The sequence below is a fragment of the Frateuria sp. sgz306004 genome (assembly GCF_057750885.1).
On sequence record NZ_JBYLFE010000003.1, the window covers coordinates 458,473 to 514,052 of the forward strand.

The 55,580-nt window shown below is 65.4% G+C and carries 53 protein-coding genes (2 of these 53 only partly in view); 23 read left to right on the forward strand and 30 right to left on the reverse strand.

Features of this window, described 5'->3' with window-relative positions; translation table 11 throughout:
- The 7 genes from AC3G2C_RS08275 to AC3G2C_RS08305 all read right to left on the reverse strand — a co-directional run.
- Window positions 1-251: the start of a valine--tRNA ligase gene (locus tag AC3G2C_RS08275; protein WP_488384148.1), read on the reverse strand. Its footprint begins 2,557 nt before the window's first position; 251 of the gene's 2,808 nt are visible here — the first part of the coding sequence; the start codon lies at window positions 249-251; its stop codon lies off the left edge, out of view.
- A 368-nt stretch (window positions 252-619) separates the two neighbouring features.
- Complete coding sequence (locus AC3G2C_RS08280) at window positions 620-973, reverse strand: DUF3147 family protein (RefSeq protein WP_488384149.1); 354 nt, start codon at window positions 971-973, stop codon at window positions 620-622.
- 11 nt (window positions 974-984) lie between these two features.
- Entirely contained in the window at window positions 985-2,055 is a 1,071-nt protein-coding gene (gene hemE / locus AC3G2C_RS08285) for a uroporphyrinogen decarboxylase (RefSeq protein WP_488384150.1), read from the reverse strand.
- 1 nt (window position 2,056) lies between these two features.
- Entirely contained in the window at window positions 2,057-2,317 is a 261-nt protein-coding gene (locus AC3G2C_RS08290; RefSeq protein ID WP_488384151.1) for a WGR domain-containing protein, read from the reverse strand.
- Window positions 2,318-2,415: 98 nt separating this feature from the next.
- On the reverse strand, window positions 2,416-2,625 hold the full coding sequence (locus tag AC3G2C_RS08295; RefSeq protein WP_488384152.1) for a hypothetical protein: 210 nt from the start codon (window positions 2,623-2,625) through the stop codon (window positions 2,416-2,418).
- 33 nt (window positions 2,626-2,658) lie between these two features.
- A complete protein-coding gene (gene aroB, locus AC3G2C_RS08300; RefSeq protein WP_488384153.1) occupies window positions 2,659-3,762 on the reverse strand; it encodes a 3-dehydroquinate synthase in 1,104 nt (367 codons plus the stop codon).
- Window positions 3,759-4,298 (reverse strand): shikimate kinase, encoded by a 540-nt coding sequence (locus tag AC3G2C_RS08305; RefSeq protein ID WP_488384154.1) that lies wholly within the window; start codon window positions 4,296-4,298, stop codon window positions 3,759-3,761. The genes aroB and AC3G2C_RS08305 overlap by 4 nt, the downstream gene beginning before the upstream one ends.
- Before the next feature lie 55 nt (window positions 4,299-4,353).
- On the opposite strand from AC3G2C_RS08305, the gene AC3G2C_RS08310 reads away from it, so the two are divergent.
- A complete protein-coding gene (locus AC3G2C_RS08310; protein ID WP_488384155.1) occupies window positions 4,354-5,193 on the forward strand; it encodes an SDR family oxidoreductase in 840 nt (279 codons plus the stop codon).
- A 42-nt stretch (window positions 5,194-5,235) separates the two neighbouring features.
- A complete protein-coding gene (locus tag AC3G2C_RS08315; protein WP_488384156.1) occupies window positions 5,236-5,580 on the forward strand; it encodes a YbjQ family protein in 345 nt (114 codons plus the stop codon).
- 172 nt (window positions 5,581-5,752) lie between these two features.
- Here the strand turns inward: AC3G2C_RS08315 and AC3G2C_RS08320 are convergent, their stop codons facing one another.
- Window positions 5,753-6,583 carry a kinase gene (locus tag AC3G2C_RS08320; RefSeq protein WP_488384157.1) on the reverse strand — a complete coding sequence of 277 codons (831 nt, stop codon included), beginning with the start codon at window positions 6,581-6,583 and terminating at the stop codon, window positions 5,753-5,755.
- Between the two features lie 42 nt (window positions 6,584-6,625).
- Here AC3G2C_RS08320 and pdxH point away from each other — a divergent pair, with 42 nt between their 5' ends.
- A complete protein-coding gene (pdxH, locus tag AC3G2C_RS08325; protein WP_488384158.1) occupies window positions 6,626-7,213 on the forward strand; it encodes a pyridoxamine 5'-phosphate oxidase in 588 nt (195 codons plus the stop codon).
- Window positions 7,214-7,245: 32 nt separating this feature from the next.
- Window positions 7,246-7,683: a secondary thiamine-phosphate synthase enzyme YjbQ gene (locus tag AC3G2C_RS08330; RefSeq protein ID WP_488384159.1), complete on the forward strand. Its 438-nt coding sequence runs from the start codon at window positions 7,246-7,248 to the stop codon at window positions 7,681-7,683.
- Between the two features lie 31 nt (window positions 7,684-7,714).
- Here the strand turns inward: AC3G2C_RS08330 and AC3G2C_RS08335 are convergent, their stop codons facing one another.
- The 8 genes from AC3G2C_RS08335 to proC all read right to left on the reverse strand — a co-directional run bounded on the left by AC3G2C_RS08335 (window position 7,715) and on the right by proC (window position 15,686).
- A complete protein-coding gene (locus AC3G2C_RS08335) occupies window positions 7,715-8,941 on the reverse strand; it encodes a sensor histidine kinase (RefSeq protein ID WP_488384160.1) in 1,227 nt (408 codons plus the stop codon).
- A gap of 6 nt (window positions 8,942-8,947) precedes the next feature.
- Complete coding sequence (locus AC3G2C_RS08340) at window positions 8,948-9,637, reverse strand: response regulator (RefSeq protein ID WP_488384161.1); 690 nt, start codon at window positions 9,635-9,637, stop codon at window positions 8,948-8,950.
- A gap of 49 nt (window positions 9,638-9,686) precedes the next feature.
- Window positions 9,687-10,193: a Spy/CpxP family protein refolding chaperone gene (locus tag AC3G2C_RS08345; protein WP_488384162.1), complete on the reverse strand. Its 507-nt coding sequence runs from the start codon at window positions 10,191-10,193 to the stop codon at window positions 9,687-9,689.
- Window positions 10,194-10,301: 108 nt separating this feature from the next.
- The gene (locus AC3G2C_RS08350; RefSeq protein WP_488384163.1) at window positions 10,302-11,021 is read right to left on the reverse strand and encodes a hypothetical protein; all 720 of its coding nucleotides are present in this window, start codon (window positions 11,019-11,021) and stop codon (window positions 10,302-10,304) included.
- A 126-nt stretch (window positions 11,022-11,147) separates the two neighbouring features.
- On the reverse strand, window positions 11,148-11,942 hold the full coding sequence (locus AC3G2C_RS08355) for an ABC transporter substrate-binding protein (RefSeq protein WP_488384164.1): 795 nt from the start codon (window positions 11,940-11,942) through the stop codon (window positions 11,148-11,150).
- A gap of 249 nt (window positions 11,943-12,191) precedes the next feature.
- On the reverse strand, window positions 12,192-14,243 hold the full coding sequence (locus AC3G2C_RS08360) for a M13 family metallopeptidase (protein ID WP_488384165.1): 2,052 nt from the start codon (window positions 14,241-14,243) through the stop codon (window positions 12,192-12,194).
- 46 nt (window positions 14,244-14,289) lie between these two features.
- On the reverse strand, window positions 14,290-14,865 hold the full coding sequence (locus AC3G2C_RS08365; protein ID WP_488384166.1) for a YggT family protein: 576 nt from the start codon (window positions 14,863-14,865) through the stop codon (window positions 14,290-14,292).
- On the reverse strand, window positions 14,862-15,686 hold the full coding sequence (proC, locus tag AC3G2C_RS08370) for a pyrroline-5-carboxylate reductase (protein WP_488384167.1): 825 nt from the start codon (window positions 15,684-15,686) through the stop codon (window positions 14,862-14,864). The genes AC3G2C_RS08365 and proC overlap by 4 nt, the downstream gene beginning before the upstream one ends.
- A gap of 313 nt (window positions 15,687-15,999) precedes the next feature.
- On the opposite strand from proC, the gene AC3G2C_RS08375 reads away from it, so the two are divergent.
- Both AC3G2C_RS08375 and AC3G2C_RS08380 read left to right on the forward strand, forming a co-directional pair.
- On the forward strand, window positions 16,000-17,037 hold the full coding sequence (locus AC3G2C_RS08375; protein ID WP_488384168.1) for a type IV pilus twitching motility protein PilT: 1,038 nt from the start codon (window positions 16,000-16,002) through the stop codon (window positions 17,035-17,037).
- A 39-nt stretch (window positions 17,038-17,076) separates the two neighbouring features.
- Window positions 17,077-18,246, forward strand: coding sequence for a PilT/PilU family type 4a pilus ATPase (locus tag AC3G2C_RS08380; RefSeq protein WP_488384169.1), 1,170 nt, complete (start codon window positions 17,077-17,079; stop codon window positions 18,244-18,246).
- 218 nt (window positions 18,247-18,464) lie between these two features.
- Here AC3G2C_RS08380 and AC3G2C_RS08385 read toward each other — a convergent pair whose 3' ends face one another.
- Together AC3G2C_RS08385 and AC3G2C_RS08390 are read right to left on the reverse strand one after the other, a co-directional pair.
- On the reverse strand, window positions 18,465-18,752 hold the full coding sequence (locus AC3G2C_RS08385) for a helix-turn-helix transcriptional regulator (RefSeq protein WP_488383407.1): 288 nt from the start codon (window positions 18,750-18,752) through the stop codon (window positions 18,465-18,467).
- Between the two features lie 153 nt (window positions 18,753-18,905).
- The gene (locus AC3G2C_RS08390; protein WP_488384170.1) at window positions 18,906-19,238 is read right to left on the reverse strand and encodes a hypothetical protein; all 333 of its coding nucleotides are present in this window, start codon (window positions 19,236-19,238) and stop codon (window positions 18,906-18,908) included.
- 745 nt (window positions 19,239-19,983) lie between these two features.
- On the opposite strand from AC3G2C_RS08390, the gene AC3G2C_RS08395 reads away from it, so the two are divergent.
- Window positions 19,984-22,986, forward strand: coding sequence for a TonB-dependent receptor (locus AC3G2C_RS08395; protein WP_488384171.1), 3,003 nt, complete (start codon window positions 19,984-19,986; stop codon window positions 22,984-22,986).
- Window positions 22,987-23,110: 124 nt separating this feature from the next.
- Here AC3G2C_RS08395 and AC3G2C_RS08400 read toward each other — a convergent pair whose 3' ends face one another.
- On the reverse strand, window positions 23,111-23,473 hold the full coding sequence (locus AC3G2C_RS08400) for a BON domain-containing protein (protein ID WP_488384172.1): 363 nt from the start codon (window positions 23,471-23,473) through the stop codon (window positions 23,111-23,113).
- 368 nt (window positions 23,474-23,841) lie between these two features.
- Between AC3G2C_RS08400 and AC3G2C_RS08405 the strand changes: the two genes are divergently transcribed.
- Window positions 23,842-24,582 carry a hypothetical protein gene (locus AC3G2C_RS08405; RefSeq protein WP_488384173.1) on the forward strand — a complete coding sequence of 247 codons (741 nt, stop codon included), beginning with the start codon at window positions 23,842-23,844 and terminating at the stop codon, window positions 24,580-24,582.
- A 53-nt stretch (window positions 24,583-24,635) separates the two neighbouring features.
- Window positions 24,636-25,370, forward strand: coding sequence for an MHYT domain-containing protein (locus AC3G2C_RS08410; protein ID WP_488384174.1), 735 nt, complete (start codon window positions 24,636-24,638; stop codon window positions 25,368-25,370).
- Window positions 25,371-25,615: 245 nt separating this feature from the next.
- Here the strand turns inward: AC3G2C_RS08410 and AC3G2C_RS08415 are convergent, their stop codons facing one another.
- The 6 genes from AC3G2C_RS08415 to gshB form a co-directional block, all read right to left on the reverse strand.
- Window positions 25,616-27,379, reverse strand: coding sequence for a hypothetical protein (locus AC3G2C_RS08415; RefSeq protein ID WP_488384175.1), 1,764 nt, complete (start codon window positions 27,377-27,379; stop codon window positions 25,616-25,618).
- A 93-nt stretch (window positions 27,380-27,472) separates the two neighbouring features.
- On the reverse strand, window positions 27,473-28,399 hold the full coding sequence (locus tag AC3G2C_RS08420) for an aspartate carbamoyltransferase catalytic subunit (RefSeq protein ID WP_488384176.1): 927 nt from the start codon (window positions 28,397-28,399) through the stop codon (window positions 27,473-27,475).
- 22 nt (window positions 28,400-28,421) lie between these two features.
- Window positions 28,422-28,850 (reverse strand): Holliday junction resolvase RuvX, encoded by a 429-nt coding sequence (ruvX, locus tag AC3G2C_RS08425; RefSeq protein WP_488384177.1) that lies wholly within the window; start codon window positions 28,848-28,850, stop codon window positions 28,422-28,424.
- A complete protein-coding gene (locus AC3G2C_RS08430; RefSeq protein ID WP_488384178.1) occupies window positions 28,847-29,422 on the reverse strand; it encodes a YqgE/AlgH family protein in 576 nt (191 codons plus the stop codon). Before AC3G2C_RS08430 ends, ruvX begins: the two co-directional genes overlap by 4 nt.
- 85 nt (window positions 29,423-29,507) lie before the next feature.
- Entirely contained in the window at window positions 29,508-30,374 is an 867-nt protein-coding gene (locus AC3G2C_RS08435) for a TonB family protein (protein ID WP_488384179.1), read from the reverse strand.
- Complete coding sequence (gshB, locus tag AC3G2C_RS08440; RefSeq protein WP_488384180.1) at window positions 30,371-31,348, reverse strand: glutathione synthase; 978 nt, start codon at window positions 31,346-31,348, stop codon at window positions 30,371-30,373. The genes AC3G2C_RS08435 and gshB overlap by 4 nt, the downstream gene beginning before the upstream one ends.
- Before the next feature lie 443 nt (window positions 31,349-31,791).
- On the opposite strand from gshB, the gene AC3G2C_RS08445 reads away from it, so the two are divergent.
- From AC3G2C_RS08445 to AC3G2C_RS08475, 7 genes are all read left to right on the forward strand, one after another.
- Entirely contained in the window at window positions 31,792-32,148 is a 357-nt protein-coding gene (locus AC3G2C_RS08445) for a response regulator (protein ID WP_199096830.1), read from the forward strand.
- 31 nt (window positions 32,149-32,179) lie between these two features.
- A complete protein-coding gene (locus AC3G2C_RS08450) occupies window positions 32,180-32,551 on the forward strand; it encodes a response regulator (protein ID WP_488384181.1) in 372 nt (123 codons plus the stop codon).
- A 7-nt stretch (window positions 32,552-32,558) separates the two neighbouring features.
- A complete protein-coding gene (locus tag AC3G2C_RS08455) occupies window positions 32,559-33,098 on the forward strand; it encodes a chemotaxis protein CheW (RefSeq protein WP_488384182.1) in 540 nt (179 codons plus the stop codon).
- 116 nt (window positions 33,099-33,214) lie between these two features.
- Window positions 33,215-35,245 carry a methyl-accepting chemotaxis protein gene (locus AC3G2C_RS08460; RefSeq protein WP_488384183.1) on the forward strand — a complete coding sequence of 677 codons (2,031 nt, stop codon included), beginning with the start codon at window positions 33,215-33,217 and terminating at the stop codon, window positions 35,243-35,245.
- 74 nt (window positions 35,246-35,319) lie between these two features.
- Window positions 35,320-41,589, forward strand: coding sequence for an Hpt domain-containing protein (locus tag AC3G2C_RS08465; protein WP_488384184.1), 6,270 nt, complete (start codon window positions 35,320-35,322; stop codon window positions 41,587-41,589).
- Entirely contained in the window at window positions 41,582-43,333 is a 1,752-nt protein-coding gene (locus AC3G2C_RS08470) for a chemotaxis protein CheB (RefSeq protein WP_488384185.1), read from the forward strand. The genes AC3G2C_RS08465 and AC3G2C_RS08470 overlap by 8 nt, the downstream gene beginning before the upstream one ends.
- Window positions 43,330-43,806 (forward strand): chemotaxis protein CheW, encoded by a 477-nt coding sequence (locus AC3G2C_RS08475; protein WP_488384186.1) that lies wholly within the window; start codon window positions 43,330-43,332, stop codon window positions 43,804-43,806. Before AC3G2C_RS08470 ends, AC3G2C_RS08475 begins: the two co-directional genes overlap by 4 nt.
- Before the next feature lie 16 nt (window positions 43,807-43,822).
- On the opposite strand, the gene AC3G2C_RS08480 is transcribed toward AC3G2C_RS08475, so the two are convergent.
- Window positions 43,823-44,557, reverse strand: coding sequence for a 16S rRNA (uracil(1498)-N(3))-methyltransferase (locus AC3G2C_RS08480; protein WP_488384187.1), 735 nt, complete (start codon window positions 44,555-44,557; stop codon window positions 43,823-43,825).
- Window positions 44,558-44,727: 170 nt separating this feature from the next.
- Between AC3G2C_RS08480 and AC3G2C_RS08485 the strand changes: the two genes are divergently transcribed.
- Window positions 44,728-45,090, forward strand: a complete 363-nt coding sequence (locus AC3G2C_RS08485) for a hypothetical protein (protein ID WP_488384188.1) — start codon at window positions 44,728-44,730, stop codon at window positions 45,088-45,090.
- 9 nt (window positions 45,091-45,099) lie between these two features.
- On the opposite strand, the gene AC3G2C_RS08490 is transcribed toward AC3G2C_RS08485, so the two are convergent.
- Window positions 45,100-46,461 (reverse strand): adenosylmethionine--8-amino-7-oxononanoate transaminase, encoded by a 1,362-nt coding sequence (locus tag AC3G2C_RS08490; protein ID WP_488384189.1) that lies wholly within the window; start codon window positions 46,459-46,461, stop codon window positions 45,100-45,102.
- Window positions 46,462-46,523: 62 nt separating this feature from the next.
- On the opposite strand from AC3G2C_RS08490, the gene gspN reads away from it, so the two are divergent.
- The 5 genes from gspN to mazG are packed head-to-tail and all read left to right on the forward strand — an operon-like array spanning window position 46,524 to window position 50,297.
- On the forward strand, window positions 46,524-47,309 hold the full coding sequence (gspN, locus tag AC3G2C_RS08495) for a type II secretion system protein N (RefSeq protein WP_488384190.1): 786 nt from the start codon (window positions 46,524-46,526) through the stop codon (window positions 47,307-47,309).
- Entirely contained in the window at window positions 47,306-48,094 is a 789-nt protein-coding gene (locus AC3G2C_RS08500; RefSeq protein ID WP_488384191.1) for an inositol monophosphatase family protein, read from the forward strand. The genes gspN and AC3G2C_RS08500 overlap by 4 nt, the downstream gene beginning before the upstream one ends.
- A gap of 9 nt (window positions 48,095-48,103) precedes the next feature.
- Window positions 48,104-48,661: an ADP compounds hydrolase NudE gene (gene nudE / locus AC3G2C_RS08505; protein WP_488384192.1), complete on the forward strand. Its 558-nt coding sequence runs from the start codon at window positions 48,104-48,106 to the stop codon at window positions 48,659-48,661.
- Window positions 48,658-49,485 carry a 3'(2'),5'-bisphosphate nucleotidase CysQ gene (gene cysQ, locus AC3G2C_RS08510; protein ID WP_488384193.1) on the forward strand — a complete coding sequence of 276 codons (828 nt, stop codon included), beginning with the start codon at window positions 48,658-48,660 and terminating at the stop codon, window positions 49,483-49,485. Before nudE ends, cysQ begins: the two co-directional genes overlap by 4 nt.
- The gene (gene mazG / locus AC3G2C_RS08515; RefSeq protein WP_488384194.1) at window positions 49,482-50,297 is read left to right on the forward strand and encodes a nucleoside triphosphate pyrophosphohydrolase; all 816 of its coding nucleotides are present in this window, start codon (window positions 49,482-49,484) and stop codon (window positions 50,295-50,297) included. Before cysQ ends, mazG begins: the two co-directional genes overlap by 4 nt.
- Before the next feature lie 302 nt (window positions 50,298-50,599).
- Here the strand turns inward: mazG and AC3G2C_RS08520 are convergent, their stop codons facing one another.
- The gene (locus AC3G2C_RS08520; RefSeq protein WP_488384195.1) at window positions 50,600-51,145 is read right to left on the reverse strand and encodes a hypothetical protein; all 546 of its coding nucleotides are present in this window, start codon (window positions 51,143-51,145) and stop codon (window positions 50,600-50,602) included.
- Between the two features lie 146 nt (window positions 51,146-51,291).
- On the opposite strand from AC3G2C_RS08520, the gene AC3G2C_RS08525 reads away from it, so the two are divergent.
- Window positions 51,292-52,068 carry a DUF4097 family beta strand repeat-containing protein gene (locus AC3G2C_RS08525; protein ID WP_488384196.1) on the forward strand — a complete coding sequence of 259 codons (777 nt, stop codon included), beginning with the start codon at window positions 51,292-51,294 and terminating at the stop codon, window positions 52,066-52,068.
- Between the two features lie 9 nt (window positions 52,069-52,077).
- On the opposite strand, the gene AC3G2C_RS08530 is transcribed toward AC3G2C_RS08525, so the two are convergent.
- Both AC3G2C_RS08530 and AC3G2C_RS08535 read right to left on the reverse strand, forming a co-directional pair.
- Window positions 52,078-53,190 (reverse strand): SLC13 family permease, encoded by a 1,113-nt coding sequence (locus AC3G2C_RS08530; RefSeq protein ID WP_488384283.1) that lies wholly within the window; start codon window positions 53,188-53,190, stop codon window positions 52,078-52,080.
- 9 nt (window positions 53,191-53,199) lie between these two features.
- Window positions 53,200-55,580, reverse strand: the 3' portion of a protein-coding gene (locus AC3G2C_RS08535) for an ABC transporter permease (protein ID WP_488384197.1). The gene runs 103 nt beyond the window's last position; only the last 2,381 of its 2,484 coding nucleotides appear in the window; its start codon lies off the right edge, out of view; it ends in the stop codon at window positions 53,200-53,202.

The window sequence follows — 55,580 nt, forward strand, 5'->3', positions numbered from 1 at the left end:
GTGGCGATGCCGGCGTGGTCGGTGCCTACCTGCCACAGCGTGTTCATGCCGCGCATGCGCTGGTAGCGGATCAGCATGTCCATCACGGTCTGCTGGAACGCATGACCCATGTGCAGGGTGCCGGTGACGTTCGGCGGGGGCAGCAGGATGCAGTAGGGCTCGCCCTGGCCGGAGGGCTTGAAGTCGCCGCTGGCATCCCAGGCGGCATACCACTTCGATTCGATCTGGCCGGGTTCGAAACTCTTTTCCATCGGGGGCTCGCGTGTGCGCGCCGGCGCCGGCGCGTGGGGATTTGACGTTAAAGAGTCGATTGTACGGGCGAGGGGCGCGGGGTGCCATTTTTGGCCCGCTGGGCGCCTCTCTCAGCCGCACCACTCCCGCTTTCGCGGGCATGACGAGCTGGGGTAGCCGACAGCGCGTGGCGGCAAATGTCGGAAAACAACGGCCAGCGCGCCCTTAGGGGAGGTCTGATTAATCGACTTTTTGTTCGTCATTCCTGCGGAAGCAGGAATCCAGCGCCTTTACGTTCAATGATTTACAGGCACTGGATGACCAGCCCTTCGGCTGTTGAAAGGCGCTTCCAGCATTCGCTGGGATGACGATCAAAATCAGAGCATCCTCAGGGCAGCAATTGGATGCCGAAACGCCGCACCAGCAGGGCAAACAGGCCAAAGCAGACCACGGTGATCACCACGCAGGCCAGCAAGGTGGGCCAAAAGCCCAGGCGGGGCAGCAATACCGGAAAGGCCAGGAACATCGGCAGCGTGGGCACCACGTACCAGAAGGTGTACCAGGCATGGTTGGCGATCTTGGCCTGCGGCTGGTGCTCCACCTGCAGCCAGATCAGCACCAGCACGGTGACCAGGGGCAGGGCGGCGACGAAGCCGCCCAGGCGGTCGCTGCGCTTGGCGAACTCCGACACCGCCACCACCACGGCGGCCGTGATCAGGTACTTGGTGACCAGCCAGGCCATGGGCGCTTTGCTCAGCCGCCGCGCAATTGGCGGCCGTAGGCGTGGACTTCGTCCACCAGCACCTTCACATGCTCGGGGTCCACCTCGGGCGTAATGCCGTGGCCGAGGTTGAACACGTGGCCGGGGTGGTTGCCGTAGCTGTCCAGCACGCGGCGTACCTCGCGGCGGATCACTTCCGGGCTGGCGAGTAGTACGGACGGGTCCAGGTTGCCTTGCAGGGCGACGCGGCCATCCACGGCTTGGCGTGCATCGGCCAGGTCGAGGGTCCAGTCGACGCCCAGGCCGGCGCAGCCGGTGTCGGCCAGCGCGGAAAGGTGTTGGCCCGCACCCTTGGAGAACAGGATCACCGGCAGCTCGCGGCTGGCCGGGTCGGCCTTCAGCGCATCCACCACCTGCGCCATGTAGCGCAGCGAGAACTCGCGGAAGGCGACGGGGCCGAGCAGGCCGCCCCAGGTGTCGAACACCATCAGTGCCTGGGCGCCGGCGGCCGCCTGGGCGATGAGGTAGGCGGCCACGGCGCGCGCCAGCGTGTCGAGCAGTTGGTGGGCGAGCGCGGGCTCGCTCCAGCACATGGCCTTGAGGCGGGCGAAATCGCGCGAGCCCTGGCCTTCCACCATGTAGCAGGCAAGCGTCCACGGGCTGCCGGAGAAGCCGATCAGCGGCACGCGGCCATGCAACTCGTGGCGGATCAGGCGCACGGCGTCCATCACGTAGCGCAGTTCGCCTTCCATGTCGGGCACGGCGAGGCGTTCGATATCGGCCTTGCTGCGCACCGGGTGGGCGAACTGCGGGCCCTCGCCCTGCGCAAAGCTCAAGCCCAGGCCCATGGCGTCGGGAATGGTGAGGATGTCGGAGAACAGGATCGCCGCGTCCAGCTCAAAGCGCTCCAGCGGCTGCAGGGTGACCTCGCAGGCCAGCTCCGGGTTCTGCGCCAACGCCATGAAGCTGCCGGCGCGCGCGCGGGTGGCGCGGTATTCGGGCAGGTAGCGGCCGGCCTGGCGCATGACCCACAAGGGCGTGGTGTCGGTCGCCTCGCGGCGCAGTGCGCGCAGGAAGCGGTCGTTCTTCAGTGCATCGGTCATCTCAGGATCCGTAGGGGCCGTCCAGGCCTTGGCTGAACATCAGGCGGTAACCGCGCTTGATTTGCGCGTCGCGCGCTTTTTCGAAGGCGACGATGGCGTCTTCGCGTTCCAGGAACTGCTCGCGCTTCAACGTGGCCTTGCCGCCTTGCACGCCCGATTCGCGATACAGCGTCCAGCCGCCGAGCAAGTCCTGCTCCAGCACAATCTGGACATAGCGCGGCGCTTCGGCGCCGGCGGGCATGGCTTGCAGGTAAAGGCGCATGGAATCCGATGTCGAAGGACGCGAGTGGCCGCAGACATCACATTCTAGAAGGCCGCGCGCCCGGTAGCGAGCGCCTGGTCGTCGCAGCGCAGCGCGCGCTAGCGAAACCAGAGGATGAAGGTGGTCGCTAAAGCAGAGATCATTGCAAGCCCCAGCAGCGTGATGCGGCCTTCGTGGCGGTTTGCCGTCGACCCTCGGGGATAGCGCCCTCCGGTCAGGGCCAGCTGCGTGGCGCGTCCAATGATGTAGGGAACATCGACAAAGAGCTGCTCCGCGATCACGCGAGCAAGCCATGCCAGCCGTTCCATCCGTATGCCCCTTCCTTGGCGGAGTCGGCGCCCTTACGCGCCAGTGTTGGACCTGAGCACGGCGAGCACCTGCGCTTCGTCCACCCCACCCACGATTTCCGCACGCCCCACGCCGCGCCACAGAATCAGCCGCAACGTGCCGGCAAGATTCTTCTTGTCCAGCCGCATCAGGGCGAGCAGGGCGTCGGCCTGCATGCCGGCCGGGATGGTCGTGGGCAGGCCGAGTGTTTCGAGCAGGCGCCGCAGTCGAGCGGTGTCTGCCGCCTCGCTCATGCCAAGCCGTTCCGATAGCTGGGCGGCCAGCAGCATGCCGATGGCGACGCCTTCGCCATGCAGCAATACCTGGTATTTGCCGGCGGTTTCCAGCGCGTGGCCAAACGTGTGGCCCAGGTTGAGCAGCGCGCGTTCGCCCTGTTCGGTTTCATCGCGCGCCACCACGCCGGCCTTGTATTGCACCTTGCGCGCGATGGCCTCGATCAACGGGCCGCTCTCGCGCGCATTCAGCGCGGCGGCGTGCTGCTCTAGCCAGGTGAAGAACGCGACGTCGCCGATGGCGGCGCCCTTGACCACTTCGGCCAGGCCCGCGCGGTATTCGCGGTCGGGCAGGGTGGTGAGCGTGTCGATGTCGGCCACCACCGCGCGCGGCTGATGGAAAGCGCCAACCAGGTTCTTGCCGGCGGGCAGGTTCACGCCGGTCTTGCCGCCCACCGAGGAGTCGACCATCGACAGCAACGTGGTGGGCATCTGGATGAAGTCGATGCCGCGCATCCAGCAGGCGGCACTGAAGCCGGCCAGGTCGCCGACCACGCCGCCACCCAGTGCCACCACGCAGGCATCGCGCGTGGCGCCCAATTGCGCGAGTGCTTCAAGCGCGCGGCCGACGTTGGCGAAGGTCTTGTGCGCCTCGCCGTCATCGAGCAGGAACGAGGACCAATGCAGGCCTTCCAGACCCCGCGCCACGCGCTCCAGGTACAGCGGCGCCACCGTGGTGTTGCTGATCACCAGCGCGTGGCGGCCCTTGAGCGCGGCGCGCCAGCGGGCGTGATCGGCCAGCAGGCCGGGGCCGATCCACACGGGGTAGCTGCGCTGGCCGAGGGCGACGTCGATGGTGCGGGGGGCGGATGCGAGAGTAGTCATGCGGCGTGCTGGCGGTGCCAATGTTGATCGATCAGGAGGATGCTGCGCGCGCTGGCCGCTTGGACGGTTTCGTGCGCGCCGGGGATGGGCAGGTCAGCGACCTCTTGGTACAGCGGCGTACGCGAGCTGGCCATGGTGCTCAGGCGCTCGGCGCGGTCGACGCCGGCCAGCAGCGGGCGTTGCTTGTCCTGCGCCAGCCGTTCTAGTTGCTGTTCCAACGTGGCCTGCAGCCACAGCACAAAGCCGCGTTCGCCGAGCAGGCGGCGATTGGCGGGGTCGAGCACGGCGCCGGCGCCGGTGGCGAGCAGCACGCCGTGGCGGCGGCTGCATTCGTCCAGCAACTGGCTTTCGCGCTGGCGAAAGCCCGCTTCGCCCTCGATTTCGAACACGGTGCTCACCGGCACGCCGCACACCCGCTCGATCTCGTGGTCGAGATCGAGGAAGCTCAGCCCATAATGCTCAGCCAGCCGGCGCCCGATAGTGGTTTTGCCGGCACCGGTCGGGCCAACGATGAACAGGTTGCACGATGGATTCATGGGTAAATGCTAACAGGCGCGCCTGCGCATGGCCGCTCCGGGCCGAGGTGGGCGCATGAGCAGGCAAGTGCTGATCGCCGGCTGCGGTGACGTGGGGCTGCGCGTTGCGCAGCGTCTGGCTGCACGCGGCGATGCGGTTTGGGCCCTGCGCCGCAGCGCCGTGGCCGCACCGATGGAGGGTGTTCATTGGCTACAGGGCGACCTGACGCAGCCCGATACCTTGCGCGGGCTGCCGGCGGGTTGCACCGAGCTGGTGTACCTGCCCACGCCGGGCAGCCGAGAGGAAGCGCGCTATCGTGCGGTGTTCCTCGATGGTTTACAGCACCTTTTGGGTGCCCTCGATACGCAGGCGCTGCGACGCGTGGTGTTCGTGTCCTCCTCGGCGGTGTATGGCGAACACGGCGACGGCTGGGTGGACGAAACCACGCCGCCTGCGCCGCCCGGTTTCAATGGCCGCGTGCTGCTGGAGGCCGAGCGCTGGCTGGCGGCGCAACCGTGGTCGAGTACGGCGTTGCGCCTGGCGGGGCTGTACGGACCGGGGCGCATGCAGCTCATCGAACGCCTGCGCGAAGGCACTGTGCGCGTGCCGCGTCATGCCACACACTGGGCCAATCGCATGCATGTGGATGACGCAGCTGCCGCCATCGTGCACCTGCTGGATCTGCCTGCCGTGCAAGCCACTTATGTCGGCGTGGACGACACGCCTTTGCCGCTGCATGTGTTGTACGACTACCTGGCCAACCTGGTGGGGGCGCCGCATCCCGGCGAGGGGCCTGCTCCCGCTGGCGTGGGCAGCAAGCGGCTCAGCAATGCACGACTGCGCGCAAGCGGCTTCGCGCCGCAATGGCCCGATGCGCGGGCCGGCTACGCGGCGTTGCTCGCCGGCTCGGGGTGAGTCACGCTGGGCGCATTTCTTGACCCCAATGGAGATGCGCGCATGGCAAACCAGCTACCCCTTCACATGGTGAGCACCAGCAACGAACTGCCGGGTTACCGCGTTGTGCGGCCCATGGGCATCGTGCGCGGCATCACCGTTCGTTCGCGCAGCGTCATCGGCAGCCTGGGTGCCGCGCTGCAGACCTTGGTGGGCGGCAATATCTCGATCTACACCGAGCTGTGCGAAAAGGCGCGCGAGGAAGCCTTCGAGCTGATGCTGCGCCATGCGGCGGAGCACGGCGCCAATGCCGTGATCGCCATGCGCTACGACGCCAACGACGTAGCCGAAGGCGTGACCGAGGTGCTGGCGTACGGCACGGCCGTGCAGGTGGAGCCGCTCGCCTGAGCGGGCTCTTGGGGACGCTCGATTTTGATCGTCATCCCAGCGGACGCTGGGATCCAGCGCCTGAAAACACTTGAACGTAAGGGCGCCGGATGACCAGCCCTTCGGCTGTCAAAAATGCGCCTGCTGCTTTCACAGGAACGACGAGCGAAAATGCCGCTTCGCCAGACCCTGCTTAGCCGTGGTTGAGTGCGATGACGTGACGGTTGTCGTCGTACTCGACCGTGGTGTCCGCCAGCTCGGGCAGGGTGGCCAGGGCGTGGCGACTCAGGCGCTCGAAATGCGCCAGGAAACGCACCATGGTGGCGGCATCCATCGCGAGCGGCGCGTGGCGGGCCAGCAGTTCTTCCTCCTGCTCGCTGCGCCACTTGCGCACCACTTCCCAGTTGGGCGCCTGCAGCACGATCAGCGCATCGAGCTTGCGCCATAGCGGTTGGTAGCCGCGCAGTTGCTTGTTGACCCAGTGACGCCAGGTGCCTTCCGGGTCTTCCTCGCGCTCCAGGCTGTTGACCGGCGCTTCCAGGGCAGCCTGGGTCTGGGGGCGGATGCCCATGGCCCAGCCTTCCAGGATCACCAGCTTGGGCGGCCGGGTAACCCTTGGCCACTTGGACGGCGGCACGCGGGTGTCGCGGCCTTTGTCGAATCGCGGGTAGTCCACCGGCAGCTTGTCAGAGGCCTGCGGCAACGCGGCCAGCACCGACATGAGCAGCTCGATTTCGTGGGTGCCTGGCACGCCACGGGTGCGCAGCAGCGGATGAATCTGGTGGGCCAGCACCTCGCGCTCGCTGCGCGAGTAGTAAAAATCGTCCAGCGACAACACCTCGGTGGGCCAGCCCCGGGCCTCGGCCTGGGCCTTCATTTCCCGGGCAAGCGTGCTCTTGCCGCTGCCCTGCAGCCCGGACAAGCCCAGCAGGTAGGGGCGTCGGGCGCGGGCGATGCGACCGGCGTACTGGTCGAGCAGGTGGCCGGCCAGGGTCGAATTCTGCGTGCTAGCATCTGGTGACATGCCGGCCATCATGGCGCGCGGCGGCCACGATTCAAGACCCCCATGTTGAAACGAGAGATCCTGGACACCTTTCTGCAGCTGTTGGACGAGGCGACCCATAGCGGCGAACCCGAACCCACAGCCATGAACCTTGCCACCGTCGATGCGAGTGGCCGCGTGAGTTCGCGTATTGTGCTGCTCAAAGGGGCGGACGAGCGCGGCTTCCGCTTCTACACCAACTACGACAGCGACAAGGGCGGCCAGTTGGAGGCCCACCCGCAAGTGGCGCTGTGCTTCCACTGGAAGCAATTGCGCAACGCCGTGCAGGTGCGCGTGGAAGGCGTGGCCCGCAAGCTACTGGCCGAAGAATCCGACGTGTACTTCGCCACCCGGCCGCGCGCCAGCCAGATCGGCGCCTGGGCCTCGTTGCAGTCGCAGACCTTGCCCGACCGCGATACCTTCGAACAGCGCTTTGCTCGTTACGAGCACGAGTTCGAGGACAAGGACGTGCCGCGTCCCCCGCACTGGGGCGGTTTCGTGGTCGAGCCGGATCTGATCGAGTTCTGGTACGGCGCGGACTACCGCCTGCACGAGCGCGTGCGCTGGAGCCGTCACGGACAAACCTGGACCCATCGCCTGCTTTACCCTTGAGGGCATCGCCCCGCCACTGGGAGACCTGACGCATGCGTGCCACGCCCGCCGAACATGTCGCCCAGCATGGCTTTGTCGTGCATACGCGCGGCCGCGGTTTCACCGAGATCACCGACAAGGTGGGCGAGGTGATCGCGGCCAGCGGCGTGCAGACAGGCATCGCCCACGTCTTTTGCCTGCACACCAGTTGCTCGCTGCTCTTGAGCGAGAACGCCGACCCCACCGTGCGTGACGACCTGGAGCGTTGGCTGGCCCGGGCCGTGCCCGATGGCGATGCCATCTTCCGGCATGACGAAGAGGGCCCCGACGATATGCCCGCGCACGTGCGCGCCATCCTCACCGGCGTAAGCCTGGTGGTGCCGGTGCATGCCGGGCGTGCTCACCTGGGCACGTGGCAGGGGTTGTATCTGTGGGAGCACCGGCTGGACCCGCATCAGCGTCGTATCGCGGTGACCGTATTGGGCCATTGATTGGGCGACGGCACTGCAGCCTGGCGCTGCGTCATGCCATCACCGGTATCGTCCATACGAAAGCGAAAGCACCGTCCGGCTCGTAACGGCAACCAAGCTCACCGCCGTGCCGACGCGCGATTTGCCGCGCCAGCGCGAGACCCAGCCCGGTGCCCACACGGTCGTGGGCGGCGCGGCCTCGGTGGAACGGCTCGAACACTCGCTCGCATTCGTCCTTCGGCAAGCCGGGCCCGTGATCGCGTACCACCAATTCGGCTTGCCCATCGCTCACCCGCAGCCGCACCTGTACCGGCGGCAGACCATGGCGGTTGGCGTTGTCCAGCAGGTTGCGCAGGAGCCTGAGCAACAGTCGCGGGTCACCCTTCACGGTGGCGGGTACGCCGTCCAGCTCGACGCCATCGTGGCGTGCGCACTCTTCGGCAGCCAGCGCGAGCAGGTCGACCGGCTCCGTCACCTCCAGGTGCGGCAACGCTTCGAGTCGGCTGGCCAGCAGGATCTCGTCGATCAACGTATCCAGCTCGCCAATATCCTGTTGCAGGCCATCGCGGCGTGCTTGATCGATATTCGGTCCCAGCAGCTCCAGCGCCAGTCGGATGCGCGTGAGCGGCGTGCGCAACTCGTGCGAGGCATGTGCCAGCAGAGCCTTCTGATGGCCCACCAGCGTTTCGATGCGATCGGCCGCCTGGTTGAAGCTGCGCGCCAGCCGCGCCACCTCATCGCGGCCTTCCACCGCCACGCGGGTGTGCAGGTCGCCTGCGCCCAATGACTCCACGCCTCGCTGCAATCGCTCAAGGCGCGCGGTGATTCGTCGCACCACGGGCAACACAAGCACACCGATGATGGCGGCGAGCGTCAACAGGATCAGTAACAGTACGTACAGTGGCGGATGCACACCGCGCGGCAGGCTCGCCTGTAGCCAGCGACCATCGGGCAAGCGCAGCGTCCAGAGTGCATGGCCCGGGTTGGTCGACGCGGGCGCTGCGTGGGGTGCCGTGCCGGACTCCGCGATCAGTCGCCGCGAATCATCCAGCAACATCAGGCGTGCGGGCAGGCCACGCGCCAACGTATCCAGCGCATGCTGCTGCTCCGCTACGGGCGCGCTGGCGGGCGGCAACGCATTGGCGACAACCTGCACCTGTGAACGCATCATGGTGTCGTATGGCCCACCCTTGCTGTGCCACACCCAGGCGAAAGCGGCCGCGAAAACCAGTAGGCTGGCGACCACCGTGAGATAGATGCGCAGGTAGAGACGCGTCATGGTGGATCAATCCTGTTTGCGCGCGAACAGGTAGCCGGCACCGCGCACCGTGATGATGCGCCTGGGCGACTTGGGGTCGTCCTCGATCGCTGCGCGGATACGGGAAATATGCACATCGATTGAGCGATCGAACGTGTCCAGTTGGTCGCCACGAACTAGATCCATCAACACCTCGCGCGAAAGCACGCGCCCGGCACGCTGCGCCAGGGCGAGCAAAAGCTCGAACTGATAAGAGGTCAGCTCCACCACTTTCCCCGCGACCTTGACGGTGCGTGCGTCGGTATCGATCTCCAGTTGCCCGAACACCAACGCCTTCGCCGCCGTGGTTGGCGCCGTGCGCCGCCGCAGGATGGCGCGCAATCGCGCGAGCAATTCGCGCGGCTCGAACGGCTTGGGCAGGTAGTCGTCGGCGCCGAGCTCCAGGCCAATGATGCGGTCAATCGCATCGCCTCGTGCGGTGAGCATCAGCACCGGTACGTCGGAACGTTCGCGCAGCTTGCGGCAAACGTCGAGGCCGTCCATGTCCGGCAGCATCAAGTCGAGAATGACGGCATCCGGGGTTTCGGCGCCGAGTTGTTCCAGCGCGTGTGCCCCGGAGGCCGCCTGCGACACCGCATAGCCATGGTGGCGCAGGTACTCGTCCAGCATGCCGGCCAGGCGCGGATCGTCCTCTACGACCAGGATGCGTTCGCTCATCGTTCCCGCTCTAGCCCGAAAGCCGCATCATAGCCGCCGCCTCGCGCCTTCAACCATGCATCGCCGACATGTGGTCGGCCAAATGCGCGACGAGCTTCTGTCGCTGGTCCGGCGTCAGTACGGTGCTGCTATCTACCATCAGCTGGGTCATGCGCTGCGCGATCTGGTCGTGTATCGCTATCTGTGCCGCACTTGCCTGTTCCAATGCCGCGCGATCGATCGTCGGGGCGGTCAGCAGGCTCACCACGCGCGCATGGCCCGCGTGCAGCTGCTGGAACTTGGGCAGCAAGTCGGCCGCCGCTTGCTTGAAGATCGGGTCCAGTGCAGCCTTTTGGGCATCCGTCGCGTCGACTTCGATGTACAGGTGCTTGCATACCTTATCGACATGCGCCGCCATGTCGGCCTCGGTCATCGGCACCGCCATGTGGTGCATGGTCGGCAGGCCGCCATCGTTCGCCAGCACGGCGACGCCGGCCGCCAGCGCGGCGCCACCGACAAAGCCCAGTAGTGCGGCGCGCAGGGTGCGGTTCTTTCGGGTGGTTGAATCGTTTGCCATGAGTACTCTCCTGTTCGTGGTGAGTGGGTTTGTTCTGGGGAAGTGTGCGCTCGGTGTGTGAGCGCTTTGCGTCGCCGAGTTAAAGAAAGATGAAGCGAGTCGGGCAGTTCAGGCTGCGACGCGTTCGCGCAGCATCAACACGCCGGCAGCGATGTTCCACATTGCTTGCAGCAACAAGGTGCTGATCACCACGCTCAAGTCCATCTGCGCACCGGCGATGATCACCATGGCGGCCGGCAGCCCGCCCGAGACCAAGCCGATGTAGCCGACCACGCGGCGAGCGCCAGCGTCGCGCAGCAACGCCACGGACCACGCCAAGGCGGCCACCGATTGCAGTACCCATGCCACACGCGCGGTATCGGTAAGGGCGATGGACTCGACCACATGGATCATCCAGCGCGCGGCTTGCGCGGCCTCCGGCGTGCCGTCGACGAAGTCCGCGGCGATGCCGGTGCTGATGAAGCCATCGAGAAGGGTGGCGCCCAGCATCAACACGGTGCCCAGCGCATAAGTGATCAGGCCGAACAGCACCGGAGCGCGCCGCAAGTCGAGGCGCTGGGATAGCACCGTGAAGCCGTACATGAGGCCGCACAGGCAGCCCATCGCCACCACGTGAACGTTCTGGTGCCACGCCTGGATCTGCACCAGGCTTTGCAGGATCTCCTGCGTGGTCTTGCCGCTCGCTCCCCGATCCAGGGCGACCGTGGCGGTGGAAACGATGGCGCTTGCCAGAATGACGAGGCCGGCGAGGCGGGCATCATCGCGGGCCGGCGTAGCGGCCTCGCGCTGCCGGGTGGGGTACTGCAACGACTCGACGCGAGTGGTCATGGCGATCCTTTCACGATGTCCAGGCGCACGGGATGTGCGGGACACCAAGCTAGGTCGCCCGTTTGGCTAGGGTATGTACCGTTTGTAAAGAATCATGAAGGCGGTGGCGAGTCGCCAGTAGCGCCATCAGGCGTGCTTGTCCGCCCAGCGCAGAATGTGTTTCTGCAGCTCGTTCAGGCCATCGGTCAACGCCGCCGGGCCCGGCTGCAGGATGATCGGTGACTTCACTTCAAAAAGGTCGCCATGGTGCACGGCGGGTATGGCATCCCAGCCGGGCCTTTCTGCGACGGAGGCAGGTTGAAAGCGCTTTCCGCACCAGGAGCCGAAGATGATGTCGGGCGCGCGCCGAATCACTTCGTTCGGGTCGGCGATGATCCGGTTTTTCCCCATGGGCTCCCTCGCCAACTCCGGGAAAACATCGTCACCGCCGGCGATGGAAATCAATTCCGAAATCCATTGGATGCCGGAGATTTGCGGCGTATCCCATTCCTCGAAATAGACCTTGGGTCGCCGGCTCAGGTGCGCAACCCGCTGCTTGGCAAGGGCGATACCTTCGGCCAAGGTGCCCGCCAGGTCGCTTGCGCGGCCTGATTCGCCGATCAACGCGCCCAGGCGACGGATGTAATCGAGGATGCCATCCACGCTGCGGTGGTTGGCAATCCATACCTCGACGCCGGCCTTGATCAGCGCCTGCGCAATATCGGCCTGCATATCCGAAAAGCCAATGGCGAGATCGGGCTTCAATGCCAGGATCTTGTCGACCTTGGCGCTGATAAAGGCGCTGACTTTTGGTTTGTCCTTGCGTGCCTCAGGCGGGCGAACGGTAAAGCCGCTGATACCGACGATGCGATGTTGCTGGCCAAGCAGGTACAGCGTTTCGGTCGGTTCTTCGGTGAGGCAGACAATGCGTTGGGGAGACATGGCGCTAAAACCGGTATGCAAGGGTTCCATCATGCCAAAGCTCGACGGGTCGAAGCCTCATGCATGTGGCTGATCGAGTGTAACTTCAGGGCCCCTGGGCGGATCTGGCATCGATCAGGAGCCTCCACTGTTTTGCTCGTCATTCCTGCGAACCCCCAAAAGGGGGGCGAGTGCAGGAAACCAGTGCCTTTGTGTTCAAGTAACTACAGGCGCTGGACCCCAGCTTTCGCTGGGATGACGAGCAAAACGTCACCAGATCTTCACGCGCTGGTTTTCCGGTCGCCACATGGGCTGGCCGGGCTTCACGTCAAATGCTTCGTAGAAATCCGGAATGTTGGAGAGCGGGCCGTTCACGCGCCACTTGGCCGGTGCGTGCACGTCGCTGAGCAAGGCGTTGCGCAGGCGCTGTTCGCGTTGCTGCGAGAGCCAGCCCAGGGCGTAGCCGAAGAAGAAACGTTGCAGCGGCGTGTAACCGGCGATCTTCTCGCCCTTGCGATACTGCTCAGTCTTTTTGAACGCATCCAGGCCGATCATCAGGCCACCAAAGTCGGCGATGTTTTCGCCCAGGCTAGCCTGGCCGTTGATGTGCAGGCCGGGCAGCGGCTCGTAGCCGTTGAACTGCTTGACCATCACGTCCGCACGCTGCTGGAAGCGCTTGGCGTCTTCCGGCGTCCACCAGTCGGACAGGTTGCCCTTGGCGTCGAACTGGCGGCCTTCGTCGTCGAAGCCGTGGGTGATTTCATGGCCGATGGTGGAAGCGGCCACGTAGCCGTACACCACCGCGTCGTCCACCTGGTCGTCAGCAAAACCCGGGATGAGGAACTGCGCCGCCGGCAGCACAATCTCGTTGTTGGACGGGTTGTAGTAGGCGTTGTAGGTCTGCGGCGTCATGTCCCACTCATCGCGGTCCACGGGCTTGCCAAACTTACCGACCATGTCGTCGAACGCCCAGCGGTTGGCGTTCATCATGTTTTGCGCGTACGAGCTGCGTCCCACTTGCAGCGCGGAGTAGTCCTTCCACTTATCGGGATAGCCCACCTTGCGAGTGACCGCCGCGAGCTTGGCCTGCGCTTTGGCCTTGGTGGCATCGCTCATCCAGTCGAGGTGGGTAATGCGCTCGCTATACGCGTTGCGCACAGCCTCCACCATGTTGTTGTAGCGCTGCTTGCTCTGTTCGGAGAAGTAATCCTTGACGTAGACACGCCCCAGGATCATGCCCAATGCGTGGTTTTCGGCGTTGAGTACACGCTTCCAGCGCGGCTTCTGCTGCGCCTGGCCGGACAGCACGCGACCGTAGAAGTCGAAGTGCTCGTTGTCGAAGTTCTCGCTGAGATAGCTGGCGTACGTATCGGCAAGATGCACGCGCAGATAATCGCGCAGCACCGGCACCGGGGTCTTGGCGAGCAGGGATTGCAGGCCGGCGAAGAACTCCGGCTGGCCCACGATCACCGTGCCGGCGGGCAGCTTCCACGCATCCAGGCGCGTGTTCCACGCAATGGCCGGCGTGTACTTGGTGCTCAGCTCGGCGGGCGCCATCTTGTTGTAGTTCTTCAACGGGTCGCGCAGGTCGGCCAGCGGACGCGACACCTTGGCGAGCGCGGTTTCAAAGGCCATGACCTGGGTGGCGCTGCGCTTGGCATCCGCCTCGTTGCTGCCCAGCAACTGGAACATGCGGCCAAGATGGGCCACATAGGCCACGCGGGCCTTGGCCACGCCCTTTTCGTTGTTGAAGTAGTAGTCGCGCTCAGGCAAGCCCAGGCCACCCTGCACCAGGTGCACGGCCATCACGTCGCTCTGCTTTTCGTCTTGCAGCACGCCCATCTCGAAGAACGCGCCGACGCCGAGCGGCTGAAGTGCAAACGCTTCGTCGAGGATGGCGTTGAGGTTCTTGGCGGCATCGATACGCGCCAGCTCCGCCTGCAGCGGCGATGCGCCGAGGCGATCGGCCAGCGCCTGGTCCATGCCGGTGGACCAGAAATCACCCACCTTCTGCTCGTCGCTGCCGGCCGGGGCGGACTTCTGTGCGGCCGCCTCGCTGATTTGCCGCAACTTGGCGTACAGCTCGTCCTGCACTACCTGGCCGATGCCCCACTGCGATTCCTCAGCCGGAATAGGGTGGCTCTTCAGCCAGCCGCCATTGGCGTAAGCGAAGAAATCATCGCCAGGCTTCACCGAGGTATCGACGTTCGCAGCCACCACGTCGGGCTTGGCGATGGGCGTATCGGCCCAGGCCGTGCCCATACCGGCAAGGGCCAGGCCAAGGGCGAGTGCGCGCAGGCGCAGGAGAGGCGTCGCTTTCATGCGTTGGAGATTCCTGGGATGGATAAGGGAGATCGTGAACAGGCTCTTAGGCGCCCATGGCGAGGCGGGCGCCCAGATCGGCGAGCGGAGACACCAGCAGCAGGCGAACCAGAATCAGGCCGATCATCACCGCCCACGGGGCGAAATCCAGGCCGCCGGCCACCAGCTTGCCGCGCAGCGGGCGCAGCAGCGGGTCGACCAGGGTGCCGGCAAGGCGATACACCGGGTGATAGCGCTCCACCTGGAACAGGCTCATCAGCGACCACACGAAGATCAGCACCACATAGAACATAAGGATGAAGTCCAGCGTGTCGGCCAGCGAAAGCAGCAGCAGGCCGGCCACGTGCGGGAACAACCCCAGCAACGCAAACAGCACCACGCGCTTGAGCAGCATCAACAGCCACACCAGCAGCAGGGCGGCCAGGTTGATCCGCCGCCAGTTGGGTAGCACGCGGCGAATGGGGGCGAGCACCGGGTTGGTGGTGCGATAGACGAACTGGCTCAGCGGGTTGTGGAAATCCGCGCGGCTGGCCTCCGCCAGCAGGCGTAGTACGAACAGCGCGGCAGCCGCGCCAAAAGCCAGTTCAAGGAGAAACGACAGGGCGTTGATCAGGTAACTCACGGTTGGTCATCCAGTGCAGCGGCCAGTTCGGCGCCACGGCGCGTGGCGGCTGCCACGGCGCGGGCGACCACCTGGTGAAAATGGTCGGCGGCCAGGCTTTCCAGCGCGGCCTGGGTGGTGCCGTTGGGGGAAGTGACGCGCTGGCGCAGCACGCCTGGGTCTTCACCGCTTTCGGTGAGCATGCGGCCGGCGCCAAGGCAGGCCTGGGCGGCCAGGGCGCGGGCGGCCTCGCGCGGCATGCCCTGGGCAAAGGCGGCGTCTTCCAGCGCCTCCACCATGGCAAAGAAATAGGCCGGGCTGGACCCGGAGATGGCGGTGACGGTATCCATCAGCGACTCGTCGTCCAGCCAGCGGGTCAGGCCTACGGCGGCCATGATGTGCTGCGCCTGGGCCCGCTGCTCGGGGCTCACGCGGCGGTTGGCGCACAGGCCGGTGGCGCCCGCGCCGATCAGGGCCGGGGTGTTAGGCATGCAGCGCACGATGGGCAGGGTGTGGCCGAACCAGCGCTCCAACTGGTCCAGGCGCACGCCGGCCGCAATGGAAATGACCAGCGGGCGGCGACGGGCCAGGGTGTCCTGCAGCTCGGCATGGATGGCGGGCATGATCTGCGGCTTCACCGCCAGCACCAGCACATCGGCCTCGGCCGCCGCCAGGCGGTTCTCGGCGTAGCAGGCCACGCCGAACTCGCGGCCCAAGTCTTGGCGGGCGTCCGCGCGGGGCTCGGCCACGCTCAGGTTGGAGGCGGCCATGCCGGTCTTGAGCAGGCCGCCGATCAGGCTGCGCGCCATGTTGCCGCCGCCGATAAATGCGATACGTGTCATGCAGAATCCTCGCCAATGCGGTGGCTACCTTACCGGACCGGGCGCCGCCCGTCCTGTGGCACAAGCGCGGGCACAGGGCGCCCCGCCGCGCGGGCTTGCGAACGTGGTCCGCAGTTTGAAGGGCTAGGGCTTTGGAAAGACTGGTGGCCTAGGCCTACCGGCGAGTAGTATCGGCCCGCTGCATGGGGGAACCGGTTTCTGGCCGTTTGGCACGACGTCCGCGCGCGGGCGCCGGGGCGTCACGCCCGAGCTACACCTCCCTCGTGCAGAGCCGCTGCATGACATCCAGTTGATCGGGTTGAGGGGAACGCCAATGGATATCGCCGAACTGCTTGCCTTCTCGGTGAAGAACAAGGCCTCGGACTTGCACTTGTCCGCCGGCCTGCCGCCGATGATTCGCGTGGACGGCGACGTGCGCCGCATCAACATCCCGGCGCTGGAGCACAAGCAGGTGCACTCGCTGATCTACGACATCATGTCGGACAAGCAGCGGCGCGACTTCGAAGAATTCCTGGAAACCGACTTTTCGTTCGAGATCCCCGGCCTGGCGCGCTTCCGCGTCAACGCGTTCAACCAGAACCGTGGCGCCGGCGCGGTGTTCCGTACCATTCCCTCCGAGGTGCTCACCCTGGAGGACCTCGGCGCCCCGGCGGTGTTCCGCGAGCTGATCGAACAGCCGCAAGGCCTGATCCTCGTGACCGGCCCGACCGGCTCGGGCAAGTCCACCACGCTGGCGGCGATGGTGGACCACATCAATAAGAACGAATACGGCCACATCCTCACCATCGAGGACCCGATCGAATTCGTGCACACCTCGCAAAAGTGCCTGGTGAACCAGCGCGAAGTGCATCGCGACACGCACGGCTTCAACGAATCGCTGCGCTCGGCGCTGCGCGAAGACCCGGACTACATCCTGGTGGGCGAGTTGCGCGACCTGGAAACCATCCGCCTGGCGCTTACCGCCGCGGAAACCGGCCACTTGGTGTTCGGCACCCTGCACACCAGCTCGGCGGCCAAAACCATCGACCGCATCATCGACGTGTTCCCCGCCGGCGAAAAGCCGATGGTGCGCTCGATGCTTTCCGAATCGCTGCGCGCGGTGATCTCGCAGTCGCTGTTGAAGAAAGTGGGCGGCGGGCGTATTGCCGCGCACGAGATCATGGTGGGCATCCCGGCCATTCGTAACCTTATCCGCGAGGACAAGGTGGCGCAGATGTACTCCTCCATCCAGACCGGTCAGCAGTACGGTATGCAAACGCTCGACCAGAACCTGCAAGACCTGGTCAAGCGTGGCTTGGTGACGCGCCAGCAGGCGTTTAGCTATGCCCGCAACAAGGACATCTTCAAGTAAGCGCTTTGCGCTTGCCGTCGCACACAAGAGGGTAGTGCCATGGGTGACTTCGATTTCACCTCGTTCCTCAAGCTGATGGTGCACAAAAAGGCGTCCGACCTTTTCATCACGGCCGGCGTACCGCCGTCGATGAAAGTGCAGGGCCGCATCGTGCCGATCACGCAGAGCCCACTGTCGCCGCAGCAAGCGCGCGACATGGTGCTCAACGTCATGACGCCCTCGCAGCGCGAGGAGTTCGAAAAGACCCACGAATGCCAGTTCGCCATCTCGGCGCAGGGCGTGGGCCGCTTCCGTGTGTCGTGCTTCTACCAGCGCAACTGCGTAGGCATGGTGCTTCGCCGCATCGAGTCGAAGATCCCGACCATCGAAGAGCTCAGCCTGCCGCCGGTGATCAAGCAGCTGGCCATGACCAAGCGCGGCATCATCATCTTCGTGGGCGGCACCGGCACCGGTAAATCGACCTCGTTGGCATCGATGATCGGCTACCGCAACGCCAACTCCACCGGCCACATCATCACCATCGAAGACCCGATCGAATACGTGCACAAGCACGAGGGCTGCATCATCACGCAGCGCGAGCTGGGCATCGACACCGACAGCTGGGACAACGCGCTGAAAAACACCCTGCGCCAAGCACCCGACGTGATCATGATCGGCGAAGTGCGTACGCGCGAAACGATGGAACACGCCATCAACTTCTCCGAAACCGGCCACTTGTGCCTGTGCACGCTGCACGCGAACAACGCCAACCAGGCGATGGACCGCATCCTGCACTTCTTCCCGGAAGATCGCCGCTCGCAGTTGTTCATGGACCTGTCGCTGAACCTCAAGGGCATCGTGGCGCAGCAGCTCATCCCCACACCCGATGGCAAAGCCCGTCGTGTGGCCGTGGAAGTGCTGCTGGGTACGCCCCTGGTGCAGGACTACATCCGCCAGGGCGAGATCCACAAGCTCAAGGAAGTGATGAAGGAGTCCACCAACCTCGGCATGAAAACCTTCGATCAAAGCCTGGTCGAGCTTTATCACGCCGGCGAGATCTCCTACGAAGACGCACTGCGTCACGCGGACAGCTCCAACGAAGTGCGTTTGCGCATCAAGCTGGCCCAAGGTGGCGACGCGCATACCTTGTCGCAAGGCTTGGATGGCGTGGAGCTGGAAGAAACGCGCGACTCGCAAAGTTTCAGCGGTGGGCATTTGCTCAAGCGCTGAGCGGAGCGTGACGATTTGAGAAAAAGGAGCCCATGCGGCTCCTTTTTTTGCTCAGGCAACGTGCCCGCCATTCGGCTGGTCATCCAGCGCCTGTAAGCGCCTGAGCGTAAAAGCACTGGATGACCAGCCCTTCGGCTGTTGAAAAGCCCCTCCTGCTCTTGCCCCCTTCTTGGTGTTCGCAGGAATGACGAGCTGCATGTCGTTCCATCAGACCCTCCCTAAGGCCTCATATCCCCCTCCAACAGCCAACGCGCCTCCAGCACCATCCAATAGAACGCCGTGGTGCCAAACCCTCGCGCCAAGGCGCGCGCAAACTCCGGTGTGGTCCGCTCGCCCTCCGTCATCCAACGCTGCAGCGCCAAGCTGGTGACGCCCATGCGCCGGGCCGCCTGCCCCCACGGCAACCGCTGTGGCAGCAAAAAATCATGCAGCAGTACCTGCGCTGGCGAGCGCAGCGGCACCCGGTGGCCAACGTGCATGCGCGGGGTGAGAGAAATCCGACTCATCACTATCCTTCGTTGATGTGCGCGCACGCTTAAACACGCCGGCGCGAGCGCAGCGAAATATGTAGGCAAAATGCCAATTCAGGCGTACGTCATCGCCAAGGTGCGGCACACCGGCAACACGCCCGGTGCGCCGCCGGGCGATCAACGGACGGGTCAGGTGCTGGCGGCGGTTTTTTGGCCCAACAAGCGCGCATAGGAGTGCAGGTAATGCACAGCCAACGATAACCCCGTGGATTCCAACGGGGTTAGGGCAAGCTGGCGTACCGGCAGGGAACCTCGGCGCGACGGGGCGAGGAGAGCCTCCTCGCTATCCATCAGCAGACCCAGCAAGGCGTCTGCGGAGCGGGCAATGCCGATCAGCGTTAACAACCGCTGCTCTGCGTCCTGCGCCTCGGCTGGGGGAGCCAGCGTGTCGGCGGAGGTCGCGTGCGTAGCCTCTGGCGGGAAAGACGGGCGTGCGCGTGCCGTATGATCGTGGACAGCCATGATCAACTTCCTAAGAGTTGTTGATGGTCAGCGGGTCGTGTGAGGTCCTAACTCCCACGGCCCGCGCTTCATGACCCGAAGGTCACGGTTGCGCGCCAAGCGGATTCAGACACTCCACGCGCAACGAGACGAAAAGTAACAGAGGCGCGCCGAACGCCTTGTCAGGCGAACACCCGTCGCACCATGCGGCCCCGGCGCGCCTCTGCGGCGGCATACGCTGTCAGCGCGTTACACGGGAATGTGCGCGAGTGCGTTTCCATCCGGCCCGGCCACTCCCGCTTTCTCTGGAATGCCGATCAGGATCAGCGCACGCCTCGTGCAATCGAGTAACGGCGGGGCCGTGGCTGACGCATGTGTTGCCGCCTGTTTTTTGGAATGTGCGAACGCAAGGTGAAGGATTGGGGCATGAAGCTCGCTATCGCGTCGGGATTTCCCTTCAATAGTTGAGGGCACTTGCGTCTTGTTGTGCGTAAGTTATCGCGGCTAAATCCCAGTTCGTCGGTTGAATGTGAAGGGCGCGTGTCGCCATTGCCATTCGCGGCGCTCATGCGCCCATCTGCGCAGCTTCTTTGTCGTGCATGCGCGGCGTTGTGAGTCCATCCGTCGATGGACGCAACGGAGGCTCGCCAAAAGGGATGGCGCGTTCGCATATACGTTGAAGGGATTACAACTAGTGAATCGTTTTGCTGCTCTTGTTAAGCGGCCGGCTAAGCGCTTGCCTTTGTTCGTGGCGGTTACTCTGGCAATGGCGGGCGTCGATGCCCATGCCCAGTCCAACATCACCGGCTCCATCTTTGGTCAGGTGTCTACCGACGCCGGCAACAGCGTGGAGATCCGTAATGTCGATACGGGTTTTACGCGTAACACGGCGGTCGATAAGGAGGGGCGTTATCGCTTCAGCTCGCTGCCTACGGGGCGCTATAGCGTTACGCTGAAGAAGGATAGCGTGAGCGTGAGCACGCGCGATAACGTGGAGCTGAGCATCGCCGGTGGCACGGAGGTTTCCTTCGGTGCAGCCGCGCAGGGTGCGCAGGGCGCGAAGAACCTTGAGGGCGTGTCGGTGGTGGCATCGGCCCTTCCGCCCATCGACGTGTCGTCGGTGGACACCCGCACGGTGCTCACCGCTGAGCAGTTGAACAAGCTGCCGATCGCTCGCGATATTTCCGCAGCGGCGCTGCTGGCGCCGAGCGTGGTGGCCAACTCCAGCTATGGCGTGCCCAGTTTCGGCGGCGCGGCTTCTTCGGAGAATGCCTATTTCATTAACGGCTATGCGGTGACGAACCCGCTCACCTCGATCGGCTTCACGCAGTTGCCGTTCGACGCCATCGATCAGCAGCAGGTGCTGACAGGCGGTTACGGTGCGGAGTTCGGTCGCTCCACCGGTGGCGTGATCAATATTGTCACCAAGCGCGGCAGCAACCAGACCAAGGGTGGCTTGTACACCATTTGGGAGCCGCAGGCGCTGCGCGCCAGCCCGCGCAACAACTATTTCCCGGACACTGGCGCGGCCAGCAATGCAGCGACCGATGGCACGCTGTACCACTACCGCAACAAGAACCAGTATTGGAAGTCGACCGTTGGCGCGTACCTGAGCGGCGCGCTGGTGAAGGATCGCCTGTTCTATTACCTGGACGCCGAAGTGAACCGACAGGAGGGCGCCAGCGTGCTCTCCTATACCAATTCGTCGGCGGCGGCCTCGAAGATCGGTTACAGCAGCTACAGCTACAAGATGCCGCGCTGGACGGGAAAGATCGACTGGAACATTACCGACAGCCACATTCTTGAGCTTACGGGCGTTTCGGATAAGACGCAGTACCAGTCCGATCGTTATGCCTATAGCTACAAGACGCTGAGCCACGGCGAGCAGCAAACCGGCGGCATCTACACCAAGGATGGCGGCGACCTGTACATCGGCAAGTACACGGGCTATCTCACCGACAACCTGACGGTGTCGGCTCTGTACGGTACGCAGAAGGTCAACCACGTTTATTCGACCGATGGCTACGACCCGAGCTGCCCGTATATCTCGGTGAACAGTGGCGCCGCGGTGCCGGGCATGGTGTACAACACCTGCCAGACCGCCGTGAGCCCGCCGGGTACGACGACCATCCCGCTGCCCGGTGCAAACGACAAGACCGAAGGCTGGCGACTGGATATCGAGTACCGCATCGGCGATCACGACCTGCGTGTGGGTTACGACGCGCAGAACGCCAAGTCGTTCACGGGTAAGCAGTACGCCGGTGACTACGCGTGGGTGTATGGCAAGCAGACCAACCCGAACGCCCCGGTGGATGCGAGCCTTGGCGTGATTGGCTCGCCGGCGCAGGCGGGTGGCCTGGGTACGCAGGGTTACTACGTCTATAAGCTGTACAACACACAGCGTGCGGGCGTGGAGACGGATCAGGCCGCGCAGTTCATCGAGGATCGCTGGCAGGTCACCGAGCGCTGGCTGTTGTCGCTGGGTCTGCGCAATGAGCAGTTCACCAACTACAACAAGAATGGCGATGCGTATATTCGCCAGCGCCACCAGTTGGCGCCGCGTTTGGGCGCGTCGTGGGATGTGTTTGGCGACTCCAGCTTGAAGGTGTTCGCCAATGCTGGCCGCTATCACCTGGCGGTGCCGAACAACGCGGCGGTGCGTGGCGTGTCCGGCTCGTTGATCACGAGCCAGTACTTTACCTATACCGGCGTGGACCCGGTCAGCGGTGTGCCGCTGGGGCTGAATCCGGTCGCGGTCGATCCGGCCAGCCCGTATATCTGCCCGAACACCGGCGGCGTGTCCTCCAACATGGAGTGCGGCGATGCGCCCGACCCGCGCACGGTGGCCGCCAAGGGCCTGCGTTCGCATTTCCAGGACGAGTACATCCTCGGCATGGAGCAGCAGATCAATGCGTCTTACAGCTATGGCATCAAGCTGACCCATCGCAAGCTGATGAGCGCCATCGACGACACGTGTGTCAGCGCACTGGGTGGCAAGTGCCTGACCTTCAACCCGGGCCGCGGCAACACGTTCGACATGTTGCAGCCCGATGGCACCATCAAGTCGGTGTACCTGACTAAGCAGGAGCTGGGGCTGCCCGACCTCAAGCGTAAGTACTACGCCGTGGATCTGTTCATCGAGCATCCGTTTGCGGATAAGTGGTACGGCAAGGCCGAGTACACGTTCTCGCGCAACTACGGCAACACGGAAGGCCAGCTCGCCTCCGATCTGGACACCGGCGCGGGCGGTCAGACCGACGTGTCGCGTACCCAGGATTGGGATCTGCCCCAGCTCATGGTGGGCGCCAATGGCCTGCTGCCCAACCATCGCGCGCATCAGTTCAAGGCCTTCGGCTATTACCAGCTGAATCCGGAATGGCGTTTTGGCGCAACGCTGATTGCAGCGTCGGGCCGCCCGAAGAACTGCACGAGCTATTACCCCACCGCCGACAAGGGTCTCTACAACAGCTCGACGTACTGGTACTGCGGTTTGCCGGGTCAGCCGGGCTACGAGTTCTCGCCGCGCGGTTCGCACGGCACCACGCCGTGGACGTATCAGGTCAACCTCAATGTGGCCTATACGCCGGGCTGGATGGAGAACAAGCTGACGTTGCAGTTGGATGGCATCAACGTGCTCAACAAGCAGACGCCGACGATGTACAACTATCGATACGCGTCCAACCGTACAACGGTCAATCCGCTGTACGGGCGTGAGTTGAACTACACGGACCCGCGTTATTTCCGCTTTACGGTTCGCTACGACCTGTAACGCGTTGCATCGCCCCAAGCGCGGAGACCTTCGTAGGTCGATGCGCTTGGGGCTGTGGAAAAAGAAGGAGCCCCTTGGGGCTCCTTCTTCGTTTCAACGGCTGCCGTGTTCGGCAGGCGGGCGTTTACTTGGCGGTGTCGCTGACGGTCAGGCCGCTGCCATCGACGCTCTTCACGCCCTTCACTTTCTTGGCGACTTGTTCGGCCTTGGCCTTTTCTGCCGCGCTGGTGGCGGTGCCGGTAAGGGTGACCACGCCATCGGCGGTCGTTACGGAAATGTCGGTGCTCTTGATGCCCTTGGTCGTCGCCAGCTCCGATTTCACCTTGGTGGTAATCCAGGCGTCGGCGGTCTTGTCGGGTACGGTCTGGTTGTCCGACTGCTTCTGCATGGCGTCCTGGGCGGCAACCTGCGCGAACGGCACGGCCGAGAAGGCGGCCACGAGGCCGGCGGCGATCAGCGTCTTGCGGAACAGGTTGGGGGTACGCATGGGAAATCTCCTGTAGTGGGGGAGCACTGTCCTTGAGACAGACGGGGCAGATAAGACCGCCTCGTGCCATCCATCCCAACAGACCCAGGGTGAATCGCGGATGGCCGGTAGGCGAGCGCGTTCAGCGCGTTCTTAGGCATGCGAAGAAGGCGTCATGACGATGTGGCCAAAGTGTTCGTCGCGCCGGGTGCGTGACAAGTGTGATGAGCATCACATTTTGCGGAGATTTTCAGTGGGCTGGCTCGCTACGCGTACGGCGGTGCGTCTGGGCGCTCCACTAAAGAGACAGCTTGTGAAATGCGTGGGCGTACGGCACATTCTGCGCACCCGAGCACACTGCATGTGCGGGCTTGATTTCGGGGGGAATCATGGCCGAGTTGGAAGTGCGTGTCGTTTCCGAGCGCCGAGAGCGGTTGCTCGTGGAACTGGGACGCGTCATCAGCGAGCACGACTATGTGCTTTTGCGCCAACGGCTGGGCAGCGATGCGCAGGGTTCGTGCCTGACTATGCTGTTGCGTGGTCCGGACGAGCGACAGTTTGCGTTGGAGGATGCCCTCGAGGCGCACCCGCGCGTGCTGAGCTTTGCTTCCAGTCGCGATACGACACTGGAGCCGCCCACCGATACGCAGGCAACGCGGGCGAAGTACCCGCAGGCTCGCCTTGGGCGCGCCGACGTGGCGACGATCGAACGCATCCTGCCCAATCTCGCCAAGGACTATCCGCGCATTTTTCCCTGGCTGATCCATCTGGAATACGAGGTAGCCGTGGAAGCACGCGATGCATCGTTGCATCTGGCTGGCCGACGCACGGGCAGTTGGGTCTACAAGCGCGACTATGCCTTGGGCGCCAAGCTTGCACTGGCAGAGGCGCTGCGGCGCATTGCGTTGCCGGCCATGCGCGAGTTCGTGCCGGTGGATCAGCACGGCTCCGAGCTGCACGTGCGCGATTGCCCCTTGTGCCAGCCAGGGGGTGCGTCTGGCGGGCACTTTTTCTCTGGCTTTATTGAAGGCTTGCTGCTGGAAGCGGTGGACGTGCCCGCACTGCGGGTGCATGAAACTCAGTGCCACAGCCATGGTGCTGCCACCTGCGTGTTCGACGTCGCCCGCTGATACGCGAGGGCCGCGTCGCGGCTATACATGTGATTCGTTCTGGGGATGGCTTGATGCATATGCACTACAACGCCCTGCTGGTGTGTCTGTCCTATGCGGTGTCGGTACTCGGCTCGTTCACTGCGTTGCAATTGGCGCTGGGCATTCCGTTGGCCCGCAATCCGCGGCAGCGCGCCGCTGCGGTGCTGGCGGCGGGTACGGCGATGGGCGGAGGCGCCATCTGGACCATGCATTTCATTGCCATGCTGGCCTGCCATATGGGCGTGCAGGTGAGTTACGACGCATGGCTTACGGCGATATCGGCTTTGCTGGCGATCGTGGCCTGCTCGTTGGGGCTCGCGACGGTGAGCATGCCGCACATGCGCTTTGCGCACTTGATGGGCGCGAGCGTGTTGATGGGCGCCGGTGTGGCCGGCATGCACTACCTGGGCATGATGGCCATGCTCACTTCGGCGCGCGTAACGTACGACCTGGGCATGGTTGCATGGTCAGTGGCCATCGCGGTGTTCGCATCGATGGCGGCGCTGTGGCTGGCTTTCAATCTGCGCGGTTGGCTACAGATGCTCGGCAGCGCGCTGGTGATGGGCGTGGCGGTGTGCGGCATGCATTTCGTTGGCATGAGCGCGCTGATACTGACGCCAAGCGATAGCCTGCCGGTAGGTTTCGAACAGGGCTTGCGTGGCGACCGTCTGGGGCTGATGACCTTCGTGGCTGCCGTGCTGATGCTGGCGCTCGCTTTGGCGGTGAGCATCCTGCATCAGCAGCGCCGTGCCGCCGTGACGATTTAAGGAAACGCTGATTTTGATCGTCATCCCAGCGAATGCTGGGATCCAGTGCCTGTCATTCTCTGAATCTAAAGGCGCTGGATGACCAGCCCTTCGGCGGTCGAAAGGCGCCTCCAGCTCATGCGCCCTTTTGGGGTTTCGCTGGGATGCGATCGAAATCAGAGCAGCCTAAGGCTTGACGGTTATTGGCGATGAATCAAAAAAAGGGGCGCCAAGGCGCCCCTTTTTTCGCTGCGGTTACATACCGCTTACTTCAATTCGGTTTCGCTGGTGATCACCAGGCCCGTGTTGTCGATGCGCGCAGCGCCGTTGAGCGACTTGATGCGGTCGGCCTGGGCCTGCATGGTTTGGAACTGCGCCTTGGTGCGCTCGGCGGTGGCCTTGGCGGCCGCGGCAGCCTCCGGGTCGTCCGACTGAGCCGAGGCGGTGAGTTCGGCAATGTGATCTGCCTTGCTGGCCATCGCCTTGACCCATGCCTGGTACATGTCGCCATTGAGGTGCACGTGGCCCAGATCGCCGGCAGCGCCAGCCGGAGCGGAGAGCAGCTCACCGAGCTTGGTTTCTTCGCCGTCGCCCACGGCAATGGCGAGCGCCTTTGCATTCATGGCGGCCCATACCGGCGTGCCCAGCGGGGCGGTGAGTTCCGGCGGCAGCGCTACCGGCTTGCCGTCAGCGGTGAGCTTGACCTGCTGCAGCGAGGACACCGCCATTTGGGCCATGGCGAGCAGGCCGGCGGGGTTGGTGGTGCCGATCAGCACGCGGCCGCTGAACTTGGGCAGGCCATTGCTGCCGCCGGCGTCGAAGCTGTCCAGCGCCACGCGCAGGCCGAGCAGGTCGCCCACGGGCGGCACCGCGGCCTGCTGCGAGAGCATGCCGATCTTGGCGAAGCTTTCGTTGAGGTCGGTGAGGGCCGGGCAAGTGAATGGCTTGGCTGCCACGGCATCGGCCTGCGCGCTCCAGAAGCTGCGCAACTGGGCGATCGGCACGGCAAGGCTGAGGTCGAACGGGGCGTAGGTGTTCACGCCCAGGCCCGGCAGCTCCACCTTGAGGCCGGAGAAGGCCTTGGTGATGTCATCGGCCAGGCTCACGTCCCAGCGCAGCGACTGGTGGGTGGCGTCGAGCTTGGTGTAGCCGAAGCTCACCGATGGCACGCGGGCGGCGATGCGGCTGGCTTCGCCTTCGCAGCTGGGCAACACCTGCAACTGGTTGGCCACCGGCTCGCCGGTCTTGGCCGCTTCGCTCTCGGCGTGCGCCTTGCGCAACGCATTGAAGAACGGGTCCTTGCCGCTGGCGGCCAGGGGCAGCAAGCGGGTCAGGTCGGCTTGGCCGATGGCCCAGGGCTGGTAGTCCTTGGCCTTGGCGAGCTTTTCCAGGCGGCCATCGTCTTGCAGGTTCTTTTCCGGACGATCCAGGCCAAGCGCCAGGCGCAGGGTGGCTTCCGGCGCATCGACCGGCAGCAGGGCCGCTACAGCCTGCTTGCCCACTACGGCGAGGATGACCTGCACGCCGGCTTCCGCCGAAACGTGCTTGCGGTAATGCAGATCCCCGAGCGTGGCCGCGTCGAACGGCTTGCCGTAGGCGGCTTCCAGGCGGCCGACGAAGGCGTCGAATGCCTTGGCATCGGTCAATTCGAAACGCGCCACCGGGGCCAGGCCCAGGCCATAGAACGCCGAGCGGCCTTTGATGTTGAGGCCCGCGTTCTGCGCAAAGGCTTCAATGGTTTTGCCGTCCAGCTCGGCGATGAACGCCTTGAGTAGGCGCGAGGCGTCCGGGTCCTTGTCGGCCATGTCGTCAGCGGCCGACCGCAGCTGGGTCAGCTCGCTGGGCAACTGCGCATCGGCCTGGGCGAGCAAGGCCTTGCGGGTGTCGTCATCGAGCACGTCCAGGTTCGCCAGCACGTACGGCGTGTCGGCCGGCACGAAGGCGAGGGGGGCGTCCTTGTCTTTGTGGTGGCATGCAGCCAGCAGCACGCCGGCCAGGCCCAGCGCGGCAATGCGCTTCGTCGATCGCATGTCTATTCCCTTGAGTGTTTTGGATAAAGCGTTGCCATTATGCCCGGAATCCGGGCATGTCGCGGCGCGTTACGGCATGTCGCCGGGCGAAGTTCAGCGACCCAGCACTTCCGCCAGTACGGCCATGCGCACGAATACGCCGTTGCCGACCTGTTCGAGGATGCGCGACTGCGGGCCATCGGCCACTTCGGAGGCGATCTCGATGCCACGGTTGAGCGGGCCGGGGTGCATCACCAGGGCGGCGCGAGCGGCGCGCGCCAGGCGGCGGTTGTCCAGGCCATAGCGGCTGAAATAGGCCGCTTCGTCGGGCAGGTCGGTGGCGGCCATGCGCTCTTTTTGGAGGCGCAGCATGATCACCACGTCGGCGCCCTCGATGGCGGCATCGAAGTCGTCGGTGATTACGCAGCCAGGGAATTCCGCTTGATCGGGCATCAGCGCCTGTGGCGAGCACAGGCGGATTTCCTTGGCACCCAGCGTGGAAAAGGCATGCACGTCGCTGCGCGCCACGCGCGAATGCTTGACGTCGCCGCAGATCACCACGGTGAGCTGGCTGAAGTCAGGGCGATGCTGGCGGATGGTGAGCGCATCGAGCAGGCCCTGGGTGGGGTGCGCGCGATTGCCGTCGCCGGCGTTGACCACCGACACGCCGCTCATGGCGTGGCGCACCAGTTCTTCCGGCGTGCCTGACACTTTGTGGCGAACCACGATGGCGTCCAGGTGCATGGCTTCCAACGTGTGCAGCGTGTCGAACAACGCCTCGCCCTTGCTGGTGGAGGAAAAGCCGATGTCGAAGTTGATCACGTCCGCGCCCAGGCGGCGGGCGGCCAGCTCGAAGGAGGTGCGCGTGCGGGTGGACGGCTCGAAGAACAGGTTGAGGATGGTGCGGCCCGACAGCAGGTCCAGCTTGCGCGTGCCATGGGCACAGCCGTCGCGCATGGTTTCCGCGCGGTCGAGCAGGCGCTCGATGCTCTGGCGGGGCATGTTTTCCAGCGTGGTCAGGTGGCGCAGGCGTAGGCTCATGGCGGGCGGTGTCGTCGAGGTGTCAGTGACCAGGGGATGAAGCCAGCCAGCGTTCGAGAATCACGGCGGCGGCTTCGGCGTCGATGGTGGCGGCGTCGCGGCGTTTCTTGAGGCCGGCGGCGCGGGCGTTGGCAAAGCGCTGGGCGGCTTCGCGGGAGCTGTGTCGCTCGTCGGTCATGGCCACGGGCAGGCCGTAGCGTTGGCTGAGCTTTTCGGCGAAGCGGCGGGCACCGCGGCTGGCGGGTTGTTCCTCGCCATCCAGGGTCAGCGGCAGGCCAACCACGAGGGTGTCGGGCTGCCATTCCTGGCGCAGGGCGTCCAGGCGCGACCAATCGGGGTCGCCATCGCGCACCGTGATGGCGGCGATGCCCCGGGCGCTGCCGGTAAAGCGGTTGCCCACGGCAACGCCGAGCAGGCGACTGCCGTAGTCAAAGCCAAATACACAGCTCACGCGTGACCCGCGTAGCCGGGCAATTGCAGCGGGTCCACGCCGACCAGGCCGGCGGCGGCACTCCAGCGTTCTTCCAGCGGGGTATGGAACACCACGCGTTCGCTGGCCTCGGCGGTCAGCCAGGCGTTGTCTTTCAGTTCCTGCTCCAGCTGGCCGGCACTCCAGCCGGCATAACCCAGCGCCATTACCGCAAGGCGCGGGCCTTCGCCGTTGGCCATGGCCACCAGAATGTCGCGCGAGGTGGTGACCGACCAATCGGCGTTGATGCGGTAGCTCGATTCCCAGTGGCCCGGTTCGCGATGCAGCACGAAGCCACGCTCCTGATTGACCGGACCGCCGATGAGTACCGGGGCGTCGGCCAGTTCGGGGTCATGGCATTCCAGCTTCATCTGGGCGAGCACATCGCTGAAGCGGTATTCGGAGAGCTGGTTCACCAGCAAGCCCACCGCGCCGTCTTCGTCGTGCTGGCAGATGAAGGCCACGCCGCGCGAAAACGGCGGCTCGGCCAAGCTGGGCATGGCGATCAGGAACTGACCGGCGAGGGACTGAGGCTGGGGACGGGGGGCAGTCATGGGGGCATTGTAAGCCCAGCCGTGAAGATCGTCGCTGCGGCGACGTCGAAATTGCGTTCGGCACCCGTGCGCGCCGAGCGCTCGTTCAACGGCTGTGCAGCGTGTCGTTGGGCATGAATTGCCAGGTACGCGTGATATTCAGCTCGTCGAAGTGTTCCTTGTCCGCCGGTAGGGCGGGGAATGGTGCTGCCAGGCGAACGATGCGCTGGGCAGCGGCATCCAGCAGCGGCTGGCCGGAGCTTTGCACCACTTCGATGCCCTTCACCGAGCCGTCACGGTTGAGCGTCACGGTCATAAGTACGTCGCCGTGCATGCTGCGTCGGCGCGCCTCGTTGGGGTAGTTGAGGTTGCCCACGCGCTCCACCCGGTCTACCCAGCCGCGCATATAAGCGGCGTAGGCGTACTCCTTGGTGTTGGAGGAGATGAACTTTTTCTTGGGGCGCTTGGCGTACTTTTCGCTCTTGTCGCGCACCTCGGCCGCCAGTTGGGCCATTTCCAGGCGGCGTTTCACGTCGGCCTGCGACTCGGGGAGATCCTGGTCGTCCTGCTGCGACTTGGCGCTGTCGGTATCCACCGTGTAGTGGCTGTTGCCGGTGGTGGTGAGCAGCTTGTCCTCGGTGGCTTCCTGCGGCTTGGGCGCACTGGCTTCCACGGGTTGGGGCGCCACACCCGGCGTGGGCGTGGGCATGGGGCCCGAGACTGGCTGGGAGGGGCGCGAGGCCTTGTCGTTCTCGCCGCCGCCGCTGTTGTTGGCCTGGGCCAGAAAGTCGGCCTTGTCCGGGCTCTCGCGGTTGGCGACGTCGACCAGGGTGACGTCCAGCGTGGGCAGGCTGGGCTTGGCCTTCACGTAGCTGAAGGTAATGCCGAACACCAGCACGCCATGCAGCAACAACGAGAAGAGCATCGTGGCGCCGATCTTGTCGGCGCCGGTGCGGACAACGGCTTGGCTCACGCGTGGCGGGTTCCGGTTCGGGTTTGCTCGATGACGTCGAACAGCTGACCGGCAATATTAAGCCCGAATTGGGCGTCCAGTTCGCGGGCGCAGGTCGGTGATGTGACGTTGATCTCGGTGAGGTAGTCGCCGATCACGTCCAGGCCTACGAACAGCAGGCCGCGCCGGCGCAGTTCCGGGGCCACCTGGGACACGATCCAGCGATCGCGCTCGCTCAGCGGTACGCCCTCGCCACGACCACCCGCCGCCAGGTTGCCGCGGAACTCATTGCCCTGGGGAATGCGGGCCAGGGCATAGGGCACCGGTTCGCCATCGATGACCAGGATGCGCTTGTCGCCCGCGCTGATCTGGGGAATGAACTTCTGCGCCATCACGAATTGCTTGTGCTCGCCGTGCGGGCCGGCCCCGATGAGCGTTTCGATCATCGAGTTGATGTTGGTATCGCCCTGACGTGCCCGGAAAATGCCGCGTCCGCCCATGCCGTCCAACGGCTTGAGCACCGCCTCGCCATGCTCGGCCACGAAGGCGCGCAACTCGGCCGCGTCCCGGGAGACCAGGGTGGGCGCCATGCACTGCGGAAAGTGCAGGGCGAACAGCTTTTCGTTGCAGTCGCGCAGGGACCAGGGCGCGTTGACCACCCGGGTGCCCGCCCGCTCAGCCAGCTCCACGATCATGGTGTCGTAGATGAACTGGGCGTCGACCGGCGGGTCTTTGCGCATCAGCACCACGTCCATCTCGCGCAGGTCGCGCCACTGCGCCTCGTGCAGGGTGAACCAGTCCTCGGGGTCTTCCCGTACCGAAAGCGGCGCCAGGCGCGCCCAGGGCTGCCCATCGCGTGCAGCCAGGTCGTCCTGTTCCATATAGAACAGCCGGTGGCCCCGTCGCTGGGCCTCCAGCAGCATGGCGAAGGTGGTGTCCTTGGCGATCTTGATGGAGCCGATCGGGTCCATGAGTACGGCGACCGAGAGGGTCATCGTCATTCTCCGGTAGTAGAGCTTGTTCACGATGCGCAGCCGGCGCGAGCCGGGCGAGCGGGGCAGTGTAAGTCGAGTTGCCTGCCATGGATCGTTTCGACGTGCCATGGCGGTTCGGCGAGCCCCGCTGCCACAGGGCAATGGGGAGGCCTGGCCCAAAGGTCAAGCCCTTGCCCGAGTAACCTCACGATTCAATGACGTAGGGCGCCTTGTTGGACATTTCAGCTTGACGTCACGTTAGGCAGGCGGTAAACAGCAATGCACGAGTGCCTGCCGGCTTCATGGTTGTCGTACGTCGTAAGAGATTCGTGGAATTTTCTCTCCAGATGGAGCCGCCAACGTGGCGTTGGCGGTGGCACGATTTTCCTGAGCCTGGGGCGGGTCGCAGGGGGGGTGTTGTGAACTTGAACATAAGTGGAAATGGCCTGGCCGGCCTCAAGGTCATGGTTATCGACGACTCGAAAACCATCCGGCGAACGGCGGAAACCCTGCTGAAGAAAGAGGGATGCGACGTGCTTACGGCCGTGGACGGTTTCGAGGCGCTCGCCAAGATCTCCGACCAGAAGCCAGCGATCATCTTTGTCGACATCATGATGCCGCGTCTGGACGGTTATCAGACCTGTGCGCTGATCAAGAACAATCCCCAGTTCCGCGGCACACCCGTGATCATGCTCAGCTCGAAGGATGGTCTCTTCGACAAGGCACGCGGCCGCATCGTCGGCGCCGAACAATATCTGACCAAGCCGTTCACCCGAGACGAACTGCTTGGTGCAATTCATCGACATGTCTGCACGGTGTAAGACCGGCGACTACAGGGTCTGAGGGGGACCTGTGGCCAATATTCTCATTATCGACGACTCGCCGACCGACGTGCGCGTGTTCACCACGCTGCTCGAGCGCGCGGGTTATCAGGTCGACTCCGTCGGCAATGCCGAGGAAGGCATTGAGCGCGTGCGCACGCAGAAGCCCGACCTGGTCATCATGGACGTCATCATGCCGGGCATGAATGGCTTCCAGGCGACGCGCACGCTCACGCGCGACCCGCAGACGTCGGGTGTTCCCATCGTCATGATCACTACCAAGTCAATGGAAACCGACCGGGTATGGGGCCTGCGCCAAGGTGCGCGCGCCTTCATCACCAAGCCGGTGAACGAAAAGGACTTGCTGGCCTGCATCAACGATTTGCTGCCGAGCGCTGCCTGAGGCCACGATGACCCAAACCGCCGCGCTCTCGCCCTTCGAACTGCTGGCCCGTTACGAACGATTGTCGCTGGCGCATGCCTCTGGCACGCCGGAGAAGCTCGAAGCCCCTGGCTTGTGGCGTGGCATCGGTTTTCGTGCGGGCAGCCGCCTGTTCGTCAGTGGCATCGACGAAATCAGCGAATTGCTGGCCGTGCCGGCGCTGACCCCCGTGCCGGGTACCCAGGCGTGGCTGCTTGGCGTGGCCAACGTGCGCGGCAACCTGGTGCCGGTGATCGACCTGTCCCGTTTCCTGTTCGGCGAACGCACCCAGACCACCGAGCGCACCCGCCTGCTGGTGGTGCGCCAGGGTAGTGGCAGCGTGGCGCTGATGGTCGAGGAAGTGTTCGGCCAGCGTACGGTGGATGCCGAGCAACGCCGCCAGGCCGAGCCGGAAGACGATCCGCGCCTGACGCGCTTCGTCGACGATCGCGTGGGCGAGCCCCGCCTTGCCATGTTCAGCATGGGCAAGCTGGTGCGCGCGCCGGACTTCCGTCAGGCCGCGGCCTGACGCGCAACAGTTGCACTAGAGAGTAGGACCGGCGCCGAGCGGGGCCGGAACCAGGGCGATGATCCGAAGCCTTTGCCGGCATGGGCGGCGAAGGGTAAACGGGCGAGGTGAACGAAATGAGCACTACAGGGGGCGTGGGCAAGGAGCGGGGCTATACCGGCCTCATCATTGCACTGGTCATCGCGTTCGGTTTCACGGGTGTGGACTTCGTCATGCTCACGTTGCGTGGCCGCGAAGACAGCCAGGCAGTGGGACTGACCACACAGATCCAGGTGTTGTCGCAGCAGACCGCCAAGTACGCCCTCGAGGCGGCGGACGGTAACGTCGACTCCTTCAAGGAGTTGGAAACCAACCGCAACGCCATCGACTCGGCGGTGCAGCGCCTCAACAAGGGCGACGACAAGACCGGCATGAAGCCCTATGCCGATGCCAATGCCAGCCCGGCTGGGCGCGCGGTCGCCGCTCTCACCAACGCGTGGGGACAGCTCGACGCCGATATCGGCAAGATTCTCTCCAACAAGGCGCTGGTGGTGGACTCGGCCCAGCGCGCCGCTACCTTGGGCCGTGAGCTGCCGCTGCTGAACTCCAGCATGGAGCAGGTGGTGAACATCCTGCAGCAGCGCGGCGGCAGTGCAGAACAGACCTATACCTCCGCCCGCCAGATGCTGCTGGCCGACCGTATGATCCGCCGCGTGCAAGAAGTGCTGCAGGGTGGCGAAGCCTCTCAGCCTGCCGCCGACGGCCTGGCCCGCGACGGCCAGCTCTACGGCTCGGTGCTCAAGGGCTTGCTCGAAGGCAACACCGAAGTGGGCGTGCGCGCCATGGGCGATGCCAACGCGCGCAAGATCCTTGCCGACATGCAATCGCAGTGGGACAACCTGCAGGACCCCGTCGGCAAGCTGGTGGGCGCCGCAGCCAACCTCAGTGACGTGAAACGCGCCGGCAATCAGGCTTCGCTCGATTCGCAGAACGTGCTGCTGCGCGCGAACGAAATGGCGGACCAGGTCAGCAAGCTGCCGACCCGCCGTCTGTTCCCGAACCTGTGGTGGGGTGTGTTGGGCGCGCTCGGCGCGGCCGCCTTCCTGATCGTGCTGGTGGTGCAGCTGATCGCCGACCAGCGCCGCCGCTTCCAGGACTCGACCGAACTCAACCAGCGTAACCAGGAGGCCATCATGCGCCTGCTGGACGAAATGGGCTCGCTCGCCGAAGGTGACCTGACGGTAAAGACCACCGTCACCGAGGACATCACCGGCGCCATCGCCGACTCGGTGAATTACGCCATCGACGAGTTGCGCACCCTGGTGACGACGATCAACGAGACCTCCGAGCAGGTGTCGTCCTCGGCGCAGGAAACGCAGACCACCGCACGCCATCTGGCCGAATCCGCCCAGAACCAGGCGCAGCGCATCAGCACGGCGACCACTGCGATCAACCAGATCGCGAGCCTGATGGATACCGTGTCCAAGGACTCCGCCGAGTCGGCCGACGTGGCCGAGCGCTCGGTGAAGATCGCCTCGCGCGGTGCCGAAGTGGTGCGCGAAACCATCTCGGGCATGGACTCCATCCGCGACCAGATCCAGGAGACCTCCAAGCGCATCAAGCGCCTGGGTGAGTCCTCCCAGGAAATCGGCTCCATCGTGGAACTCATCAACGACATTGCCGAGCAGACCAACATCCTCGCCTTGAACGCCGCTATCCAGGCGGCCTCGGCGGGTGAGGCCGGTCGCGGTTTCGCGGTGGTGGCGGACGAAGTGCAGCGCCTCGCGGAACGCTCCGCGAGCGCGACCAAGCGAATCGAAACGCTGGTGCAGACCATTCAGTCCGACACCAACGAAGCGGTGAATTCGATGGAGCAGACCACCGCTGAGGTGGTGGCCGGTGCCCGACTGGCCGAGGACGCCGGTAGCGCACTGGGCGACATCGAACGCGTGTCGCACGATCTGTCGGCGCTGATTCAGAACATCTCCACGCAGGCACGCCAGCAGTCCAGCGCGGCGACGGATATTTCGGCATCGATGAACGCGATTCAGGAAATTACCTCGCAGACCTCGCAGGGCGCGAGCCAGACGGCCGACTCCATCGGTTATCTGGCCCAGCTGGCGAGTGACCTGCGGCGCTCGGTGGCCCACTTTAAGCTGCCGGGCTGACACAAAACGTTTTTCACAGGGGGCAACCTCGACGGTTGCGTGACAAACCGTTACGTGGCCGCAGAGAGGGGCGCATGAGACTTCAAGACCATATCGATTTCACCACCCTGCAGTGGGTCAAGCCAGAGCTCGACGAGACGCTGGCGCTCGCCCGCGAGGCGCTGGAGTCCTACGTCGACAACCCGGGCGACCGGGCTGCGATGCGTTCGTGCGCCGACAGCCTGCATCAGGTGCAAGGCACGCTGCGCATGGTCGAGCTCTACGGCGCGGCCATGGTCACCGAGGAAATGGAGACGTTGGCCATTTCCTTGCTGGAGGACCATGTCGCCAACCGCGAGGACGCCTACGCCGCGCTGATGCGTGGCCTCATGCAGCTGCCCGATTACCTGGAGCGCCTGTCCGGCGGCCATCGCGACGTGCCGGTGGTGTTGCTGCCCCTGCTCAACGAGCTGCGTTCCAGCCGTGGCAAGCAGGCGCTGCACGAATCGGCGCTGTTCAACCCGAACCTCGAAGTGGCATTGCCGCCCCAGGCACCCGCTCCGTTGACCGATGCGTCGCCCGAGCGCCTGCGCAACGACATCGCCACGCTGCGCCTTCGTTTCCAGCAACAGTTGTTGTCGTGGTTCCGTGGTCAGGGCAACGATCAGCAGCTCGGCGGCATGATCCAGACCCTGGATGCCATCACCGCCCGTTGCCACACCGTGCCTGGTCGCCGCCTGTGGTGGATTGCCGCCGGTGTGCTCGAAGGCGTGCAGCATGGCGCCTTGCGCAGCCAATCGGGCGATGTGCGCCAACTGATCGGCAAGGTCGATCGCAGCATTCGCCAGTTGATCGAGCACGGCGAAGCCAGCCTGCGCGGTGGCGATGCCGATGAGCTCGCCAACAAGCTGTTGTATGTGGTCGGCCAGGTTCGCCAGGGCAGCCCGCGCATGGAGCTGCTGCGCCAGACCTATGCACTGGATAACCTGCTGCCTGACGCCAGCGAAGTGGAGCACGCGCGCGGCTCCATGTCCGGCCATAACCGGGCGCTGCTTGACTCTGTGGCCAAGGCGTTGAAGGACGACCTGCTGCGCGTGAAGGAATCGCTCGACCTGTTCCTGCGCCAAGCCGACGCCGATCCGGCGCAACTGGCCAGCCAGACCGACATTCTCGAGCGTGTGGGCGACACCCTGGGCATGCTCGCCCTGGGCGTGCCGCGCCGCGTGGTGAACGAACAGCGCCGTGTGCTGGATGAAATCGCCACGCGCGTGCGCGCTCCCGACGAAGAGCTGTTGCTCGACGTGGCCGGTGCGTTGCTCTACGTAGAAGCCTCGCTCGACGATCACATCGAAAGCCTGGGCGCCGACGAAGAGCCCACGGCCGACACGCCGGTGAACATGCTGCCGCGCAGTGAAGCGCGCCACATCCTCGCCACGCTCATGCACGAGGCTACCGCCAACACCGCCAAGGTGAAGGAGGCCATCGTCGCCTATGTGGAATCGGGTTGGCAGCCGCGTCAGTTGGCCGATGTCGGTCCGCTGATGGATGAGGTCGCCGGTGCCATGCGCATGCTTTCGGCGCCGCGCCCGGCGGAGCTGGCCGAAGGTATTGGCCGTTTCGTCAGCAACGAGCTGCTGGTCGATCGTCGCGTGCCCAGTAGCGCGCAGATGGATCATCTGGCCGATGCATTGGCCGCGCTGGAGTACTACCTGGAAGCCGCGCGCGAACATCGCGGTGGCCTCGAACATATCCTGGACGTGGCCGAGCACAGCCTCAGCACGCTCGGTTACTGGCCGCCGCCGGCCGCTCGCGCGTTCGAGCCGGACGAACTGGACGAAGCCCCCGAGCACATCGCCAAGGCCGCCGACGCCGCGCTCGCCGCCGCGCTTGCCAACCAGCCCGAATTGTCCGAGAGCGTCAGCCTCGCTCATGGCGATGATCTTGCCGGCCTTATCGTCGGCGACAGTCAGACCCCGCATCCGGAGCCGCACGAAATCACCGGCCTGCGCCTGGCCGATACCGTGCACATCACTCCGCAGGAGCCTGTGGGGGGCGAGGAAGGCGACTGGGTCGAGATCGAAGAGGAAATCATCGAGCACGTGCCGGTGAATGCCGGCATGCCGCAGGAAGCGGGCTTCCATGCCAGCACGGCCGGCATCGATGACGACATTCGCGAAATCTTCCTGGAAGAAATGCAGGAGGAGATCGACAACCTGCATGCCGCTCGCCGCGCATGGCTGGCCGATCCGCTGCAACTCAATGCACTCACGCCGGTGCGCCGCTCGTTCCACACGCTGAAGGGTTCGGGTCGTCTGGTGGGAGCCAGCCTGCTGGGCGAATTCGCCTGGAAGGTCGAGAACATGCTCAATCGCGTGCTGGATCAGTCGATCCCGCCGCACGAGGGCGTACAGGCACTGGTCGGTGCGGCCGTGGATGCACTGCCGCAGCTACGCGCCGCGCTGATGGGCGAGGGCACCGTCACCGCCCCCATCGTCGCCATCATGGATACCGCCGAGCGCCTGGCCAGTGGTCAGGAGGACGCGCGCGTCGCCGATATGGCGCCCGTTGGCATGGAAACGGTGCGCCGTATGGTGCGTCGCCGTGTGCCGCGTTCGGAGCTGAATGCGTCCGCCATCCCCGCCGCCAGCCTGGCCGATATCGAAACCGCGCACGCCGAGCCCACGCCGGTCGTGCACGAGGCGTTCGACGAGCCGGTGCTACCGCCGATCGATCCGGTGTTGCTGGAGATTCTGCGCAGCGAAGTGGCGCAGTACCTGCAGACCATTCGCACCACCATCAACCGCGTCGACGGCGAGCTGCGCGTGGACGATGGCCTGTTGCGTGCCGTGCATACGCTGCATGGCGCCATCGCCATGGTCGACATTCCGTTGCTCTCGCAGTTGCTGTCGCCGCTGGAAAGCTTGCTCAAGCGCCTGCGTGCAGCCAGCCTGCCCCTGTCGGTCGAGGGCGTGCACCTGCTTGGTCAGAGTGCCGACGCGGTGGATTACGTCATGGCGCAGTTCGATGCGCCGTCGCCGCAGCTACCGGATCTGGATAGCCTGATTCGTCGCCTGACCGAGCTGCGCGACAGCCAGCCCGAGCCGCAGGTGGCGCACGTGCTGTTCGAGCCGCACGCGGACGAATTGGAAGAGACCGCCGCGCCCGCCAACGACGCCGAGCACGAAGGCGCACTGGCCGCCTCGCTCGACGCCGCGCTCTCCGACGTCGCCGGTCAGCCGCAGGAAGCCACCCCGGCTGCTGCCACGCCGGCGACGGCCGATGCCGAGATGGACAGCTACGCCAACGAACTGCTGGCGGCCCTGGGCGAGTTCGATCTGGATGCGCACCTGCCCCCGGGCGAGGTTGCTCACGGTAGCGAGGCACACGATGCCATCGCGCCGGTACAACCCACCGATGCGGATGATTTTGCTGCTGCCTACGCGGATCTGTTGGACGAAGCGCCGTCCCTCGAAGCGCCGAGCCATGCCGAGATCGCCGGCGAAGCCGAATCGGAAGCACCCGAGGCGGTGGAGGAATCGCTGGCGTCGAGCATCGACGCCGCGCTGCATGCCGAAGCGCCGAATGAAGAAACCGCAGAAACGACTATCCACGAGGCTGGCGCGCTCGACGTCGAACCCGCGATGGGCCACGAGGCACATGCGCCGGAAGTCGCCGCGGATACGCTCGTTGGCCATGAGGGCGCGACCGACGAGCACGCGACCGTGTCGCATGATTCGCTCGCCGAATGGCTGCGCGAAACGCCTTCGCATCTAAGCGTCGACGAAACGACTCATCATGAGCCGTCCACGCAGGAGCCGGTGGAAGCCGCGGTATTCGCACCGCTTGAACCGACACCTGTTGCCGATGAGTCCCCCGATCACGCGCCCGTGGTCGAGGAGGAAACGGCGGAGGAGCCGGCGCACGCCGGAGCCGAAATGGTGGAGGCCGCTCCGGCCGCTCCGGCCATCGAGCAGCCAGTCGTCGCAGGCGAAGACCTGCTGCTGCCCAGCCAGATCGATCCCGACTTGCTGGAGATCTTTATCGAGGAAGCCCGCGAGCTGCTGGATCATTCCGACAGCGTGCTCGCACAGTGGCGTGCCGCGCCGACGGCGATCGAACACGTGGCCGAGCTGCAGCGCGACCTGCACACGCTCAAGGGCGGCGCGCGCATCGCCGGCATGGTGCCGGTGGGCGACCTTACCCATGCCATCGAAACGGCGCTGGAAAAACCGCTGCACGCGGATTCGCCCCACGTGGGCGAACTCATCGCTGCGCTGGAGTCCGGCTTCGATGCGCTGCATGGGCTGATCCAGCGCGTGTCGCAGGGTCAAGGCGTGGCTTACCCCCAGGCAATGATCGACCGATTCACGGCCATGGCGGGCGAGGGTGGTACTGCGACGGCCGACCATGCGCCTGTCGAGGTGGCATCCGCCACGGTGCTGCCGTTCCCCGAACGAGTGAACCTGCCCGAGCTGTTGCCCGAAGAGCGCGACGAGCCCGTGTCCGCGCCGCAGGAGCAGATCCGTGTTCGCGCTGAGCTGCTCGACACGCTGGTGAACCACGCGGGCGAGGTGGCGATCTACCGTTCGCGCCTCGAACAGCAGGTGGCCGGCTATCGCTTCAACCTGGTCGAACTCGACCAGACGGTGCAGCGTCTGCGCAGCCAGCTGCGCATGATGGAAATCGAAACCGAAGCGCAGATCATCGCGCGCTTCCAGCGCGAGCATCGCGAAGCCGGCATTTCGGTGTTCGACCCGCTCGAACTCGACCGCTTCTCGCAGTTGCAGCAGTACTCGCGTGCGCTGGCCGAGTCCGTATCCGACCTTGTGTCCATCCAGGGCATGTTGGACGAGCTGACCCGTCAGGCGGAAACGCTGCTGATCCAGCAGTCGCGCGTGTCCTCCGAACTGCAGGACGGTCTGCTGCGTACGCGCATGCTGCCGTTCGACACGATGGTGCCAAACCTTCGCCGCACGCTGCGCCAGGCCGCCCAGGAAGAGGGCAAGAACGCGCAGTTGTTCGTGGAAGGCGCGCACGGCGAAATGGATCGCAACCTGCTCGACCGCATCAAGGCGCCGTTCGAACACATGCTGCGCAACGCGGTGGCCCATGGCATCGAGGCACCCGGCGAACGCCGTCGTGCCGGCAAGCCCGAAGAGGGTGCGGTGCGCATTCGTGTGGCGCGCGAAGCCACCGAGGTGGTGGTGCGCGTGACCGACGACGGCCGCGGCCTGGATCGCGAGGCCATCCGCAAGCGCGGCCTGGAGCGCGGGCTGATCCGTGCCGATGCCAAGCTCAGCGACGACCAGGTGCTGGCACTGATCACGCAGCCCGGCTTCTCCACCGCGAGCACGGTGACTCAGCTCGCCGGCCGTGGCGTGGGCATGGACGTGGTAGCCAACGAGATCAAGCAGCTTGGCGGCGCCCTGTCGATCGAGTCGACCGCTGGCGAAGGCACCACCTTCGTGCTGCGCCTGCCGTTCACGCTGGCGGTGACCCAGGCCATCCTGGTGCGCATCGGCGAATCCACCTTTGCCATTCCGATGACATCGGTGCAGGGTGTGGCCCGCATCAGTCCGTCCGAATTGGTCGAGCGCATGGCGGCGGCAGAGCCGACCTTCACTTACGGCGGCGAGCAATACGACATCCACGACTTGTCCGAGCTGCTGGGCATCGTCTCCAGCCATGCGGGCGACGAAGAGCAAGTGCCGCTGTTGCTGACGCGTGCGGGTGACCTGCGCGCGGCCATTCGCATCGACGCCGTGCTCGGCTCGCGCGAAATCGTGGTGAAGTCCGTCGGCCCGCAGATCAGCTCCGTGCCGGGCATCCTTGGCGCCACCATCATGGGCGATGGTTCCGTGCTGATCATTCTCGACCTGGCGCCGCTGGTGCGCCATGGTATCGCCCGTCGCCAACAGCGCCTGGAGGCTGGCCTCTCGGCGGTGTCGGCGCCGGTGGTGGAAGAGGTGCGCGTGCGGCCGCTGGTCATGGTGGTGGACGACTCCATCACCATGCGCAAAGTCACCGGCCGCGTGCTGGAGCGCCACGAGTACGAGGTCAATACGGCCAAGGACGGCGTGGACGCGCTGGAGAAACTGCACGAGCGCGTGCCCGACCTGATGCTGCTGGACATCGAGATGCCGCGCATGGACGGTTACGAGCTGGCCACGCACATGAAGGCCGATCCGCGACTGCGCGACGTGCCGATCATCATGATCACTTCGCGCACCGGCGATAAGCATCGCCAACGTGCCTTCGATATTGGCGTGGACCGTTACCTGGGCAAGCCTTACCAGGAAGCGGACCTGCTGGCGCAGATCAGCGAGGTGCTCGAACAGCGCGCCCTGGAGTCGCTCAATGGCTGAAACGGCAACCGCGGTCGCACTGCTGTTCGATGACGTGGAGCTGGGCGGCCAGTTGCGCGAAGCACTGAAGGAGCGCGGCGCGCTCATCGTGCACGAGGGCGCACTGTCCACCTTGAATAAGGGCATGCTTGCCGAAACCGGCGCGGAAGTGCTGGTGGTGAATCTGGACGAGGAATCGGACGACGATCTCGACCGGCTCTATGACGTCATCGATGGCGACCGGCCTCGTGTGGTATTCAACGATGCGCAGGCCAGTCGCGAGCTGGACGGCTGGGACCGCGCGCGCTGGGCGCGCCATCTGGCCGTGAAGGTGTTGGCGCAGGGCGACTACGATCCGCCCCGACCGGAGCACGCGCCGGTGGTGGCCGAGGTAGCGCCAGAGGTCGATCACACCGACATCGAGCCAATGGCTCCGGCCGTTGCCGAAGCGGTGCCGGAAGGTTTCTTCGACGGCGGCGAAGATTGGGTCGCCGGCGAGTTTCGTGAGGAAGCGGGCGCGGAAACCCCAGGCGAAATGGAGGCCGAGTCCGAATCGCTGGCCGCCGAGCTGGAGGCGCTGCTCGCCGCCGATGAGCCCGCGACTGAGCATGACGATTTCGGTTCGGGCCTGAAGTTCGCCGCCGAAGACGAGTTGCCGCCCCTGCATGACGGCGACTTCTCGGCCCTTTCGACAGCAGCGTCGGAAGAGCCGGTAGTGCACGAGTCCGCGCCTTCGCCCGACCATTTCGATATGGATGCGCTCGACACGCGTGGCCCCGCCCCGTTTGAGTTGGCGCAGCAGACCGACGAGCCATTGGTGGTGGAGGCGGCGCGTGTGATGCCGTCGTTCCAGCTCGATCATCTCGCGCTGACCCCGTTGGACGATTCGTTCTTGCCGGCCGCTGCCGCCACCGCCAGCAAGAGCGAAGCGCCATTGCTCGGCAACGCCTCTGCCTGGGCGCTGGTGGAAGAGCACGAAGCGCCGGCGGCTGCCCCGACGAAAGCCACGCCCGCCGATTTCGGCATCGAAAAGCTGAGTGCGGCCGACTTCCTCGCACCGGATGGCGGCGACCACGATCACGAACTGCAACCGGGCATGACCCTGGAGCTGGTCTCAATCGAAGAAGCCATCGCGCCTGTCGCCTATGAAGGCGGTCACGAGATGCTGTTGGACGATCTCGACGCCGTGATCAGCCGCGTGCTGGTGCTTGGTGCGGCAGCAGGCAGCGCCGATTCGGTGTGCGCCTTCCTGTCGCACCTGCCTGCGGATCTGCGCCTCACCGTGTTGCATATCCAGCACCTGCGCGGCACGTCGGCCCATGCCTTGGCCGACGTGCTCGGCGAGCACAGCCCCTTGCCGGTGCGTGTGGCCGAACATGGTGGTCGTGCCCGCCTGAGCGAAGTGCTGGTGGTGCCCGATGGACAGCAGGCACGCCTGCACCGCGATGGCCGCATCGAGCTGCAATCGCTGGAAGGGCTGGATGTGCAAAGCTCGCCCATCGATGCCAGTTTCACCATGGCTGCCAACGTGTTCGGTCGTTCGGCCCAGGCGATCGTGTTCGCTGGCCAGGCCAACGACGCGGTCGGCGGTTGCCAGGCCATCCATGATCGCGGTGGCCAGGTTTGGGTGGAGGTTTCCAACGAGAGCCATTTCGCCGATATGGTCAACGGCATCGAAGCCGAACACCTGCACAGTTATTCGGGCACGCCTGCGGAACTTGCGGCGCGCCTGGTCGAAGAGATGTCGATGGAGCGCCAGCGATGAGCGAGCAACCGCTACCCCGTGAAATTCGTTGCGTGCTGGTGCCCGTGGGCAACCTGCGTCTGCTGCTGCCCAACGCCACGGTGGCCGAGGTGATCACGCTGCCCACCCCCGAGCCGGTGGAAGGTTCGCCGCACTGGCTGCTCGGCCGCATTGCGTGGCGCGGCTGGCGCGTGCCGTTGCTGTCCTTCAGCGCGCTGGCGGGTGGCGATGACGGCGACAGCGAGCAGGCTGTGCGCGTGGCGGTGCTCAAGGCGCTCAGCGGTCATGCCGACTTGCCGTTCATCGCGGTGATCACGCAGGGTTTCCCGCGCCTGACCACGCTCAACGCGGAACTGATCATTCCCACCCACGACGGCGCACCGTTGCCGCCGGGTGTGCGCGCCCAGGTGCTGGTGCGTGACGACGTGGCGGTCATTCCCGACCTCGAAGGCATCGAGGCCGAACTGGTCGACCTGCTCGAACTGGCCAGCTAAGCGGCTGCGGCGGCGATCACAGATCGCCGTGCAGCGCCTGTAGTGCCGCCAGGGCCGCCAGGCCAGCGGTTTCCGTACGAAGAATCCGAGGGCCCAACTGCAGGCCGATAAAGCCCGCCTCGGCCAGTGCCGAGGTGTCGCGCACGCCCAGGCCGCCTTCCGGGCCCACCACCAGCACGCCACCGGCAGGGCCAAAGCGCAGAGCGCCGGCCCGTTGCGTGCCTTCGGGCAGCAGGGCGAGCCGCAGCGCGCCGTCGTCGGAGAGGCTACCCAGCCAGGCGGGCAGGGCCACGGCCGGGGCAATATCCGGCACACGGGCGCGGCCACTCTGTTCGCAGGCGCTCGCCGCCACGGCGCGCCAGTGGGCCAAGCGTTTCTCCGCCCTTGCCGGATCCAGTTTCACCTCGGATCGCTCGGTCAGCAGCGGCACGATGCGCGCCACGCCAAGCTCCGTGGCCTTCTGCACGATCAGGTCCATCTTCTCGCCGCGCGCCACGCCCTGGGCCAGGGTGAGCGGCAAGGGCGATTCATTGCCGATCGCTTGCGCCGAGAGGACCCGCACTTGCACGTCGCGCTTGCCCACGGCCTGGATCTGAGCGGGGTAGTCGTGGCCGTCGCCGTTGAACAAAGTGATCGGATCACCGACCGTGAGCCGCAACACGCGCGCCACGTGCTCCCCGGCCTGCGCCGGTAGCGCCAGCTCCTGGCCCACGATCAGGGGATGCTCGACATGTATGCGGATGGTGCGCATGAAGCGTTCTATAGCGGGGTAAGAGGTAAAGCATAACGGACCGGCGGGAAGCGTCCCACGGTTCTCGCGACCAGACGGAACAGGGCAGGGGTCACCACGATCCATTTGCCTCGCGTTCGGCACCGGCGCAGCATGATGAGGCTAACCCACTGATCCGCAGGAGGTGGAAGATGATTCGCTCGATCAACAAACCTTTGCTGGCCTTGCTGATGGTCCTGGGTGCCAGCCCGCTGGCGCTGGCCCAGCAATCCACGCCGCCGCCCACGCAGGGCGACAGCAGCATGCACGCCTTCCAGGATACGCCGCAGGCCAATACCACGGCGCCAACGCAAAAGGCGGCGACCCCGCCCAAGCCGGGTGATCCCAACTGCATTCGCAATACCGGCAGCATGATTCCGGCCAAGCACGGCGGATGCCTGCCGGTGCCGGGGCGCAGCTACAGCCGCGACGATATCCAGCGCACCGGCTCGCCCACCCTGGGGCCGGCTTTGCGTCAGCTCGACCCCAGCGTCACCGTCTCGGGCGGTCACTGAGGTCAGGGCTCAGGTGCTCACGGCGCGCTCGATACCCTGGATGGCGGTGTCCACCAGATGGTCGAGCTCCGCCGTGGTCACCACGTAGGGCGGCATGAAGTAGATGATGTCGCCCAGCGGGCGCAGCAGCGCTTCGTTGGCTAGCCCGTGCAAAAAGACGCGCAGGCCGCGGCGTTCTGCGGCGGGGAAAGCGCGTCGCGTGGCCTTGTCGGCCACCAGCTCCACCGCGGCGATCATGCCGGTCTGGCGTACGTCCGCCACGTGCGGATGATCGCGTAGCGGCGCCAGGCGCCGCGCCAGGTGTGCGGACAATTCCCGGTTGCGCGCCAACACCGGTTCGTCGCGGAAGATGGCCAGCGTTTCCAGCGCCACGCGGCAGGCCAGCGGATTGCCGGTGTAACTGTGCGAGTGGAGAAAGGCTTTGCCGGCGCTGTACTCGGCATAGAAGGCCTCGTACACCGCCGTGGTGGTCAACACCGCCGACAGCGGCAGGAAGCCGCCCGTGAGTCCCTTGGACAGGCACATGAAATCGGGCGTTACCTGCGCCTGTTCGCAGGCGAACAGCGTGCCGGTGCGGCCGAAACCCACGGCGATCTCATCGGCGATGAAATGCACCTGGAATTCATTGCACAGCGCGCGCAGCCCCGTGAGGTAATCGGGGTGATACATGCGCATGCCGCCCGCGCACTGCACCAGCGGCTCCACGATCACTGCGCACACCTCATGCGCGTGCTGTTCCAGCACCGCACGCAGTTCGCCCAGGCGTCGCTGGGCCACCTGGGACGCGCTTTCGCCGGGCTCGGCTACGTAGGTGTCGGGCGAGGGTGCCAGGATCGGCGTGAGCAACAGCGGCGCGTACGTCTTGCGGTACAGCGCCACGTCGCTCACCGAGAGCGCGCCCAGCGTTTCGCCGTGATAACTGCCCGTCAGCGCGATAAAGCGGGTCTTTTCGCCATGCCCCTGGTTGAGCCAATAGTGGAAGCTCATCTTCAGCGCCACCTCAATGGCGGCCGAGCCGTTGTCCGCGTAGAACACGCGCTCCAGGCCCGGCGGCGTGGCGGCCACCAGGGCTTCAGCCAGCGCCACCGCGGGCTCGTGGGTGAAGCCGGCGAAGATCACGTGTTCCAGCGTGCGGGCCTGGTCGGCCAGCGCAGCGGCAATGCGGGGGTTGGCGTGGCCAAACAGGTTGGTCCACCACGAGCTGATGCCGTCCAGGTAGCGGCGCCCGTCGGTGCCAATGAGCCAGGCGCCTTCGCCGCGGGCGATGGGCACCATGGGTACGGTTTCGTGGTCGTGCATCTGCGTGCAGGGGTGCCACAGATGGCTCAGATCGCGACGCACCAGCGCGTCGGCAGCGGGGAGGGTGTTCATCCGGCTATGATCGGGGTTTCGAGCGTGCCCGCTCAAGTCTTGCAACCTCTCCGGGAGCCGGTTTGAAGCATTGGCGTACTGCATGGGCCGGCCTGTTGGCCCTGTTGGCCATTGGCCTGATCGTGGTGTGTTTCCTGCCCGCGCGCTGGGCCCTGCCCTGGTTGGCCCCGCGTATGAACGGCCTGCGTCTGCAGGCCGTGAGCGGCTCCGTGTGGGATGGACAAGCCGGCCAGGTGCTCTCGCCGCGCGGCGAGAACCTGGGGCGGGTGAGTTGGCAACTGTCGCGCAGCGCCTTGTGGGGCGAGCAACAACTGCAGGTAAACCTGCAGGGCCCACGCGTGGATTTCTCCGGCCGCATGAACGGGCGCAGTGGCAGTGATGCGCACTGGACAGACGTCCAAATGCGCGCTGATCTCGCCTTGTTTGGGCACTCCCTTGCCTTGCCCCTGGGCCAGCCCGGCGGCGTGGTGCAGGTGAGCGCACGCGACGTGCAACTGCATGGCGGCTGGCCATTGAGCCTGGATGCCCAGCTGCACTGGCAGGACGCGATTTTGAACGCACCGCGTCGCGGCGAACTGGCACTGGGCAACCTGCACATGCAGCTACGCGCGGGCAACGGCGTCATCGAAGGGCATCTGCAGGATGATGGCCAAGGCCCGCTGCATATCGACGGACAACTGCAACTGAGCCCGCTGGCGCGTCGTTTCGTCGCCCAAGCGCAAGCGCGCGAGCCTGGCTCGCCCGTGCAGCGCTGGCTGCAAGGCCTGGGCACCACCGATGCCCAGGGCATGACCCATATCCATTACAGCGGCGGCTTGGCGGCTGCCTTGCCAGGAGGAACGCCATGAATCAGGGAGAGTGGTCGCACGCGGTGCAGGCCGCGCGCGAAGCGGCGCAGGCCGCAGCCGAGGTGATCAAGCACTATTGGCATCGCGGTGTGGCGGTGGAAATCAAAAGCGACGACACGCCCGTCACCGTGGCCGATCGCGAGGCCGAGCTGGCCATTCGCGCCATTCTGCAAAAAGCCTTGCCGGAGGCTTCCATCTATGGCGAGGAGTTTGGGCGCGACGAGCAGGAGCATGAGCTGCTGTGGATGGTCGACCCGCTCGACGGCACCAAGAGCTTCGTGCGTCGCACGCCGTTTTTCTCTACGCAAATCGCGCTGATGTATCGCGGCGAGTTGGTGGTGGGCGTTTCCAGCGCGCCCATCTACGGCGAAACCATGTGGGCCAGCGCCGGCGGCGGCGCCTGGTTCGAGGGCGAGCGCGTGCAGGTGGCTAACACCACCGAGCTGGCGCAAGCCTCGCTGTCGGCGGGCAACATCAAGTCACTCACCCAGGATGCGCGCTGGGATGCCTGGGGCGCGCTCATTCGCGACACCAATCGCATCCGTGGCTACGGCGACTTCTGCCACTACCACCTGCTCGCGCGCGGCAGCCTGGACCTGGTGCTGGAGTCGGACGTCAACATTCTGGATATCGCCGCCCTGGCGGTGATCGTGCGCGAGGCCGGCGGCGTGTTCACCGACCTGGACGGCCAGCCGCTCACGCTCGATACGCGCAGCCTGCTGGCCGGCGTGCCGGCGGTGCATGCGTTGGCGTTGGCGCGGCTCCAGCAGGCGATAAAGGGGTAGAATCGACCGATGCGCAAGCCACCCATCATTCATGCCGTTCGCGATGTGCACGACAGCAGTTTCCTGCGCGTCGAGCAGCTCGACCTGGAGTTTTCCAACGGCGAACGGCGTACCTACGAACGCCTCAAGGGCAGCGGCCTGGGTGCGGTGATCATCGTGCCGATGCTGGACGATGAAACCGTGCTGCTGGTGCGCGAATACGGCGCGGGCGTGGGCCGCTACGAACTGAGCCTGCCCAAGGGCCGCCTCGACCGCGATGAAACCGTCGAACAGGGCGCCGATCGCGAGTTGAAGGAAGAAATCGGCTACGGCGCGCGCCACCTGAAGATCCTGCACAACCTCTCGTTGTCGCCCTCCTACATGACGCATATGGCGCACGTGGTGCTGGCTCAGGATCTCTACCCCGAACGCCTGGAAGGCGACGAGCCGGAAGAGCTCGATGTGGTTCCCTGGAAACTGGCCGACCTGCACACGCTGATCGGTCGCGACGACGTCACCGAGGGGCGCTCTATCGCCGCTCTCTTCATGGCGCGCGAATATCTCGCCGGTCGGTTCTCTCCCACATGATCCATGCTCCGTTTTCTTCCTTGCTGCAGCAGGTGGCAGTCATCGCGCGCGATGCGGGCGAAGCCATCCTGGCCATCTACGGCGAGGATTTCGAAGTGCAGCGCAAGGACGACCACTCGCCGGTGACCGCCGCCGACCTTGCCGCCCAGCGCGTCATCACCGCCGGCCTGGCCCAGCTCGATCCGGTGCTGCCGGTGATCTCCGAAGAGGCCCGCGCTGAGCCCTGGGCCAAGCGCAGCCAATGGCCGCGCTACTGGCTGGTGGACCCGCTCGACGGCACCCGCGAGTTCGTCAAGCGCAACGGCGAGTTCACGGTGAACATCGCACTCATCGAGCACCACGAACCGGTGCTCGGCGTGGTGCTGGCGCCGGTCACCGGCGAGCTGTACGCCGCCGCGCGCGGCCAGGGCGCCTGGATGCAGGCGCGTGCTGGCGCCGCGTGGCAGGGCATTCGCTCGCGCAGTCTTGGCGCGCCTGCTGCCGTGGCGGGCAGCCGTTCGCATGGCGGTTCCGGCACGGTGTTGCTGCAGCAATTGATTGGCGACGACTACACATCGATGCCGCTGGGCTCCTCGCTCAAGTTCTGCCTGCTCGCGCGTGGCGCGGCCGACGTTTACCTGCGCCGGGGGGCCACCAGCGAGTGGGACACCGCCGCCGCGCAGAGCGTGTTGGAAGAAGCGGGCGGCGCGGTGCTCGACCTGGCGGGACATCCCCTGCGCTACAACCGCGGCGAATCGCTGCTCAACCCCGAGTTTCTTGCCGTGGGCGACACCTCGGTGGATTGGAAGGCGCGCCTGCAGGCGGCCGACTTGGACGCCGCATGAGCACCAGCACGCGTCACAGCCTGGACGATCTACTGGCCATCATGACCCGGCTGCGCGACCCGCAGAACGGTTGTCCGTGGGACGTGCAGCAAAACTTCGCCACCATCGCGCCGTACACCATCGAGGAAGCCTACGAAGTGGCCGACGCGATCGACCGCCAGGATTGGCGCGACCTGCGCGATGAACTGGGCGACTTGTTGCTGCAGGTGGTGTTCCACGCGCAAATGGCGAAAGAGGCAGGGTTGTTCGATTTCGCCGACGTGGCGCACGCTATCAGCGACAAGATGGTGCGTCGCCATCCGCATGTGTTCGGCGAGGAGAGCTACGAAAACCTCGATGCACAGACCCGCGCGTGGGAAGACATCAAATCCGCCGAGCGCGCCGCCAAGGGCGAGCAGCCCGACGACAGCGCCCTGGCGGGCGTATCGCGAGGCCTTCCCGAGTGGAAGCGTGCGTTGAAGTTGCAGGAACGCGCCGCGCGCGTCGGCTTCGACTGGCCCGACGAACAACCGGTGCTGGACAAGGTGCTTGAGGAAATCGCCGAAGTGCGCGCCGAGTTCGCCAACGGTCGCGACCCGCAGCGCCTGCAAGATGAAATCGGCGACGTGCTGTTTGTGCTCGTGAACCTGGCGCGCCACGCCAAGGTGGATTTCTCCCAGGCCTTGCGTCACGCCAATGGAAAGTTCGAGCGTCGCTTCCGCCGCATGGAGCAACTCGCCGCGGCGCGGGGGCAAGCACTGGCCGAGCAGAATCTCGACGCCCAAGAGGCGCTTTGGCAGCAGGCCAAGCGCGAAGAGTCCGCCGTCAAATAACTCGGCGGCAAAAAAAGAGGCACGGGCTCTGGGGTTCCCGTGCCTAAGAGCCTGTTCACGATCTCCGCGTAGCCCGCGTTGCGCTGGTGTGCCCGCTCCCTGGCGGGCTCACCAGCGCCACCCAGCGGGCCGGGACGGTTTGCACCCAGCTCTGCGTCATCACTCGGTTGTGTACGGACGTACACGCCCTCCTTCTTTTTTGATCTGCGCGCAAACCGCTCCCGGCGCGGGCCACGCGGAGACCGTGAACAGGCTCTTTGCGAGATACGCCGTCACTGGCGATTCTCTGGGTTCTCTTATGGTTATGGCTTGGTGGCCGGCGCCGGTGCGGCCGGCTTGGACTGGCTGCGGCGCTGCTCCCACTCGCTGCGCATCTTGTCGAACTCGGCGCGCTGCTTGGCTTCGTTGGCGAGGTTCTCGTCCAAGCTCTTGCGGAGCGTGGCGATGGCCTGGTCCGGATTGGCGGGTGCGGCCTGTGCACGGGCGAGGTGGTGGTACACGTAGGTGCGCACCTGCGGGTCCTGCGTCTTGGCCAGCACGTCGTTGTAGAGCGCCGGCAGTTCCTTGGCGCGGCCGCTGGCGAGGTACAGCCGCTCCAGGGCGTGCAGATCCGAGATCACTGCGGCGCCGGGGCCACCAAAGCCTGGGCCGCCAAAGCCGGGGCGTCCAAAATCCGGGCCGCCATGATCACCGCCGCGCCCCATCATCATGGGCGGGGCCTTGCCGGCTGGTGCGCCCTTGGGTGGCGGAGGCGGCGCATCCGGTGCGGCGCTCTGGGCAATGGCGAAGGAGGCCGAGCCGGCGACGAGCAGGGTCAGGGTGGTGGCGAGCAGAGTCTTGCGTTGCATGGTGGGGCTTCTCCACAAGGTGGTGTTGCCTCAAACGTGCCTTACCGGCTCAGGTTGACTGTGGCGAAAGTCATGCGTAAGGCATTTCAACCTTTCGGCGACACTAGCCATCTCACTGGATGTCTGTTGACCCGAGGAGTGAACCCATGCGCCGTATCCTGCTTGCCACCGTGTTGCTGCTTCCCCTTGCCGCGCTTGCCGACGAGTGCAAGTACGAGGCGCCGCGTAACCTCACTCTCGATCTGGCGGGCGTGCGCACCGTGCAGGTGGAGCTGCACAGTCACGAGCTGCACCTCACCGGTACGGAGGGCGCCAACGGCGGCAGCGTTACTGGTCGCGCTTGCGCGTCCGACCCCAAGCTGTTGGATGATCTGGTGGTGACCCAGCGTCGCGAAGGCGACCGCCTGATTGTCGAGGCGGGTGCTCGCAACCATGCCTCGTTCACCTTCTTCGGGCATACCTACACCGACCTCAAGCTCAACTTGCAGTTGCCGGCACAGATGCCGGTGCAGCTCAACGTGGGCTCGGGCGACGCCTGGGCCACCGGCATGCGCAATCTGCAGAGCCAGATCGGCTCGGGCGATGTGCACATCAGCAAGATCAGCGGCGCGTTCTCCGCGAGCATGGGCTCGGGCGACCTGGACGTAAACGACGTGGGTAGCCTGAACATCGGCTCTATTGGCTCGGGCGACATCAAGGTACACGGCGTCAGCGGCGACGCCCATGTGGGCAGCATCGGTTCGGGTGACGTCACTATCGCCCAGGTCGGCGGCAGCGTGCGCGTGGATACGCTCGGCTCCGGCGACCTGCGTGTGCGCGACGTGCGCGGCGACTTTACCGTTGGCGCCAAGGGTAGCGGTGACATCAGCCACTCCGGCGTGCAGGGCAAGGTCAACGTACCGCGCGATCGCGACGACGACTGATCGTTAAGCTCAGCCCAGCCAGCGGCACACCAGGTACACCAGGGGCGCGCATACCAGCAGGAACGGGATGGACACGGCATGCAGCTGGCGCATGCCGTGTGGCTGCTTGGCCAGGCGCAACGCGATGAGATTGGCGAGGGAGCCGATGGCTACGCCAAAGCCGCCCACATTCACCGCAATGGCCAGGGCAGTTGCATCGGGCGCGTGTCGCAACAGCAGCACCGTCGCCGGCACGTTGCTGATCACCTGCGAGGTAAGGATGCCGGTGAGATAAAGCGTCAGCGGCTGCTCCAAGTCCAAGCGCTCTAGCGCGTGCTGCACCTGGGCAAGCTCGGCGAAATGGCCCAGCCCCAGGAAGATCGCCGCGAATGTCAGCAACAGCAGCCAATCCAGGCGCGCCAGCAGGCGCCAGTCCAGCAACACCAGCGGCACCAGCAGCAGTACGGCGCCAAGCACTGCATGGCCGTGCTCCATCATCACCACCATGCTGGCAAGCGCGCCGATGGACAGCAGCGCCTGCACGGTGGACACCGGGTGGCCATCGATATCCTTGGCGTGCAGCACCACGCGCCCACGCGGCATCCACACCAGCGCAAGGGCGGCCACCAGCACGAACATGGTGGCAAAGGTGGGCAGCAGCGCGCGCACAAAGCCAAGGAAGGGCAGGTGGTCGTACTGCCACAGCAGGAGATTCTGCGGGTTGCCGATCGGGCTGAGCGTGGAGCCGGCGTTCACCGCCAGGGCCTCCAGTATCACCATGCGCATCACCGGCAGATTGGAGATGCTGCCTATGGCAAGGGTGAGCGGCACCATCAGGAACAAGCTCACGTCATTGGTCAGCACCATCGACAACACGGCGGTGATGCTGACCAGCAGCAAGCCCAGCCCGCGCAACGAGTGCGCGCGTTCCACCAGCGCACCCGCTGCGTGCTGCACCAGCCCGCTCTCGCGGATACCTTGGATGCAGATCATCAAGCCGAGCAAGCCGGCCAGCGTGGGCAATTGCAGCCAGCGCTGGTGATCGCTCCACGCATGTGGGTCGGCCACGGCCAGCACCATGGCGAGCAGGGCGAAGCCGAGCAATAGGCGCTCGTGGGCCAGGCGTTTGACCCAGCGGGGCATGGACGACACTCAGTTCTCCCTCAGTAGGCGCATCGGCGAGGTGCGGCTCACGCGCCGTGTACCGGCCAGGCCAAGCAACATCACCACCATGGCGGCGACCAACGCGGCCAACAGCAAGGGCAGCAATGGCGGTACGAAATGCTCGATATGGAAAATGCTGTGCCCCAGCCACATGCCGGTGCCCGCGGCACCGAGCGCGGCGGTGAGGCCCGCGACCAGCCCCAGCAGCGCGAACTCGCAGGCCGCCGCAGCGCGCAACTGGCTGCGGCGGGCGCCGAGCGTGCGCAGCAGGGCAGCTTCGTGGCGGCGCTCCTGCGCGCTAGCGGCCAGTGCCGCAGCCAGCACGAGCGCGCCGGCCAGCAGGCTGAAGCCGAGCACCCAGCGCACAGCGCCGCTCACCTGGTTCACGATGTCGCGCACGCGGTCGAGCATGGCGTCCACGTCGATCAGGCTGAGGTTGCTGTAGTCGCGCGACAGCTGCGCCAGCGCCTCGGTGTGTCCTCGCGGCAGGTAGAAGCTGGCGATCCACGTATGCGGTAGCTGGTTCGCGTGGGCGGGGTCGAACAGCAGGAAGAAGTTCACCCGGAACGAGGTCCAGTCCACACGCCTTACGCTGCCGACACGCGCGTCGATGCGGCCTTCGCCGATATCGAAGCTCAGGGTGTCGCCCACCTTCAGCGCAAACATGTCGCGCCACATGGTGTCCACCGATACCTCGGCCTGCGCAGGCCGTGCACCGGCCCAGCGCCCGGCGATCACCTGGTTGCTGGGCGGCAGTTCATCGGCCCAGGAAAGGCGCAGTTGGCGGTCGGCCCAATCCTTGGCGCGCTCGTCCTTGAACTGCCGTTGGTCGATGGGGTGCCCGTTGATGGCGGTGAGCTTGCCCACGGCCAGCGGCAGCATGTTGAGCTTCTGCCCGCCCATGTCGACGAGTGCCTTTTCGAAGCCGGCGCGTTGATCGTCCTGCAGATTGAGCACGAACCAGTTCGGCGTGTCGGCCGGCAGTTCGCGCCGCCAGCCTTCCAGCAGGGCCGGCGCCACGATAGCCAGCAGCAGCAAGGCCACCAGCCCGAGGCTGAGCGCGGTGGCCTGCACCAGGCTCATGCCGCGTCGGCGCGCCAGGGCAGCCAGCCCCAGGCGCAGGGCAGGGTGTGCACCTGGCGCAACGCGTCGGGCAATCCACAGCAGCAACGCCGACAGCAGCGCTGCCACCACGGCCACGCCGAGCAGGCTCGCCGCGAGGATGCCGGCCAGCTTGGCCGAGCCGCTCTGGCTCCAGATCAACAGCAGCGCCACCACCGCCGGTACCAGATAGAGCACGTCGAATCGACGCACGCGGCGCGCCGCGCTTTCACGAAACACCGCCACGGGCGGCACCTCGGCAAGGCGCGCCAGGGGCGGCAGCGCGAAACCGGCCAGCACCGCCAGGCCCATCAATGCCGCCGCTAACGCGGGTGTCCAGGGCAGGGTGGTGGGAATGCTGTTGAACAGGCTGCTGGCGAAATGCCAGGTGACTTGCGCCAGCGCCAGGGCCAGCAGGGCGCCCAGCGTAACCGCGGGCACGGCCAGCAGGCCCAGCGTGTTCACCAGCAACCCCAGCACCTGCCGCCGCGGCGTGCCCAGCGCGCGCAGCAAGGCGACCTCGTGGGTCTTGCGGCGTGCATAGCGTTGCGCGGCCAAGGCGATGGCGACGCCGGCGAGCAGGGCGGACAACAGGGCGGTGAGGCGCAGAAACGCGCTGGCGCGGTCGAAGGCGCTGCGCATGCGCTCCTGCGTCTGTTCGGGCGTGATCAGCTCGGCGCCTTGCGGCAGGGTCTGGGCGCCCAGCCAGTCGCGCCAGTCCTGCACGGCGGCGGGCTCGCCGGCTACCAGCAAGCGATGGCGGGCACGGCTGCCCACGCCGAGCAAGCCCGCTTGTTCGGCATCGGTGATGTTCATCAGTGCGCGCGGGGCCATGGCGACCAGTTCGCCGCCATCCGGCAAGCGCAGCAGTTCGGCGGCGACGCGCAGATCGCGTCCGCCAAGCTGCACGTGATCACCCAATTGCAGGCCCAACGCCACCAGCGCACGGTGATCGAGATACACCATGCCGGGCGGCGGGCCATGCCCGATGACGTCTGGATGCGCGGTGTCGCGCAGCTCTAGCGTGCCGCGCAGCGGGTAGCTGCCATCGGTGACCAGCACATCCAGCAGCTGGCTCTGCTCGTGGGCGAAGGCCACACTGGGGAAGCTTGCGCCACGCGTGGCATGCAAACCGCGCGAGGTGGCCGCCTGGGCGTAGCTTGCGGGCAGTGCCTGCGGAGAGCCGATGCCGAGGTCGCCGCCGATCAGCTCGGCCGCGCTGGCCAGCACGCCACGTTCCATGCGCGCGGCCAGTGTGGCCACCACGC

What these genes read in the sequence shown, in the direction of transcription:
- AC3G2C_RS08410 (WP_488384174.1), top strand. Translation starts at nt 24,636, where the DNA reads ATGCATATGCACTACAACGCCCTGCTGGTGTGTCTGTCCTATGCGGTG.
- AC3G2C_RS08290 (WP_488384151.1), bottom strand. Translation starts at nt 2,317, where the DNA reads ATGCGCCTTTACCTGCAAGCCATGCCCGCCGGCGCCGAAGCGCCGCGC.
- AC3G2C_RS08315 (WP_488384156.1), top strand. Translation starts at nt 5,236, where the DNA reads ATGGCAAACCAGCTACCCCTTCACATGGTGAGCACCAGCAACGAACTG.
- AC3G2C_RS08455 (WP_488384182.1), top strand. Translation starts at nt 32,559, where the DNA reads ATGACCCAAACCGCCGCGCTCTCGCCCTTCGAACTGCTGGCCCGTTAC.
- AC3G2C_RS08360 (WP_488384165.1), bottom strand. Translation starts at nt 14,243, where the DNA reads ATGAAAGCGACGCCTCTCCTGCGCCTGCGCGCACTCGCCCTTGGCCTG.
- AC3G2C_RS08330 (WP_488384159.1), top strand. Translation starts at nt 7,246, where the DNA reads ATGCGTGCCACGCCCGCCGAACATGTCGCCCAGCATGGCTTTGTCGTG.
- pdxH (WP_488384158.1), top strand. Translation starts at nt 6,626, where the DNA reads ATGTTGAAACGAGAGATCCTGGACACCTTTCTGCAGCTGTTGGACGAG.
- AC3G2C_RS08400 (WP_488384172.1), bottom strand. Translation starts at nt 23,473, where the DNA reads ATGCGTACCCCCAACCTGTTCCGCAAGACGCTGATCGCCGCCGGCCTC.
- AC3G2C_RS08295 (WP_488384152.1), bottom strand. Translation starts at nt 2,625, where the DNA reads ATGGAACGGCTGGCATGGCTTGCTCGCGTGATCGCGGAGCAGCTCTTT.
- AC3G2C_RS08485 (WP_488384188.1), top strand. Translation starts at nt 44,728, where the DNA reads ATGATTCGCTCGATCAACAAACCTTTGCTGGCCTTGCTGATGGTCCTG.
- AC3G2C_RS08305 (WP_488384154.1), bottom strand. Translation starts at nt 4,298, where the DNA reads ATGAATCCATCGTGCAACCTGTTCATCGTTGGCCCGACCGGTGCCGGC.
- AC3G2C_RS08470 (WP_488384185.1), top strand. Translation starts at nt 41,582, where the DNA reads ATGGCTGAAACGGCAACCGCGGTCGCACTGCTGTTCGATGACGTGGAG.
- mazG (WP_488384194.1), top strand. Translation starts at nt 49,482, where the DNA reads ATGAGCACCAGCACGCGTCACAGCCTGGACGATCTACTGGCCATCATG.
- proC (WP_488384167.1), bottom strand. Translation starts at nt 15,686, where the DNA reads ATGACACGTATCGCATTTATCGGCGGCGGCAACATGGCGCGCAGCCTG.
- AC3G2C_RS08415 (WP_488384175.1), bottom strand. Translation starts at nt 27,379, where the DNA reads ATGCGATCGACGAAGCGCATTGCCGCGCTGGGCCTGGCCGGCGTGCTG.
- cysQ (WP_488384193.1), top strand. Translation starts at nt 48,658, where the DNA reads ATGATCCATGCTCCGTTTTCTTCCTTGCTGCAGCAGGTGGCAGTCATC.
- AC3G2C_RS08420 (WP_488384176.1), bottom strand. Translation starts at nt 28,399, where the DNA reads ATGAGCCTACGCCTGCGCCACCTGACCACGCTGGAAAACATGCCCCGC.
- AC3G2C_RS08355 (WP_488384164.1), bottom strand. Translation starts at nt 11,942, where the DNA reads ATGTCTCCCCAACGCATTGTCTGCCTCACCGAAGAACCGACCGAAACG.
- AC3G2C_RS08520 (WP_488384195.1), bottom strand. Translation starts at nt 51,145, where the DNA reads ATGCAACGCAAGACTCTGCTCGCCACCACCCTGACCCTGCTCGTCGCC.
- AC3G2C_RS08405 (WP_488384173.1), top strand. Translation starts at nt 23,842, where the DNA reads ATGGCCGAGTTGGAAGTGCGTGTCGTTTCCGAGCGCCGAGAGCGGTTG.
- AC3G2C_RS08445 (WP_199096830.1), top strand. Translation starts at nt 31,792, where the DNA reads ATGGTTATCGACGACTCGAAAACCATCCGGCGAACGGCGGAAACCCTG.
- AC3G2C_RS08380 (WP_488384169.1), top strand. Translation starts at nt 17,077, where the DNA reads ATGGGTGACTTCGATTTCACCTCGTTCCTCAAGCTGATGGTGCACAAA.
- AC3G2C_RS08395 (WP_488384171.1), top strand. Translation starts at nt 19,984, where the DNA reads ATGGCGGGCGTCGATGCCCATGCCCAGTCCAACATCACCGGCTCCATC.
- AC3G2C_RS08335 (WP_488384160.1), bottom strand. Translation starts at nt 8,941, where the DNA reads ATGACGCGTCTCTACCTGCGCATCTATCTCACGGTGGTCGCCAGCCTA.
- AC3G2C_RS08460 (WP_488384183.1), top strand. Translation starts at nt 33,215, where the DNA reads ATGAGCACTACAGGGGGCGTGGGCAAGGAGCGGGGCTATACCGGCCTC.
- AC3G2C_RS08390 (WP_488384170.1), bottom strand. Translation starts at nt 19,238, where the DNA reads ATGGCTGTCCACGATCATACGGCACGCGCACGCCCGTCTTTCCCGCCA.
- AC3G2C_RS08375 (WP_488384168.1), top strand. Translation starts at nt 16,000, where the DNA reads ATGGATATCGCCGAACTGCTTGCCTTCTCGGTGAAGAACAAGGCCTCG.
- AC3G2C_RS08500 (WP_488384191.1), top strand. Translation starts at nt 47,306, where the DNA reads ATGAATCAGGGAGAGTGGTCGCACGCGGTGCAGGCCGCGCGCGAAGCG.
- AC3G2C_RS08475 (WP_488384186.1), top strand. Translation starts at nt 43,330, where the DNA reads ATGAGCGAGCAACCGCTACCCCGTGAAATTCGTTGCGTGCTGGTGCCC.
- AC3G2C_RS08430 (WP_488384178.1), bottom strand. Translation starts at nt 29,422, where the DNA reads ATGACTGCCCCCCGTCCCCAGCCTCAGTCCCTCGCCGGTCAGTTCCTG.
- AC3G2C_RS08320 (WP_488384157.1), bottom strand. Translation starts at nt 6,583, where the DNA reads ATGTCACCAGATGCTAGCACGCAGAATTCGACCCTGGCCGGCCACCTG.
- AC3G2C_RS08310 (WP_488384155.1), top strand. Translation starts at nt 4,354, where the DNA reads ATGAGCAGGCAAGTGCTGATCGCCGGCTGCGGTGACGTGGGGCTGCGC.
- AC3G2C_RS08530 (WP_488384283.1), bottom strand. Translation starts at nt 53,190, where the DNA reads ATGCCCCGCTGGGTCAAACGCCTGGCCCACGAGCGCCTATTGCTCGGC.
- AC3G2C_RS08480 (WP_488384187.1), bottom strand. Translation starts at nt 44,557, where the DNA reads ATGCGCACCATCCGCATACATGTCGAGCATCCCCTGATCGTGGGCCAG.
- hemE (WP_488384150.1), bottom strand. Translation starts at nt 2,055, where the DNA reads ATGACCGATGCACTGAAGAACGACCGCTTCCTGCGCGCACTGCGCCGC.
- AC3G2C_RS08465 (WP_488384184.1), top strand. Translation starts at nt 35,320, where the DNA reads ATGAGACTTCAAGACCATATCGATTTCACCACCCTGCAGTGGGTCAAG.
- AC3G2C_RS08280 (WP_488384149.1), bottom strand. Translation starts at nt 973, where the DNA reads ATGGCCTGGCTGGTCACCAAGTACCTGATCACGGCCGCCGTGGTGGTG.
- AC3G2C_RS08490 (WP_488384189.1), bottom strand. Translation starts at nt 46,461, where the DNA reads ATGAACACCCTCCCCGCTGCCGACGCGCTGGTGCGTCGCGATCTGAGC.
- nudE (WP_488384192.1), top strand. Translation starts at nt 48,104, where the DNA reads ATGCGCAAGCCACCCATCATTCATGCCGTTCGCGATGTGCACGACAGC.
- AC3G2C_RS08345 (WP_488384162.1), bottom strand. Translation starts at nt 10,193, where the DNA reads ATGGCAAACGATTCAACCACCCGAAAGAACCGCACCCTGCGCGCCGCA.
- AC3G2C_RS08385 (WP_488383407.1), bottom strand. Translation starts at nt 18,752, where the DNA reads ATGAGTCGGATTTCTCTCACCCCGCGCATGCACGTTGGCCACCGGGTG.
- gshB (WP_488384180.1), bottom strand. Translation starts at nt 31,348, where the DNA reads ATGACCCTCTCGGTCGCCGTACTCATGGACCCGATCGGCTCCATCAAG.
- aroB (WP_488384153.1), bottom strand. Translation starts at nt 3,762, where the DNA reads ATGACTACTCTCGCATCCGCCCCCCGCACCATCGACGTCGCCCTCGGC.
- AC3G2C_RS08525 (WP_488384196.1), top strand. Translation starts at nt 51,292, where the DNA reads ATGCGCCGTATCCTGCTTGCCACCGTGTTGCTGCTTCCCCTTGCCGCG.
- AC3G2C_RS08340 (WP_488384161.1), bottom strand. Translation starts at nt 9,637, where the DNA reads ATGAGCGAACGCATCCTGGTCGTAGAGGACGATCCGCGCCTGGCCGGC.
- AC3G2C_RS08350 (WP_488384163.1), bottom strand. Translation starts at nt 11,021, where the DNA reads ATGACCACTCGCGTCGAGTCGTTGCAGTACCCCACCCGGCAGCGCGAG.